Annotated in this window: 45 protein-coding genes and 4 pseudogenes (2 of these 49 running past the window's edge); 28 read left to right on the forward strand and 21 right to left on the reverse strand. The window is 66.4% G+C overall.

Annotated elements, in window-relative coordinates; translation table 11 throughout:
• The 3 genes from katG to ACRXBZ_RS34725 all read right to left on the reverse strand — a co-directional run.
• Nucleotides 1-1,279, reverse strand: partial view of a catalase/peroxidase HPI gene (gene katG, locus ACRXBZ_RS34715; protein ID WP_433882668.1) — the 5' portion only. The gene continues 986 nt to the left of window position 1, outside the view; 1,279 of the gene's 2,265 nt are visible here — the first part of the coding sequence; the start codon lies at nt 1,277-1,279; its stop codon lies off the left edge, out of view.
• A 108-nt stretch (nt 1,280-1,387) separates the two neighbouring features.
• Nucleotides 1,388-2,782 carry a DNA-binding protein gene (locus ACRXBZ_RS34720; RefSeq protein ID WP_433882669.1) on the reverse strand — a complete coding sequence of 465 codons (1,395 nt, stop codon included), beginning with the start codon at nt 2,780-2,782 and terminating at the stop codon, nt 1,388-1,390.
• A gap of 947 nt (nt 2,783-3,729) precedes the next feature.
• Nucleotides 3,730-3,855, reverse strand: a complete 126-nt coding sequence (locus ACRXBZ_RS34725; protein WP_433882670.1) for a hypothetical protein — start codon at nt 3,853-3,855, stop codon at nt 3,730-3,732.
• Nucleotides 3,856-4,029: 174 nt separating this feature from the next.
• On the opposite strand from ACRXBZ_RS34725, the gene ACRXBZ_RS34730 reads away from it, so the two are divergent.
• Entirely contained in the window at nt 4,030-4,296 is a 267-nt protein-coding gene (locus ACRXBZ_RS34730; protein ID WP_433882671.1) for an ABC transporter permease, read from the forward strand.
• A 153-nt stretch (nt 4,297-4,449) separates the two neighbouring features.
• On the opposite strand, the gene ACRXBZ_RS34735 is transcribed toward ACRXBZ_RS34730, so the two are convergent.
• Nucleotides 4,450-5,076: a hypothetical protein gene (locus tag ACRXBZ_RS34735; protein ID WP_433882672.1), complete on the reverse strand. Its 627-nt coding sequence runs from the start codon at nt 5,074-5,076 to the stop codon at nt 4,450-4,452.
• Between the two features lie 829 nt (nt 5,077-5,905).
• On the opposite strand from ACRXBZ_RS34735, the gene ACRXBZ_RS34740 reads away from it, so the two are divergent.
• From ACRXBZ_RS34740 to ACRXBZ_RS34790, 11 genes are all read left to right on the forward strand, one after another.
• On the forward strand, nt 5,906-7,357 hold the full coding sequence (locus ACRXBZ_RS34740) for a LytTR family transcriptional regulator DNA-binding domain-containing protein (RefSeq protein ID WP_490885431.1): 1,452 nt from the start codon (nt 5,906-5,908) through the stop codon (nt 7,355-7,357).
• A 595-nt stretch (nt 7,358-7,952) separates the two neighbouring features.
• Nucleotides 7,953-8,855, forward strand: a complete 903-nt coding sequence (gene pqqB, locus ACRXBZ_RS34745) for a pyrroloquinoline quinone biosynthesis protein PqqB (RefSeq protein ID WP_433882674.1) — start codon at nt 7,953-7,955, stop codon at nt 8,853-8,855.
• On the forward strand, nt 8,852-9,547 hold the full coding sequence (pqqC, locus tag ACRXBZ_RS34750) for a pyrroloquinoline-quinone synthase PqqC (RefSeq protein ID WP_433882675.1): 696 nt from the start codon (nt 8,852-8,854) through the stop codon (nt 9,545-9,547). The genes pqqB and pqqC overlap by 4 nt, the downstream gene beginning before the upstream one ends.
• Nucleotides 9,547-9,822 (forward strand): pyrroloquinoline quinone biosynthesis peptide chaperone PqqD, encoded by a 276-nt coding sequence (gene pqqD / locus ACRXBZ_RS34755; RefSeq protein WP_433882676.1) that lies wholly within the window; start codon nt 9,547-9,549, stop codon nt 9,820-9,822. Before pqqC ends, pqqD begins: the two co-directional genes overlap by 1 nt.
• Nucleotides 9,819-10,943 carry a pyrroloquinoline quinone biosynthesis protein PqqE gene (pqqE, locus tag ACRXBZ_RS34760; protein WP_433882677.1) on the forward strand — a complete coding sequence of 375 codons (1,125 nt, stop codon included), beginning with the start codon at nt 9,819-9,821 and terminating at the stop codon, nt 10,941-10,943. Before pqqD ends, pqqE begins: the two co-directional genes overlap by 4 nt.
• A 3-nt stretch (nt 10,944-10,946) precedes the next feature.
• A complete protein-coding gene (gene pepN, locus ACRXBZ_RS34765; RefSeq protein ID WP_433882678.1) occupies nt 10,947-13,538 on the forward strand; it encodes an aminopeptidase N in 2,592 nt (863 codons plus the stop codon).
• 127 nt (nt 13,539-13,665) lie between these two features.
• Nucleotides 13,666-13,848: a hypothetical protein gene (locus ACRXBZ_RS34770; RefSeq protein ID WP_433882679.1), complete on the forward strand. Its 183-nt coding sequence runs from the start codon at nt 13,666-13,668 to the stop codon at nt 13,846-13,848.
• Nucleotides 13,849-15,000: 1,152 nt separating this feature from the next.
• On the forward strand, nt 15,001-15,333 hold the full coding sequence (locus ACRXBZ_RS34775) for a bifunctional 3-phenylpropionate/cinnamic acid dioxygenase ferredoxin subunit (protein WP_433884065.1): 333 nt from the start codon (nt 15,001-15,003) through the stop codon (nt 15,331-15,333).
• Between the two features lie 118 nt (nt 15,334-15,451).
• Nucleotides 15,452-15,820: a hypothetical protein gene (locus ACRXBZ_RS34780; RefSeq protein WP_433882680.1), complete on the forward strand. Its 369-nt coding sequence runs from the start codon at nt 15,452-15,454 to the stop codon at nt 15,818-15,820.
• 31 nt (nt 15,821-15,851) lie between these two features.
• Nucleotides 15,852-16,400: a manganese efflux pump MntP gene (locus ACRXBZ_RS34785; protein ID WP_433882681.1), complete on the forward strand. Its 549-nt coding sequence runs from the start codon at nt 15,852-15,854 to the stop codon at nt 16,398-16,400.
• 231 nt (nt 16,401-16,631) lie between these two features.
• On the forward strand, nt 16,632-16,796 hold the full coding sequence (locus ACRXBZ_RS34790) for an SAM-dependent methyltransferase (RefSeq protein WP_433882682.1): 165 nt from the start codon (nt 16,632-16,634) through the stop codon (nt 16,794-16,796).
• Between the two features lie 269 nt (nt 16,797-17,065).
• Here the strand turns inward: ACRXBZ_RS34790 and ACRXBZ_RS34795 are convergent, their stop codons facing one another.
• Nucleotides 17,066-18,712, reverse strand: a complete 1,647-nt coding sequence (locus ACRXBZ_RS34795; protein WP_433882683.1) for a N,N-dimethylformamidase beta subunit family domain-containing protein — start codon at nt 18,710-18,712, stop codon at nt 17,066-17,068.
• Nucleotides 18,713-18,814: 102 nt separating this feature from the next.
• On the reverse strand, nt 18,815-20,176 hold the full coding sequence (locus tag ACRXBZ_RS34800) for an MFS transporter (protein WP_433882684.1): 1,362 nt from the start codon (nt 20,174-20,176) through the stop codon (nt 18,815-18,817).
• A gap of 254 nt (nt 20,177-20,430) precedes the next feature.
• Between ACRXBZ_RS34800 and ACRXBZ_RS34805 the strand changes: the two genes are divergently transcribed.
• The 3 genes from ACRXBZ_RS34805 (at nt 20,431) to ACRXBZ_RS34815 (ending at nt 24,304) form a co-directional block, all read left to right on the forward strand.
• The gene (locus ACRXBZ_RS34805) at nt 20,431-21,351 is read left to right on the forward strand and encodes a LysR family transcriptional regulator (RefSeq protein WP_433882685.1); all 921 of its coding nucleotides are present in this window, start codon (nt 20,431-20,433) and stop codon (nt 21,349-21,351) included.
• A gap of 158 nt (nt 21,352-21,509) precedes the next feature.
• Entirely contained in the window at nt 21,510-22,865 is a 1,356-nt protein-coding gene (gene hisD / locus ACRXBZ_RS34810) for a histidinol dehydrogenase (RefSeq protein WP_433882686.1), read from the forward strand.
• Nucleotides 22,866-23,044: 179 nt separating this feature from the next.
• The gene (locus ACRXBZ_RS34815; RefSeq protein ID WP_433882687.1) at nt 23,045-24,304 is read left to right on the forward strand and encodes a transposase; all 1,260 of its coding nucleotides are present in this window, start codon (nt 23,045-23,047) and stop codon (nt 24,302-24,304) included.
• A gap of 211 nt (nt 24,305-24,515) precedes the next feature.
• On the opposite strand, the gene ACRXBZ_RS34820 is transcribed toward ACRXBZ_RS34815, so the two are convergent.
• From ACRXBZ_RS34820 to ACRXBZ_RS34850, 7 genes are all read right to left on the reverse strand, one after another.
• Entirely contained in the window at nt 24,516-24,989 is a 474-nt protein-coding gene (locus ACRXBZ_RS34820) for an enoyl-CoA hydratase-related protein (RefSeq protein WP_433882688.1), read from the reverse strand.
• Nucleotides 24,990-25,293: 304 nt separating this feature from the next.
• Nucleotides 25,294-25,569, reverse strand: a complete 276-nt coding sequence (locus tag ACRXBZ_RS34825; RefSeq protein ID WP_433882689.1) for a hypothetical protein — start codon at nt 25,567-25,569, stop codon at nt 25,294-25,296.
• Between the two features lie 223 nt (nt 25,570-25,792).
• A complete protein-coding gene (locus ACRXBZ_RS34830; RefSeq protein WP_433884066.1) occupies nt 25,793-27,256 on the reverse strand; it encodes an aspartate ammonia-lyase in 1,464 nt (487 codons plus the stop codon).
• Nucleotides 27,257-27,299: 43 nt separating this feature from the next.
• Nucleotides 27,300-28,526 carry an amidohydrolase family protein gene (locus ACRXBZ_RS34835; protein WP_433882690.1) on the reverse strand — a complete coding sequence of 409 codons (1,227 nt, stop codon included), beginning with the start codon at nt 28,524-28,526 and terminating at the stop codon, nt 27,300-27,302.
• A gap of 149 nt (nt 28,527-28,675) precedes the next feature.
• The gene (locus tag ACRXBZ_RS34840) at nt 28,676-29,242 is read right to left on the reverse strand and encodes a helix-turn-helix domain-containing protein (RefSeq protein WP_433882691.1); all 567 of its coding nucleotides are present in this window, start codon (nt 29,240-29,242) and stop codon (nt 28,676-28,678) included.
• Between the two features lie 131 nt (nt 29,243-29,373).
• The gene (locus tag ACRXBZ_RS34845) at nt 29,374-30,693 is read right to left on the reverse strand and encodes an MFS transporter (protein ID WP_433882692.1); all 1,320 of its coding nucleotides are present in this window, start codon (nt 30,691-30,693) and stop codon (nt 29,374-29,376) included.
• A 283-nt stretch (nt 30,694-30,976) separates the two neighbouring features.
• The gene (locus tag ACRXBZ_RS34850; protein WP_433882693.1) at nt 30,977-31,813 is read right to left on the reverse strand and encodes a LysR family transcriptional regulator; all 837 of its coding nucleotides are present in this window, start codon (nt 31,811-31,813) and stop codon (nt 30,977-30,979) included.
• A 94-nt stretch (nt 31,814-31,907) separates the two neighbouring features.
• On the opposite strand from ACRXBZ_RS34850, the gene ACRXBZ_RS34855 reads away from it, so the two are divergent.
• The gene (locus tag ACRXBZ_RS34855) at nt 31,908-32,633 is read left to right on the forward strand and encodes an SDR family NAD(P)-dependent oxidoreductase (protein ID WP_433884067.1); all 726 of its coding nucleotides are present in this window, start codon (nt 31,908-31,910) and stop codon (nt 32,631-32,633) included.
• Nucleotides 32,634-32,703: 70 nt separating this feature from the next.
• Here the strand turns inward: ACRXBZ_RS34855 and ACRXBZ_RS34860 are convergent, their stop codons facing one another.
• Nucleotides 32,704-32,892 carry a YceI family protein gene (locus ACRXBZ_RS34860; RefSeq protein WP_168587835.1) on the reverse strand — a complete coding sequence of 63 codons (189 nt, stop codon included), beginning with the start codon at nt 32,890-32,892 and terminating at the stop codon, nt 32,704-32,706.
• Nucleotides 32,893-33,032: 140 nt separating this feature from the next.
• Between ACRXBZ_RS34860 and ACRXBZ_RS34865 the strand changes: the two are divergent.
• Nucleotides 33,033-33,221: pseudogene (locus ACRXBZ_RS34865) on the forward strand (DUF4277 domain-containing protein); the annotation flags it as partial.
• On the opposite strand, the gene ACRXBZ_RS34870 reads toward ACRXBZ_RS34865, so the two are convergent.
• Nucleotides 33,159-33,320 carry a hypothetical protein gene (locus tag ACRXBZ_RS34870; protein ID WP_433882694.1) on the reverse strand — a complete coding sequence of 54 codons (162 nt, stop codon included), beginning with the start codon at nt 33,318-33,320 and terminating at the stop codon, nt 33,159-33,161. The pseudogene ACRXBZ_RS34865 and the gene ACRXBZ_RS34870 sit on opposite strands and share 63 nt — an antisense overlap.
• Nucleotides 33,321-33,784: 464 nt before the next feature.
• On the opposite strand from ACRXBZ_RS34870, the gene ACRXBZ_RS34875 reads away from it, so the two are divergent.
• Nucleotides 33,785-33,961 carry a transposase gene (locus ACRXBZ_RS34875; RefSeq protein ID WP_433882695.1) on the forward strand — a complete coding sequence of 59 codons (177 nt, stop codon included), beginning with the start codon at nt 33,785-33,787 and terminating at the stop codon, nt 33,959-33,961.
• On the opposite strand, the pseudogene ACRXBZ_RS34880 reads toward ACRXBZ_RS34875, so the two are convergent.
• Nucleotides 33,951-34,601 (reverse strand): annotated as a pseudogene (locus tag ACRXBZ_RS34880) (IS982 family transposase); the annotation flags it as partial. The gene ACRXBZ_RS34875 and the pseudogene ACRXBZ_RS34880 overlap by 11 nt on opposite strands.
• 594 nt (nt 34,602-35,195) lie before the next feature.
• Between ACRXBZ_RS34880 and ACRXBZ_RS34885 the strand changes: the two are divergent.
• The 3 genes from ACRXBZ_RS34885 to ACRXBZ_RS34895 all read left to right on the forward strand — a co-directional run bounded on the left by ACRXBZ_RS34885 (nt 35,196) and on the right by ACRXBZ_RS34895 (nt 37,778).
• A complete protein-coding gene (locus tag ACRXBZ_RS34885; protein WP_433882696.1) occupies nt 35,196-35,951 on the forward strand; it encodes a DUF6444 domain-containing protein in 756 nt (251 codons plus the stop codon).
• Nucleotides 35,948-36,862: an alpha/beta hydrolase gene (locus ACRXBZ_RS34890; RefSeq protein ID WP_433882697.1), complete on the forward strand. Its 915-nt coding sequence runs from the start codon at nt 35,948-35,950 to the stop codon at nt 36,860-36,862. The genes ACRXBZ_RS34885 and ACRXBZ_RS34890 overlap by 4 nt, the downstream gene beginning before the upstream one ends.
• A gap of 553 nt (nt 36,863-37,415) precedes the next feature.
• Nucleotides 37,416-37,778: a hypothetical protein gene (locus ACRXBZ_RS34895; protein WP_433882698.1), complete on the forward strand. Its 363-nt coding sequence runs from the start codon at nt 37,416-37,418 to the stop codon at nt 37,776-37,778.
• A 198-nt stretch (nt 37,779-37,976) separates the two neighbouring features.
• Here the strand turns inward: ACRXBZ_RS34895 and ACRXBZ_RS34900 are convergent.
• Nucleotides 37,977-38,328 (reverse strand): annotated as a pseudogene (locus ACRXBZ_RS34900) (aldehyde dehydrogenase family protein); the annotation flags it as partial.
• A gap of 117 nt (nt 38,329-38,445) precedes the next feature.
• Between ACRXBZ_RS34900 and ACRXBZ_RS34905 the strand changes: the two are divergent.
• Complete coding sequence (locus ACRXBZ_RS34905) at nt 38,446-38,658, forward strand: helix-turn-helix domain-containing protein (protein ID WP_433882699.1); 213 nt, start codon at nt 38,446-38,448, stop codon at nt 38,656-38,658.
• A gap of 22 nt (nt 38,659-38,680) precedes the next feature.
• A complete protein-coding gene (locus ACRXBZ_RS34910) occupies nt 38,681-39,580 on the forward strand; it encodes an IS630 family transposase (RefSeq protein ID WP_433882700.1) in 900 nt (299 codons plus the stop codon).
• Nucleotides 39,581-39,913: 333 nt separating this feature from the next.
• On the opposite strand, the gene ACRXBZ_RS34915 is transcribed toward ACRXBZ_RS34910, so the two are convergent.
• The 4 genes from ACRXBZ_RS34915 to ACRXBZ_RS34930 all read right to left on the reverse strand — a co-directional run bounded on the left by ACRXBZ_RS34915 (nt 39,914) and on the right by ACRXBZ_RS34930 (nt 44,544).
• Nucleotides 39,914-41,626, reverse strand: coding sequence for a YecA family protein (locus tag ACRXBZ_RS34915; RefSeq protein ID WP_433882701.1), 1,713 nt, complete (start codon nt 41,624-41,626; stop codon nt 39,914-39,916).
• A gap of 550 nt (nt 41,627-42,176) precedes the next feature.
• A complete protein-coding gene (locus ACRXBZ_RS34920) occupies nt 42,177-42,335 on the reverse strand; it encodes a hypothetical protein (RefSeq protein ID WP_168587855.1) in 159 nt (52 codons plus the stop codon).
• Nucleotides 42,336-43,166 (reverse strand): class E sortase, encoded by an 831-nt coding sequence (locus ACRXBZ_RS34925; RefSeq protein ID WP_433882702.1) that lies wholly within the window; start codon nt 43,164-43,166, stop codon nt 42,336-42,338. It abuts the gene before it with no gap.
• Between the two features lie 367 nt (nt 43,167-43,533).
• Complete coding sequence (locus tag ACRXBZ_RS34930) at nt 43,534-44,544, reverse strand: Dyp-type peroxidase (RefSeq protein WP_433882703.1); 1,011 nt, start codon at nt 44,542-44,544, stop codon at nt 43,534-43,536.
• A 205-nt stretch (nt 44,545-44,749) separates the two neighbouring features.
• On the opposite strand from ACRXBZ_RS34930, the gene ACRXBZ_RS34935 reads away from it, so the two are divergent.
• The 5 genes and pseudogenes from ACRXBZ_RS34935 to ACRXBZ_RS34955 form a co-directional block, all read left to right on the forward strand.
• Nucleotides 44,750-46,090, forward strand: coding sequence for a right-handed parallel beta-helix repeat-containing protein (locus ACRXBZ_RS34935; RefSeq protein ID WP_433882704.1), 1,341 nt, complete (start codon nt 44,750-44,752; stop codon nt 46,088-46,090).
• A 969-nt stretch (nt 46,091-47,059) separates the two neighbouring features.
• Complete coding sequence (locus ACRXBZ_RS34940) at nt 47,060-47,374, forward strand: DUF6444 domain-containing protein (RefSeq protein WP_433882705.1); 315 nt, start codon at nt 47,060-47,062, stop codon at nt 47,372-47,374.
• A 12-nt stretch (nt 47,375-47,386) separates the two neighbouring features.
• Nucleotides 47,387-48,391: pseudogene (locus tag ACRXBZ_RS34945) on the forward strand (IS66 family transposase); the annotation flags it as partial.
• A gap of 442 nt (nt 48,392-48,833) precedes the next feature.
• Nucleotides 48,834-49,559, forward strand: a complete 726-nt coding sequence (locus ACRXBZ_RS34950) for an SdrD B-like domain-containing protein (RefSeq protein WP_433882706.1) — start codon at nt 48,834-48,836, stop codon at nt 49,557-49,559.
• A 340-nt stretch (nt 49,560-49,899) separates the two neighbouring features.
• Nucleotides 49,900-57,671: the 5' portion of an amino acid adenylation domain-containing protein gene (locus ACRXBZ_RS34955; RefSeq protein ID WP_433882707.1), read on the forward strand. 3,610 nt of this gene lie beyond the right edge of the window; 7,772 of the gene's 11,382 nt are visible here — the first part of the coding sequence; its start codon is at nt 49,900-49,902; its stop codon lies beyond the right edge, outside the window.

Consider the following 57,671-nt stretch of genomic DNA (forward strand, 5'->3'; position numbering starts at 1 on the left):
GCTGGATCGGGCCCATGTCGATGTGCGTCAGCTTGAACCAGGCCCGCGCGAACGCGTTCTCGAACTGGTCCGGGTGCTCCAGGAACCGCCGCGAGATCGCGTCGTAGCGCGGGTCCTCCTGCAACGACAGGTCGGTGGTGAGCATGACCGGATGGTGTTTCGTGTCCGGGTCGAAGGGGTCCGGCACGGTGCCCTCGCCCTGGCCGTCGCTCGGGATCCACTGCCACAGGCCCGCCGGGCTGAGCTCGACGTCCCATTTGTACTCGTACAGCGTTTCGAAGAAGGTGTGGTCCCACTCGACGGGCGTGCGCGTCCACATCCCTTCCAGCCCGCTGGTGACCGTGTCCGGCCCGCTGCCGCTGCCGTACCCGCCGAGCCAGCCCAGACCCTGCGCGGTGAGCGGCGCTCCCTCGGGCTCGGGGCCGCCGGTCACATTCGGGTCCGCCGTGCCGTGCGTCTTGCCGAAGGTGTGTCCGCCCGCGATGAGCGCCACCGTTTCCTCGTCGCCCATCCCCATCCGCTTGAAGGTCTCCCGGATGTCGCGGGCCGCGAGCACCGGGTCGGGATTGGTGGCCGGGCCCTGCGGATCGACGTAGACCAGCCCCATCGCGGCGGCCGCCAGCGGCTCGTCGAGATCGTGCAGACCGCTGTACCGGTCGTCGGCCAACCACTTGCATTCCGGACCCCAGTACGTCTCGTCGGGCTCCCACACCTCGGCACGGCCGCCGCCGAACCCGAAAGTCTTGAAGCCCATCGACTCCAGTGCCCGGTTGCCTGCGAAGACCATCAGGTCCGCCCAGGAGATCCTGCGCCCGTACTTCTTCTTGACCGGCCACAGCAACCTACGCGCCTTGTCCAGGTTGCGGTTGTCCGGCCAGCTGTTCAACGGGGCGAAGCGTTGCATCCCGGCACCTGCACCACCTCGGCCGTCGCTGACGCGGTAGGTACCCGCAGCATGCCAGGCCATGCGCAGCACGAGGGGACCGTAGTGACCGAAGTCGGCGGGCCACCAGTCCTGCGAGGTCGTCAGCACCTCGTCGACGTCACGCGCCAGTTCGTCGAGATCCAGAGTCTTGAATTGCTCGGCGTAGTCGAAGTCCGCACCCAGCGGGTTGTCTGCGGGTTGGTGCCGACGCAATGCCTTCAAGTCGACCCGGTGCGGCCACCAATCGTTGGCATTGCCGCCCGCCGTCGGATGATTCCGCCGCCGAGCCGGCCGTGTCTCGCTCAGAACCTTGTCGTAGGTGCGGTAGACGTGGGTATCGGGATTCTCGGGCATTGATGTCCTCCCAGGTGTTGCCGAGCCTGAGATCCTGGTCGTACGTGTGGATAGCGACGGCGTCAGGGTTCTCCGGCATGGAAGCTCCTTCCAGGTCCTCGAGGCCCCTCAGATGTCCAGCGCCCGGCGCACGGCTGGAGCGTTCCGCCGCGAAACCGGCACCATCGGGGTGGACTTGTCATCCATCACCAGAAACATTTCGCCTCTGAATCGACGCTCGACCTCCCGGATCCGGCTGAGGTTGACCACATATCCGCGGTGTACCCGCAGGAAGCCGGCGTCGCCCAGCTCGCTTTCGAGCTTGTCGAGGCCCGCCGAGGCGGCTCGCAACCGCCCCTGATCAGTGGACAGCCACACGTCGTTGCCCTTCGATTCGGCGAACGAGACCTCCCGCAGCCGCAGCAGCACCAGCCGGTTGTCGCGCATCGCGACAATTCGGTGCGGCCGCCCTCCAGGGCGCGCGCCCCCTTCCACCCGAGGCAACTGCTCCCCTTCGGAAACACCGAATGAGATCAGGTTGCCGACCAGATGCCCGGACAGGAAAACGGGCCGGATGCTGATCGGTGTCGGCTGGTCGGCGAGATGGGTGAAGATCTGCGTCGAGCCGACCCAGTCGGGATTGTGGGTGGCCTGCTTAGCGGCATACCGGGCCGCCCAGATGAATTCCGGCAGACCCGGGTTCCATCGTACCGCGGGGTCGGTCGCCGGTGTGGAGCCCGGGACGCCGAGGAGCACGCTTGCCGCGTCGTCGGCGATCACCACCCTGCCCGCAGGATCTACCGCGGCGAGCGCCGTGCTCGAGCGTGACCTGGCGTGGTTGTAGGCGGCGACCAGCTCGGCGCCGCCATCCTGGGCGCGCCGTCTCAATATGCGCTGGGTCATGGTGGCAGCGTTGCCCAGCCAGGCGCCCGCGGACGCGGGAAGCTCGCCGCGCCAGCACGAGATGTTGAGCACCGCGATCGGTTCCCTGGTCGCCACATCCCGCACAGCCACACCCGCGCAGGTCCAGTCGTGGAATGCCTGGCACCAGTGCTCCGCACCCCGGATTATCACCGGTGCGTGCGTTTCGAGTGCCGTGCCCATGCCGTTCGTCCCGGTGGCGCACTCGGACCAGCAGAACCACGCTGCCAGGTTGGCTTTGGTGGCTAGGGAGCGCGTGGCTTGGTCTCCCCATTGGGCCAGGACCCGGCCGGTGGCATCGGTGATGGTCACGACGCCACCGAGGTTGGTTACTTCGTGAGCCATCGAAGCAGCACGGAAACCGAGTTCGGCGAACACGACATCGTGTTCGAGCGCGTGGTCGACTTCCGCGACGGCCACCGGGGCTTCGGTCAGGTACGGGTCGACTCGGTACTGGTCCCGGCACCGGTGCCAGGAGATCGCCACCTCGGGCCGCACGCCGCGGATATCGTCCTCGCCCTGCGCGAATCGCTCCCATGCCCCGTACACCGTGGCCTTGCCCGGGCTACGGGAGATCGGGTCGAGCTGGTGCACATCTGCCATGTAAGACCGCCTTTGGTCTGTTACCAATCCGAACGGCATGAGCCGTCCAGGCCGACGACCGCTCATGCCGCTTGCCGTACCGGACCGGGCCGCGTCGGTGGTCGGGCTTCGCACACCGACCAGTGGCCTGCTTGGACCACGCCACGACTAGGCGGTTATCCGGCATGAGCCTTCCGTCCTTGCCTGGGTGCTATCCATGCGCCGCGGCTGTCGGAACTTCGCGGGTTCGTCGCACGACTCGTGGCTTTTCCACGCATCGTCGGTAGAACCAAGCGGGGAATTGATGAATTCCGCGCTTGTGGATTTCCTGCCGTGAGTTCGGAAGCTAAGCTGTTCCTCGATTTGACGGCAACGAGGGTGGGACGAGTGTGGGCGAACGACCCACGAGCGGCAGCAACTCGACAACCACCGGTAGTCACCCACCCATCAACAGGCAACGCGCGCCTTGCCGGCGATCATGGGCCCGGTAGTTGCGGACCATCGTCACGGTGCCGGCATCCGGCAGCAGCTGGGCCGGCCGCCAGCGCAGTGGTCGAGTCGTCCAGCAAGGCCGACATTCCGGGCGTGCGGAACTGCCACGCCGCCCGGGCCAGCAGCTCCCTCTTCTCGGGGACGGGTGTGCAGCCGGGATTACTGCCTCGAACCGTCGATGGCTGTTGGGGAGGCCCCGCCGCGAAGCCGAATCCGCAGCCTTGGGGCCCCGCAGGAACTCCGCGCCGCGGTAGGGCCCGAGGCGACGTTGGAGGACGCGTTCCGCGCGGTGACCGGTGACGCACTTGCGGGGGAGGGGATGCGTCATGACCGCGCCGTTCGGCGGGTCGCACGCCGTGTCGGTTGATCAGGTGCGGCGCGGGCCGGTGCGCCTGATCTGGTCGCGGATCACGACGATGTGCCTGGTGAGCTGCAGAAGTTGCGGGACGACCGGACCGAACTGTCACACGGGCGGTTCAGTCGGCGCTGTGGCTGGTGGTCTTCGGCACGACGTTCAGCCGCATTCCGATGATCCCGACGGGGGATGTGCGGTACCTGGAGTACCTCGCGCCGGGCATTCTCGCCCAATCGGCACGGTTCATCGCGATCTTCTTCGGCATTCAGATCATTTGGGAGCGGGATGCCGGGACTCGCCAAACTGCTCGTCACGCCCACACCGCGGGTCGCGATCATGAGCGGCAAGGCGTTCGCGGCCGGCGTGCGCGCCCTGGTGCAAGCCCTCGTGGTGCTCGCGCTCGCCGTGGCTGCTGGGATCGGTGTTCTTCTGCTGCTTCTCCATCACCATCGCGGGGTTGGTGCTGTCCCGAGATCGCTTGCTGGGCTTCGGACAGGCGATCACCATGCCGCTGTTCTTCGGTTCCAGTGCGCTGTACCCGGTCGATCTGATGCCGCACTGGCTGAGGGTGGTCAACCTCGGGAACCCGCTGGGCTACGAAGTGGACGCTCTGCGCGGCCTGCTCATCGGCACGCCTGCGATCTGTGGCTGGACTTCGGAGTGCTGGTGGCGGCCGCAGTGGCCATAACCGGGGTCGCATCCGCCTTGCTGGGAAGGCTGGTCCGCTGAATATCGTCTTCCTCCATGCGTAGAAACTTCCGCCACTAAGCAGATCGGTCGCGCCCGCGGCCGGCGAAGCGGGGTCGTCGGCACGTTGCGACAGGGGGCCCGATGACTCATGTCAAGATGCCCGCGAACGGGGTTTCGTTGACTCAGATGATTTTGCCCGGGATGGTTGGGGTGGGGTCGTGGTGGGCAGGCGTGCTGGTTGCTTGGCGGTGACGAGCACGAGGAGCCGGTCGTTGAGGGCGTGGATGTCACGGCGGATCTGGGCGGGGTTGAGCGTGCGGTACCGGCGGGTGAGCGCTGTTTTGATCTGCTTCGGGATGTTATTGTCGGCCAGGACCCGCTGATACGGGGTGCGCGCGGTGTCGTATTTCTTGATCACTTTGGCGCCTTCGCGGTGTTTGGAGAGCAGTTTTTGTTGTGGGGAAAAGAAATTGAGCTGCAGGCGAAGCAGTGCGTAGAGCTCGTTGAGCAGCTCGAGTTCGGCCGGGGTGTCGTAGCGGTGATACCCGACCGCCTGGCGCACCACCGACCAGTTCTTCTGCTCGACGTGGCAGCCGTCGTTCTTGTTGCCCGGCCGTGACGGGGTGAAGGTGATCTTGTTTTTCTCGCGGAAGCGCCGCAGGTGATCGTTGATGAACTCCGACCCGTTGTCGGAGTCGATACCCAGCACGGGGAACGGGAACACGTCCAGAATGCCTTGCAGGGCCGGGAAAACCCACTTCTGGGCCTTGTTGCGCACCGCGGCGGTTTCGGGTCCAGTTGGTGGCGATGTCGGTCACCGTCAGGGTGTGGCAGAAGTCGCCGCTGGGGTTGCCGCCCTCGTGCCCGACGAGATCGATTTCCACGAACCCGGGGGTGTTCTCGTTCCAGTCCGCCCAGGTGCGGATCGGGATCTGCGACTTCAAAAGTGACCCCGGCTTGGTGCCCGAGCGGCCCTTGAGCTGCATCTTCTTGCGGTCCGGGGCCAGGCGGCGGTCGATGGTGGCCGCCGACATCGACACCAGCTTGGCCCGCACCCCGGGCTCCAGGTCGAGCTCGCCGGCCCGCTCCAGCACCGCCACGATCTCGGGCAGGAACGGGGCCAGCCGCTTACCGGTCGGCGCGTCCAGCACCGCCCAGATCTTGTGCAGGGGCACCAGCACGTCCTCGCCATACACCGGTGGCCACGGTTTCCGTTTTCTGGCAACGGGTTTCGGTCCCAGCGCCAGGCGCAGCGCCTTCCGCGCATGGTCGCGGTGTCAGCCCGTCAGCTCGCGCAACTCCGCCAAGATCACGGTTTTTTCCTTTTCGGACGCCGAACATTACCGGATCGCGGTTGCCTTCGTCACGGCCTTGCGCTGGCTCATCGTTAGTCCCATCGGTCACGATGAGCACACCAGCCCCCACAGGTGACGCACGACATGCCGTACGCGGGCATTCTTACGTGAGGCAACGATTCATCTACGCGGGCATTTTGGATGAGTCAACGCGATGTCTTGAACTACAGCTTTTCGGAAGCTACATTGTGACCGTTGTCACCGTCCGTGAGTCCCCGAGATCCGTCCCTCGCATATGACAAGGAGGTCGTGATGACGGGGAGAGTGCCGCACCTGGAGATCGCATCGAGCAGGCCCGGTGGTCATGGCCACGTGGGGGGCGACTCCCTGGTAGGCACGGCCACGGTGAGGAGGATTGCTCGTGCGTGGGAGAGCTTCGCCGCAGGCGAAGACATCGTGCAAGGCGTTCGACCAGAGATCCTGGCTTCGTGGTACCGATGCCGGGATCAGTACGAAGTGGACCCTACGCTGCACATCGCGCCCGGGGCGCCGGACGGCAACGACCATCGGCTCGACAACGACGTGATCTTCACCCAGCTCGGCGGTCTCGGGGCGTTGGCAGGTCGGGAAGTGGAGCTGGACGGCGGTGTCGTCGCCGTAACGGACGGTGCCGGGCGCATCCTGGGGTCATGGGGCGACCCCACCGCGCGGATGCGGGCTGAGCTGAGCAATCTCGCTCCGTGGTCGTCGTGGTCGGAGCAGTGCACAGGCACGAACGGGATGGGGACGTCGTTCGAACTGCCGGGCCCGGTGACCGTGACTGGACCGGAGCACTGGTGCGAAGGCTTCCAGCAGTGGTCCTGCGCGGGGATTTCCATACGCGACGTGGTAACCGGCTCGCCGGTCGCGTCGATCAACATCTCGCGGTGGAAGGCGCCGCTGTCCGAGCATGTGCCGACGTGGCTGAGGAACGCCGCCGCGAGCATCGAAGAAGAGATCCATCGCCGCGCCATCGCGGAGGCCAAGAGCGTGGTCGCGGGGTTCAAGCACGAGTGCGACCAGACGAGTGGCCCGCTCATGGCCATGGACCGCGGTGCGCATGTGATCGCTGCGAACGGCGCAGCTATTTCGTTGCTCAAGCTGGCGAACGACAACCCCATTGCCACGGGTGCGGTCGAACCGGCGAAACGCTGGAAACCGGATATTCCGGAACTTCCTGATGTCGTGCGGTGGGCGATGGGCCGGGCACTGCAACGTCCGCAGTGGAGCGGCTACGCGCGTCTGTCGGTGTGCCCCGGGGAGGATGCCATTCCGGTGACCATGCGGCCCGTCGTCGCCTCCGACCACGTGGTGGGCATGTTCTGCGCAATTGGGCTGCAAGAGGGTGAACCTTACGAGAAGTATTCGGACGCGGTGGCTGTTTCTCTGCCGCCGCGCGTGATCGGGATTCGTGACGAACGGCTGGTTCTGCTCGCCCCGTCGGAGATCCGCTATGCCCAGGCCGACCGGAACATCGTTTGGTTGAGCACGGACCGGGGAAGGATCCAAGCTGCCACCCGTGGCCTGGACAACGTCGAGGAATCACTGGCACCCCACGGATTTCGTCGAGTACATCGTCGCTTCCTGACCAACCTTCGCCGGGTGGTCGAGTTGGAACGGGGCATCAAGGGTGAGCTGGTTCTGATCACGGACCCCCGTTGCCGTGAGCGCGTTCCCGTTTCGCGACGCCACGCTCCGGAGATCCGCCGATTGCTCGGTGTGTGAGGCTGTCCGCACGCGGACGGATTCCGCCCAGGCACCTCGTGCCTGCCGCTCAGATTGTTCGCGCGCAATGCCGGGTTGGCGCGGTCGGGCCGCGTTGCGCGGTCCGCACCGCGTGCCGGCAAATGTCTCGGTCGCCGGGGTGTCGATGGCACCTGCGGCGAGCCCGCTCATCGACGCTGCGCCGCACGACGCGTTGTCGCTTCCAATCGGATATCCGCTGGTTGCAAAAGCATGGCGGGAAGGTGCCTGTCGCAGGCCGGGAGCCGGCACCGCCGCAGTGTCCGCAGCGGTCCGTTCGTGGCGGCACGGCCACCGTTCGTCAGGGATCCGGTGCCGGTGGTTCATGATCGGTTGTCAGGGCCAGCGACATCGAAGAAGCTTTGAAGTGCAACACCGAGTTTCCGGGCGATGCACTGGATGCTTGCCCGGGCTGGTACCTCGACAGGTGACGGTACCTGTTGTTGTCCGACGGCCTTCAGCGGTCGAATTCAAAGGAGGACTCCATGAGGTGGGAAACGCCTGAATATGCGGTAATCGAGGTGTGCGCTGAAGCCAGCGGCTACCTGTACCGGCGTTGACGGATTGCTTTCGCGCTGTGTTTCTTCATTGCCTGGGAGTTGCGGCAGGCGGTGGTTATCCGCAGTGGAACTGCGCTTGTGCCGGGTGCCGCAAGGCTCGTAGCAATCCGGAACTCGGGTCGATGCACGCGGGTCTTGCGGTCTCCGGGGACGGCGAGCGGTGGTTCCTGCTGAACGCAACTCCGGATGTCCATCATCAGATAGCGGCGGATCGCTGTTTGCATCCGGGTCCGGGAATCCGGACGACACCGGTTGCGGGCGTGCTGCTGACGGATGCGGAGTTCGACCACACGATCGGCCTGCTGATGTTGCGCGAGGAATCGTCGCTGACGGTGTACGGGACGTCCCCCGTGCTGGAGGCGCTCGCTCTGCGGTTTCCCGTTCGGGAATTGCTGAGCGATTACGCCAACCTGTCGTGGTCCGTGGTCGAAATCGGCAAACCGCTGGACCTGGACGACCGGTTGCGCGTGACCGCCTTCCTGACCGGAAGCAAGGCGCCTCGCTACATGGGGCGCTCGCAGCTTCATCGCGAGTCGAAGGAGTGGGAGATGGGCTTCCGCTTGCAGGACAAGGTGACTGGCGGGACCGCGGTGTACGCGCCGACCCTGCCCCGGTGGGACGAGAAGTTCGCCGAGCAGGTGGCGTCGGCTGATTGCGTCTTCTTGGACGGCACGTTCTGGACGGACGACGAAATGTCCTGCCGGGGTGCGGGAAGTCGTTCCGGACGCTCCATGGGGCACATGCCCGTCAGCGGCGAGGACGGTTCTGCCCGCGCTCTGGCTGCGCTTCCCGCGAAGCGCAAGATCTACACCCACATCAACAACACCAACCCCATTCTCGACGAAGGCTCAGAGGAACGGCGTTGGTTGGCGGACTTGGGCATCGAGGTGGGCCGAGCTGGCCTGGAGGTGGAATTGTGAAGGCTTGGTCTGCTGAGGAGTTCGAAGCCCAGCTGCGGTCGATCGGAGAACAGCGGTACCACCACTTGCACCCGTTCAACGAGCGGATGCACGCGGGCGTGCTCACTGAGGAGGAGTTCCGCGGATGGGTGCGAAACCGCTTCTACTACCAGGTGAACCTGCCGGTGAAGGACGCGTTCATCCTGACCAAGCTCCCCGGTCGGCACGATCGGCGCCAGTGGATTCAGCGCATCGTCGATCACGACGGCCGAACGGGAGACGAAGGCGGCATCGAGAAGTGGGTCCGCCTCGGCGAAGCTGTCGGCTTGACCCGAGAAGAGCTGTTCGACAGTGGCTCGGTGCTGCCCGGAGTGCGGTTCGCCGTGGACGCCTACGTGGATTTCTGCCGCCAGAAGCCGTGGCTGGAGGCCGTGGCGTCGGCCATGACCGAGCTGTTCGCCCCAGATCTGCTCAGCCGGAGGATTGCCGACCTCCAGCAGCACTACCCGTGGATCGCCGCGGAAGGCTTGGAGTACTTCCGGTCTCGACTCACCCAGCAGCCCAAGGACATCGAGCATCTGCTCAGCCTGGTGATCAACCACGCGAAGTCCAGGGAGCAGCAGGACGCGTGCGTACGAGCGCTGGAGTTCAAGTGCGATGTCCTCTGGAGCCTGCTGGACGCCGTGCAACTCGCTTACAGCAAGAGTTCATGATGGACAAGCCTGATCTGACGGCCACGCCTCGGCTGGCGACCAAGGCGATGCTCAAGCACGACACCGTCCGAGACGCCGAGTTGCTTCTGTTGCCGGAGAGAGTCGTGCGCCTGAACGCGTCCGGAGCGGCGATTTTGCGGCTGTGTGACGGCAGCCGGACGGTGCGGCAGGTGGTGGCCCAGTTGGAGCACGACTTCGAGGCCGCTGGTCTCGCGAACGACGTCATGGCATTCCTCCAGGACGCGCACGGACGGGGTTGGGTGGTTGTCACATGAACGGTGTACCGCAGCCGTACGGCCTGCTGGCCGAGGTCACCCACCAATGTCCGTTGCACTGCGTCTATTGCTCGAACCCGTTGGCACTGCTCGATCGGCAGGACGAGCTCAGCACCGAGGACTGGCTACGGGTGATACGCGAGGCAGCCGGGCTGGGTGTGGTGCAAGTCCATTTTTCGGGCGGTGAACCCCTCGCCCGCGGTGATCTGGAGACGCTCGTCGCTGAGGCCCGCAGCCTCGATCTGTACACCAACCTGATCACCAGCGGCCTGGGGCTCACGGAAAGTCGTGCGAGATCGCTCGTGTCGGCAGGGCTCAACAGCGCCCAGCTGAGCATCCAGGGTGACGCGGCCGAGTCGACGGATCTGGTCGCGGCGAGCAAGCGATTCGACAAGAAGCAGGACGCCGCGCGCATCATCCGTGAGGCCGGGCTGCCGTTGAACATGAACGTGGTCCTGCATCGGTTGAACCTGTCTCGCCTGGACGCGATCGTCGACGTCTGCGTGTCGTGGGGCGCCGAGCGGCTGGAGCTTGCCAACACCCAGTACTACGGCTGGGCGCTTCGCAACCGCGATCTGCTGTTCCCGAGCAAGGCGCAGTTGGAGGAGGCCGAAGGCGTGTACCAACGCCGGAAGGCCGAGTTGGCGGATCGCATGGAAATCCTCTGGATCCTCCCAGACTACTACGAGCGCTACCCGAAGCCGTGCATGGGGGGATGGGCGCAGACAGCACTGACCGTCGCCCCGGACGGCATGGTGTATCCGTGTCCGGTGGCCGCGGATATTACGACGATCGACTTCCCCTCGGTTCAAGACCACCACCTCGAGTGGATCTGGTCGAAATCCGCCGCGTTCCAGGCTTTCCGGGGCACGGAGTGGATGCCGGATCCGTGCCGCAGCTGTTCTCGCAAAGAGATCGATTTCGGTGGATGCCGGTGCCAGGCCTTCGCGTTGACCGGCGATCCGGGACGTACCGACCCGGTTTGCGTCCACTCGCCCGATCATCATCTGGTGCAGGACGCGCTTGTTCGTGCCAACCAGGACGATTTCGCCGCCGGCGACGAAACGGCGCGCGAACGCCTGGTTTACCGTCGCCCACCCGCGTCGGCGAGGAGGCGATGACCGATGTCACTCGAAGGCCGTGCCACGTGCAGGAGCAACCTGACGCAGGACGAGGCGGCAGCGCGTTCGGCTGAGATCTGCGACGTCCGCTACACGGTGGAACTCGACCTGACCACGGGTGAGCGGGAGTTCGCGACGAGTACCGTGATCCGCTTCCAGGCACGTTCCGGGGATGCGAACGTCTTTCTCGACTTCGCGGGGAAGGCCGAGTCGGTCGAGTGCAATGGCCGGGAGCTGGGGCCCGGCGCGCATGACGGGACGCGTGTCCGGCTGGACGTGGAACCAGGTGAGAACACGGTTCGAGTGGCCGGTTCCGGTTCGTACTCGCGAACGGGGGAGGGGCTGCACCGGTTCCGCGACCCCCTTGACGGACAGGTCTACGTGCACACGAAGTTCGAGCCCTTCGCGGCGCACAAGGTGTACGCCTGCTTCGATCAGCCGGACCTGAAGGCAACGGTCGAATTGACCGTCACGGCCGAGGATCAGTGGGTGGTGGTAGCCAACACCGAGCCTGGCGAGGAGCCTGCCCCTGCGGGTGACAAGCGCTCGACTTGGCGCTTCCGGAGCACGCCACCGCTGCCGCCATACCTGGTGGCCTTCGCCGCCGGCCCGTTCCGCCGGCTGCGTTCCAGCCACCGCGGAGTGCCGCTGGCGCTGTACGCGCGGAAGTCGCTCCTCGAAGACCTCACCAACGACGCGCCCGAGCTGTTCGACGTGATCAGCCGCGGCCTCGACTTCTACAGCCAGCTGTTCGACCTTCCGTACCCGTTCACCAAGTACGACCACGTCTTCGCGCCCGAGTACGCATTCGGCGGAATGGAGCACCCGGGCTGCGTGACGCTCAACGAGCGGTTCGTGTTCCGGCATCGGGTCACCGAGGATCAACGGCGACGACGAGCCGAGCTGCTGTTGCACGAGATGGCGCACATGTGGTTCGGCGACTACGTGACGATGCGCTGGTGGGACGATCTGTGGCTGAACGAGAGCTTCGCGACGATGATGGCGGTCGTCGCACAGCCCGTAGTGACGCGGTACGGGGAAGGTTGGACGGCATTCGCGCACCACAACCTGCCGGTGGCTCGACATGCCGACCAGTTGCCGACCAGCCACGCGATCCGGGTCGAGACCGCCGACACCGATGCCGCGCGGACGAACTTCGGTCCGATCGTCTACCGGAGAGGGGCGGCCGTACTCCACGAGCTCGCGGTGCGCATGGGCTGGGACTCCTTCGTCTCGGGCGTACGGACATACCTGCGGACGCACGCGTGGGGAAATGCCAGCCTCGATGATTTCGTGGCGGCGCTTCGGCGCGTGTCGGACGCGGATGTGGATCGCTGGGTGGACGAGTGGCTTTTGCGCCGTGGGGTGAACACGGTCGAGGTGTCTCGCCTTCCGGTGGGCGATTGGGTGGTGCAGCTTCCCGATCCCGAGGTGCGGCCACGCCACTTGCACCTGCGGGTCGGCGCGTTCGACGACTGCGATGCCGGCCTGGTGCTGCGGCAACGGGCGCACGTGCCGCTCAGTCCGTGTAGCTCCGAAGGCGAACTGGACGCGTTCGGCAGCCGAAGCCCGGACCTGCTGGTGCCCAACGACGATGCGGTGAGCCACGTCAAAGTCAGGCTGGACCCCCGGTCTCGGCAAACGGCCTTGCGCAGTCTGTCCGCACTGGACGATCAGAGAGCACGGGCAGTCGTCTGGGGAGCGTTGTGGGACGATGTCCTCGACGCGCGGTTGCCCGCTCGGAGTTTCGCATCGGCTGCTCTCACGCATGGAGTGGTGGAGAGCGATGTCGGTGTCCTGGAAGCGCTCTTGGAGCGAGCTGTGCAGGCGACGCGGGTCTACGGGGATCCATCCAGCACCAGCCGGATGCTCGAAGCCCTGGCACGCCGGGTGCGTGATCACTTGGCCGGCGCCGCCCAGGGCAGCGACCGCCAGGTGGTACTGGCCCGCACCCTCGTAGGGGTCGTCCAGGCCAACGACCACGGCCTGCTGAGCGAAATGGTGTGCGGGCGGTCTCCCTGGCCGGGACTCGCAGTGGATCGAGACCTGCGCTGGCGCGCATTGCTCCGCCTCGCGTCGACCGGTTTCGAAATCGACGGACTTCTCGACATCGCGATGGACGCTGACGCTGGAGACAGCGGTCGCCGGCACGCTTTGATGGCGCAGGCCGCGCGTCCGACCCGTGCCGCCAAGGAGCAAGCGTGGACCCGGGTGTTCACCGACGATTACTCGCTCGCGGAACGGCAAGCCATCATGGCAGGGCTGCGACAACCGGGGCAGGAGGAGTTGCTCACTCCGTATGCGAAACGCTACTTGCGTGCGTTGGAGAGCATGGCCGGAGCTGCCGAGCCCGAGTTCGTGCTGGCGTTCGCTCGTGCGCTTTATCCCCGTTTCACCCACGTCGAGCAACGCGTACTGGCGGATACGGAAAACGTGCTGGCGAACAAACGGCTCCCCGGAGACGTGCTCAGGGTCCTCCGGGAGGAGCGAACGGAACTGGCCATGATGCAGGCAGCGCGGGCGTGCGACGCGGCGCAGAGAACGAGGCAAGCCGGAAGCTCCGTGGCCTTGGCAGCGGAACGCGCGAGCGGCTGATGACTGCGCGGTTTCTTTCAGTCTGAGCCATTGGAACGCCACAGGGGTGACGCGAAGGTGCGCCGTGCCATGCAGGGATCGGGTGGTTAGGGGCCTATGGTGGTCCGGCCCAGCGGAGGTTGCAGTCATGGACACCGAACGCAGAATCGTCGTAGGTGTAAATGGATCGGTGTCGGCGAAGGCGGCGCTGTACTGGGCCGTCGAGCAAGCCGAACTCACCGCACGCCCGTTGCCCGGTCGTTGTCGTACCAGAATTGATACCCGCGCCCCGCAGCGGATTCCGTCCTATGAGAGTGCGCGTGAAATCTGACCGTTGAGGATATCCGCGCCTCGATCGTTCCCGTCTCTCCCCACGCCGGATGGAGATCTGCGGCGGTGCATGTGCTGCCTGCTGGGCGAGACGTGAATGTCATCGTGCGATGCCATGTGAAATGGCCGCTCCAGCAGAACAATGCCCGCCTCCGGCCGGGCTGCCGTTCGTGCGCCATAGGCGCCCACTCATGCCGAGGTGATCTCGGCGCCATTATGTCGCGCATCGCCGACAGGGGACGGCACCTCGTTACTGCGTCGCCGATCCTTCACATTCAAGCAGTCCACAAGCGACATCCGCTGTTCCACTCGTGGCCGCACAAGCGCCGTTCGACACCGATCCCCGACCACTGGTTCGATGCCTGTTGCAGCAAACTGATATGTCGAAGATGCTCTGTTGAGAACGCTGAATTTCGAGGTTTCGCTCTCGAAATTATGCGGGTCACGTTGTCCGGTTGTCGCCCGCTCATCGGGCGCTGTCAACGCGAGGAGGAAAGTATGAAGTGGGAAACTCCGGAGTACACGGTCATCGAGGTGTGTGCTGAGGCCACCGGTTACTTCTACCGGGGCTGACGGTCGGGATCGGAGCACCGTGTTGCTCCATTTCTCGTAGTCGCGGCAGGTGTCGGATATCTGCAATGGGACTACGCCTGCGGCGGCGCAAGGCTCCGGATCCGGCAAGCGGATCGCGCAGGGGCCTTGCGCCACCTGCCGGAAAAGGATTTGGCAGAGCCACCCGAATCGTTCAGAGCTCCAAGCGCTGTGGTTCGGAAGCGGTCGAGGTACGTCCCGACATCGAACTGTTCGTGCCGGTTGAGAGGTGGGCGTTGTTGTGACGTCACTGCTTGTTCTTGCAACGCTTTCGATCGTCGGAGTCGCGTTGGCGCTGACGGAGATCGTGGCTCCCACCGAGATCCACATGTCGCGATTGCATCGTGGTCTTCGCTGCCGCGCTGATCGTGGTCGCCGGGTTCGCGCTGGTACTTCCTGCCCACCGGCCGCTTGAAGCGGTGGCACTGTTGCGCGCTGGTCGCGTTCTACGCGCTCTACTGGTTCGTGACTCTTTCCGTCGTCGGCCAGCCGCCGGTCGACGATTCGTGACGTCGCTTCTGATCAGGGCAACGCGGGAATCCGTGGAAAGGACGTGGCATCGATGGAACGGTCCACTCATCGAGTACGCGCGTGCAGCCTTCGTGAGGTCCCGCCTGGCACGGCACGACGACTGGACACCCTCCCCCGGATCGCGATTTTCAACGTCAACGGAACCGTTTATGCCGTTGAGGACGTTTGCGCGCATGAGTTTGCCGTGCTGAGTGAAGGTCACTTCGACGGTATTTCGGTGGAGTGTCCGCTCCACATGTCACGGTTCGATGTGCGCACAGGGGAACCGCTGTGCTTGCCCGCAACGGAGCCGCTGCGCACGTACAAAGTCGAGGTGATCGATGACGATGTATTCGTGCATATCGAAACCGGCGGTCACAACTAGACGGTGGCTTGGGCGGGACCCAGATTCAGGTTGGGCTGGTTGATGCCGCCTCGGTACCGCTGTTTTCTCGGCATTCGAATAGATCAAAAATAATGACCTGTCGAACAGGTGATCGGTAATGTACCCTACAACATTCACAGCCAACCGCTACGCGGCCTTGGATGCTGTCAACCAGGGAAAGATCTGCTATCACAACGGGCTACTCCAGTCCGCACTCGGCTATGACTGGGTGATGGATATTACCCGCCCCATGACAGATGATCTGCGTCAGACCCTCCGTGATCTGTGGGTTGCGGATTTGATCGACGTCGAAACGCACCGCCTGTTCGCGCTACGAGGTCACCGGGTAGTGATCACCACGAAGGGCTATCGCACACTGCGCGACTGGTCTGCTCTCGCCGTGGCGAGTGCGCGGCGTAGCGAAGTTTCAGTAGACCGTCCGGAAATGGTTCCTGTTCAACGTCTCTCCCGACAGATTCGCGGGTAGGGTAAACGGTTTTTTCGAGGTGTGTTTTCAGATGACTCTTGAAATTCTTCCGCTGTTAGCGCTGGCTTTTGGTCTCAGCATCGACAACTTCCGCTCGTCGATCGCCATCGGTACCATTCCCTTCGGCTGGCGTCGTGCCGTGCAGGTTGCCCTCATCTTCGGGATATGGGATACGCTGTCTCCCCTGGCAGGAGGATTCATCGGCCACTACGCAGGGGCGTTGATCGGCTCGGGTGCGGATTACATCGGACCTATCGCGTTGGGGGCATACGGGCTGTTTATTCTGGCCGGAGCATTGCGGAACCCTGAACCTGAGGAAGTAGATCATCCATGGGTGACGCTCTTCGGCATGCCGCTGTCGCTGAGCATCGATAATTTTATCGCCGGCGCCAGCCTGGGGTTCGTCGGGTTTTCTCTCGTGATCCCGATGATCACGTTCGGTGTCGTGACAGCGGTCATGTCATTGGCTGGATTGTGCCTCGGACGTATGGCTGCCAATGTTGTTCGGATCCGAGCCGACCTGTTCAGCGGTATCTCGCTCGTCGGTGCGGCGATTGTGCTACCGCTGGTATTCAGCTGAACGTCAGCGCCCACGCGCCCTGGCGTTGTCCCGACGTGTCGTCCGGACCGGCAGGTTTGCCGTCAGCCTGGACTCGCGGCATTCGAAACGCGACCTGGCACCCGTTCTGCCGTCCCCGGCCACCCATGTTCGGGCACGTCGATCCGGGGACCGCCGGTCCATGCTTGCTCCCAAGCGAATCCTCGGCTGGGATGACAAGTTGGTCAAGTAGGGCTACAACCGGTTTTGGTCGTGCGAGGATCGGGTTCGTCGGCAACGACGGTCGATCACCGGTTCTTCGACGGCCTGGAACTGTTGGAGCCTGGCGTGGTTTCGGTGACGCGATGGTGCCCGGATCCCAGCGGACCGCTGCGGGACGAGGTTGACGCACTGTGCGGTCAGGCAAGAAAACCCTGAAACCGCACGACTTTCTCGTCTTCTCGCACTCAACCCGCACCACGTGCGCACCAGGACCACGAGTCCTCTTCCAATACGACGGCCCTGGCAGCTGGCCTGGTGACGCAACGACGCTGGTAACCGTGAGTAACCGCACGTCCCACGGTACCAGCTTGCCCTCTTCACCAGGAGGTGGGCGGTTGCGTGACGCGAGGAACAACCTTCCGAAGGAGCTGAGTAGCTTCGTCGGCCGCGAGCGCGAGATATTATAAGAGTGACGGTGGCGCCGGTCAGTCGTGAAAATGCTGCAGGACGTTGGTCGTTACGGCGGTGATATAGGGGTCTTGGAGGCGGAGGCCGTTGACCCATTCGCAGGTGCCGGCGGTGAACACTTCGCCTGCGCCGCGTGGGAAGGAGACGACCATGCCGGCGCCGCGGGCGAAGCGGCGGCGGTTCTGCTCGGTGTAGACCTCTCCTGCGATGCTGGCGCGATAGCGGGCGTCTCCGTCGCCGAGCATGAAGTAGCTCTGGTCGATGTCGCGGCCGTCTTCGGCTGCGGTGGACCAGTTCATGGCGATGATCTGCAGTTCGTTCGGTGCTCCGTCGGTTCCGCTGGGGTAGGGGAGTCCGTCGCGGAATTCGTAGTCGAGGCCGTCGACTTCGTAGGAGAACACGGCGGATTCGTCGCCGAGGGTGTCGGCATAGCCGAGTCCAGTGCCTTGAAGCGACCAGTGTTCGGGGCGGAAGACGGTGTAGCCGCGTGAGGAGCGCGGGGCGAAGGCACCGAAACCTGCGTACATCCCGCGCAGTGCGTTCACGCCGAACGTCGTGGCACCAGGGTTGCCGACGGCGGGGTCCTCCCACGCGCCGGTCAACAGGTGCTGCGCCTCGGTGCCGGCGACCGGGTCGCGGCGAGCGGCGTCGTACTTGTGAGCGATCTGCGTGCCTTGCTCGAGGTCGAGCCGGATCTGCCACATGAAGTTACCGGCGAACCGAGCCACGTGGCCGCCGGACTTGACGTAGTCGTCGACGTGGGCTCGCATCTGGGCTGTCCAGTACTCGTCATGGCCGCTGAAAACCGCGCATTGGTACGGCGAAAGGGCCTCGGCATCGGCGTGGAGATCCTCTTGGGTCAGCAGGTCGACCTCGTGGCCCTGGGCCTCTGCCCAGCGGAAGAAGTGACGTTCGTACGACGCCCATCCCGATGCGGCGTAGTACTTGGCGTAGCCGTTGAGGTAGGCCCATTCGGCGAACTCGTAGCGGGGCGGTCGGGGGTGGCTCGGCCTGCTGGCGCTGACCATGCGTGGTGCGCCTTCGGGCAGCCAGACCTGCCCGCGTGCCCAGGGGCGCCTGGAGGACAGGATCGGGGAGCGTCCGCGGGCGGTGTCGGGGTGCACGCCGAAGTAGTGGCTTGCTCCGCCCCAGTCGTTGTACGCCGACCAGGTGCACGTGGCGAGTACCTGCGCGAGCGCCTCGGGCCGGGCGGTCGGGCTCCGGACGATGAAGAGGTGGTGACCGAGCGGGCGCGCGTGTTCAGGGGCGCGGGAGTCGCGCATCTCGACCAGGTAGGGGCCAGGTGGCAGGTTTTCAGGAATGGTCCAGGAGGTGGTGACAGTCCAGTCGCAGCCGGACTCGTAGGCGTTGGCCGGGACAGGTTGGAAGCCGACCGAGGTGAGCTGGTTCTGGTGCACCGTGGTCTCGTGGAATCCGTCCCGGTAGATCCGCAGGTCCAGTTCCGAAGTGGTGGCGGAGAGGAACAGGTCGACTGTCTCGCCGGGTATGTAGGAGCGTTTGTCGGAGTAGCACCAGGCAGCGGGATAGCCGTCCTCGCGAGGGACCTCGACCCAGACGCGCTGCGGGCCGGGTGGCTGGCCGGACACGAGTTCGGGGGTGAGGTCACCGCCGGGGCGGGAACCGTTCGCGGTGGATGCGGTCACGTGGAGTCCTTCCTGTCGAGGGCGTCGAGAACAGCGGAGCACCGGAGCCTCCGAATCGACGCTCGGAGGCGTGTGAAGCCGGAACGGCCGCGCTATACGAGCTCAAGGTTTCGCCAGTCGTGGTCCGGACGCCTCGGTAGTGCCGGGTCCTGTCGGCTGCTGCTCGGCTGCGGGGGTGACGTGGTCGTAGCCGCCCTTGGCGGGTGCGGTTTCGGGGAGCATGAACAGGGTGAGCAGGGAGACCGCGACGGCGATCGCGACGTACCAGGCGGGCATCAGGTGGCTGCCCGTGGCGGAGATGAGCCACGTGAGCACGAACGGGGAAGAGACCGAGGCGATGACCGAGAGGTTGAAACCCAGTGAGACTCCGGTGTAGCGCACACGGGTCGGGAACAGTTCGACCCACGTGCACACCAGCGGGCCGGTGTAACAGCCCAGCGCCAGCCCGCCCGCGGCGACCTGCAGGACGCCGATCAGTGCGAGGCTTCCACCGTCCATGAGCAGGAAGGTCGGGAAGATCAGTAGCAGCATGGCGATCGAGCCGACGAACAGCAGGGGCTTGCGCCCGATCCGGTCGGAGAGGTGCCCGGCCACAGGGATGGTCAGAGCGTAGACGGCGATGGCCAGCGACGTGGTGACCAGCGAGCTGCTGGTGCTGTAGCCGAGCTCGGTGCGCAGGAACGTCGGGGTGTAGACCAGCACGACGTAGTAGCAGACGGTTTGGCCTAGGGCAATGCCCGCGACCTTGAGCACATGGGCCAGTTGCGTCTGCACGGTCTCGCGGACCGGGGATGAGGCGACCTCGTCGGACTCGGCGATTTCCTGGAATGCAGCGGTTTCTTCGAGTCGCAGCCGGATGTAGAGCCCGATCAGGCCCAGCGGGATTGCGATCAGGAAGCCGACCCGCCATCCCCAGCTCTGCAGCTGGTCCGGTGTCAGCGCCCCAGAGAGGATGAAGGAGAAGATGGATCCCGCCAGCAGCCCGAACCCGGTGCTGGAGGGCATGAGGCTGACCATCACGCCGCGCCGCTTGGCGGGCACGCTTTCGGCGATGAGCGCGGCGCCACCGGCGTACTCGCCACCGGCGGAGAAGCCCTGGATGATGCGGGCGAGCACGAGCAGAATCGGTGCGGCGACTCCGATGGTCGCGTAGCTGGGGATCAGGCCGATAACGCCGGTGGACAGTGACATCAGGACGAGTACCAGTGCGAGGGTGCGCTTGCGGCCGATCCTGTCGCCGAAGCGGGCGAAGACCACCCCGCCGAGGGGACGGGTGATCACTGGAAGCGCGAAGACTCCGAACGTGGCTAGCAGCGCCGCTGTGGGGTCGTTGCTTGGGAAGAAGGCGGACGCGATGGTGACCGCCATGAACCCGTAGATGCTGTAGTCGAACCACTCGATGAAGTTGCCGATGGCGCCGGCGGTGGTTGCCTTCGCCGAGTTGGCTGGTGTCGTTGCCGCCATACGTGTTCCTGTCCGTGGGAGCGGGTCCGCAGCGGACCGTGGGGCCCGTGACCTGCGATGTTGCAGCGATGTTGCGGTGTTGGTGGGACACGCTAGGTCGTCTTGAGGCATAGGGGTAGACGGCTGATCCTGGATCAGCCATAGGCTGAGCCTGATGATGGGCCGATTGCCTGGTGAACTGCGGTGGGTGCCGCGGTGGGGCGGGTCGATCGAAACGTTATCGAGATTTTCTGGTGCGGAGGTGCCACGCAACGATGACGCTGAATCAGCTGCGTGCTTTCGTCGCTGCCGAACGGCTCGGATCGTTCACCGCGGCAGCGGCTCACCTGGACATCGCGCAGGCCTCGGTGTCGGAACTGATCCGGCGGCTGGAGGAGGAGCTCGATGCCTTGCTGTTCGTGCGGGGGTCCAGGCGTTTGTCGTTGACCGCGGCCGGTGCCGAGCTGCTTCCCTACGCGCGGGAGAGCATCGCCGCGGCGGACGAGGGCACGCGGGCGGTCACCTCACTGGGATCGCTCGGCGGGGGTACTGCGACCTTCGGCGTGCTGCGCAACGCCGACTTCTACCTGCTGGGCAACCTCGTGCAGACCTTCCACCGCAAGTATCCGGCGGTGCGCGTGCGGCTCGTCGGGCAGAATTCCGCGGAGACCGCTGCTGCCATCTCGGCGGGGGAGATCGAGGCGGGTCTGGTCGTGCTGCCGGTCGACGAGGACGATCTGATCATCACCCCGCTCATGCAGGACGAGGTGCTCTACGTCAGCTCGGACCCCGAACGCGTTGCTGAGCCGATCACGGTCGAGGAGTTCGCGCAGCGTCGTCTCGTGCTCTACGACGCGCACTTCGGTTGGCGGGATCCGACGCGTCGGCAGCTCGCTGATCGTGCACAGCTGGCCGGTGTGCGGATCGAACCGCTGATCGAGATTGAGCACGTCGAAGCCGCGCTGAAGCTGGTCGCCGCTGGGATCGGAGACACCATCGTCGGTTCCGCCCTGCTCAGCAGTCCGGCTTTCCCACCTGGTCTGCACACGGCGTCCTTCGCCGAGCCGCTCTTCGACACGATCGCCTTCGCCCGCAAGCGTGGACGTCCTCTGTCGCGGGCGACCCGCAAGTTGGCAAGGCTGGCCGAAGACGCCATCAGCGAGGTCCGCGGCCTAGAGGCCCGACCGAGGTCGTGACCGCTGAACCGACGGGCTTTTTTGCGCCGTTTACCCTTCGTGTCTCAGATCGACATTTCTTTGACCTGCGCTAACGAGAAAATATTGGGTGATCCTATGGAAGGTTCAGGCGTTACCCCTCTAGTCCTGTGGCTGCGACGTGCTTACCGTTCCCTGCCATGCAGATCACCCCTTCCGAGGCAACCCAGCTCGGGCCGTTGACCTGGCTTAAGAAGCCCGCGGTGGACGGCCCGCCAGCCCAGCGCGACCCCAAGGTCATCGAGCGGGTCACCGAGATGCTCCGCGAGATCGAGCACCGTGGCCTCGACGCTGTTCGGCAGTACTCGCAGGAGCTCGACGGCTGGTCCGGCTCGCTGGAGCTCGACCGCGACGAACTGCGCCGCTCGGGCGACGCCCTGCCCGCAGACGTGCGTGCCGCCCTCGAACTGGGCTACAAGCGGACCAACCGGTTCGCCGTCGCGCAGCGCGAGCACCTGACCGACTTCGAAATCGAGCTGGCTGACTCGGTCATATGCGGTCAGCGCTACGTCCCGGTCAGCCGGGTCGGCGCTTATCTCCCTGCCGGCCGGTTCCCACTGTTGGCTAGTGCGTTCATGACCGTGGGGGTCGCCAAGGCCGCCGGGGTGCCCACGGTTCTGGCCTGTACCCCGCCCTCCGGTGAGCACGGCGCTCACCCAGCGGTGCTCTACGGCGCCTACCTCTCGGGTGCCGACCGCGTGTTCACCATCGGTGGTGTGCAGGCGCTCGGTGCGATGGCGTTCGGCCTGCTCGATGACGCGCCGGTCGACATGCTCGTCGGAGCGGGCAACGCCTTCGTCACCGAAGCCAAGCGCCAGCTCTTCGGCCAGGTTGGCATCGACTTGCTTGCCGGGCCGTCCGAGGTCGCAGCGATCGCTGACGAGACTGCCGACCCCGAGTGGATCGCGGCCGACCTGCTGGGCCAGGCAGAGCACGGCCCTAACTCTCCGGCAGCGCTCGTGACAACCTCTGAAGCTTTCGGTCAGCAGGTCATCGATGCGATCGAACGCCAGCTGGAAATCCTTACGACACGGGAGATCGCCGGTGCCGCGTGGCGCGATTTCGGTTCGGTTGTGGTGGCCCGCGACGCCGCCCAGGCTGCCGCGGTCAGCGATGTCTGGGGCCCCGAGCACTTGGAGATCCAGACCGCAGACGACGACTTCTACCTCAAGACCCTCACCAACTACGGGTCGCTGTTCCTGGGGCGGTGGAGCACCGTCGCTTACTCTGACAAGGGCATCGCGGGAACCAACCACGTACTGCCGACCGGCAAGACCTCGCGCTACAACGCCGGGCTGTCGGTGTCGCGGTTCCTAAAGCCGCTGACCTACCAGCGCGCGGGCAAGGAAGGCACCGCGGCGCTGGCCCCGTCCGTCGAGCGGATCTCGGCGTTCGAAGGGCTGGCTGCGCACGAGGCCACCGCCACCATCCGGATCGAGAACGTAGGCCGGCACTCCGGAGCGTTCGACGGCACCCCCGCTATCGACCGTTCCTGACCCAGCTACGGGCTGGGCCGGGTGTTTCCCACGACGTCCTGCCCAGCCCGCCCCATCAAGCCACTCCGGATCGCACCAGCCCTAGCTAGGTGACTGGTGTTTTTGGTTGCTAAGGATCGGTGTGTCTCGCCCGGTTGAGGTGATCGTTTTGGCGGGATGGTCGTGAGCTGGGCGAGGGCGTGGACAAGGCCGTGCAGCTGCTGGCCACCGTGCTGGGCCAGGACTTGGCCGACGACGGCGACGGGGTGTTCCGCATCGCCCGCAAGGTCGCTCCGGACCGGATCATTTCCACCGTGGACCCCGAGGCCCGTCACGGGCACAAGACCAGTGCTCGCGGTTTTGACGGCTACAAAGGGCATCTCGCGATCGACCCCGATGCCGAGATCATCACCGCCACCGAGGTCACGGCCGGAAACAGCGGTGACGCTGAGGCCGCCGAGCCCCTGCTCGCCGACATACTGCCCTCCGAAGCCGAAGCCGAAGCCGAAGCCGAAGCCGAAGCCGAAGCCGAAGCCGAAGCCGAAGCCGAAGCCGAAGCCGAAGCCGAAGCCGAAGCCGAAGCCGAAGCCGAAGCCGAAGCCGAAGCCGAAGCCGAAGCCGAAGCCGAAGCCGAAGCCGAAGCCGAAGCCGAAGCCGAAGCCGAAGCCGAAGCTAAGGATGAAGATCGGGCGGCGGTGTATGGGGATGCGGCCTACGGTGCGGGTGAGTTGCTGGAACGGCTGGACGAGGCTGATATCCACAATGGACTGAAGGTGCAGCCGCCGGTGGCAGTGAAAGGTCATTTCCCGAAGGACCGCTTCGACATCGACCTCGATGCGCGGACCGTGACCTGCCCTGCCAGGCACACCGCACCCATCCGCGCCCGCGAACGTCACGCCGGAGCGGCCTACTTCGGCGCCGCCTGCGCCGCCTGCCCGCTGGCCGCGCAGTGCACGACCGCGAAGACCGGACGCACGATCACCGTCAGTGCCCACGAGGCCGCGCTGCAAGCAGGGCGGGCGCGCCAAACCGATCCCGCCTGGCGGGCCGACTACCGCGCCACCCGCCCCAAAGTCGAACGCAAAATCGCTCATCTCATGCGTCACCGCCACGGCGTGCGCCGGGCCCGCGTCCGAGGACTGCTGAAAACGGCCGCCGACTTTTCACTGAGCAGCTGCGTGAGGTTGTTCCAGGACTCTTCATCGCAGCGGCGGTTTCGCCGACTGCGTCCGGAAAGCCGGGAACGAGGGCCTTGGGGTCGGTGGTGGTTCCGAGTTCGGCTGCCACTACTACGCCGCCGGATCATCGCCGCCAACACGCTGCAGGATGCCCTCGAAATGCGCGGTTTCTCGGTTTTCGCAGGTGAATGTCTCTTGTGGACTACTCTGGGGGTCAAGGGGTTCGCAGGTTCAAATCCTGTCAGCCCGACGTTGGCGGAAGCCCGCTGGCTGGCACGTTAGTGCAGTTCAGCGGGCATTTTCGTGTCTGGGTGTGGATCTTGAGTGATCACTCCGATGCGTGCCGTCTTGATTTTTGGCTCTTCTCTTCTTCCGTGGGTTAGGCGTCCGAGGATTGACACATCTACGAGACATGACACCGGTAAGAACCGGCATCACCACTCACGACCGCACGGACCCCCGTCGTGAGTGACAGCTCCGGTAAGAACCGGCATCACCACTCACGACCGGACGGACACCAGGTGAACGATTCGCGCGTCGCTTGATCGGCTGCGAGGAGCGCATCGAGCGGCGTCCGATGCTCGTCCTCGATCATCTGGCGTTTGAGGGCAGCCATGGCATGCGGCGAGCAGTTCCTGGCCATCTCGTGCGCGTACGAGATGGTGGTCTCCAGGAGGTCGGCTCGCGGTCCGACAAATTGCGCCAGACCGTAGTCCGCAGCTTCGGTGCCCGTGATGACACGTGCGCTCAGCAAGAGGTCGAGCGCTCGGCCGCGGCCGACGATCCTCGGCAGGAGCCAGGAGATGCCGTGCTCGCCGATCAAGCCGCGCTTGACGAATGCGGTGGTTAGCTTTGCCTCTGTGGCAACAAATCGGACGTCGTCGTGTGGCGCGATGGCCAGCCCAAGCCCGGCGCTATTACCGTTGAGTTCACCGCAACTCACTCCCCGCCGGCCGGGGCCTGCCACTGACCACACCCGCCCACAAGGCGCCGATCGGAGACCACAGTGGATGAGCCGGACCACCAGGCCGGCGGACCCCGCATACCCACCACCAGCATTATCGATCAACATCCCCAGACCTTGATCAACGACCAAACCAAAACCAACTCGGTGGATCCGGGCTTAGCCCGTGGAAATCCAGGCCGGGAGACCCAGCGCGTCGCGGTAAGCGGCGAACCGGGAGTTGATCCTCTGCCGACCCGCTCCCCGCGCTCGGAGGGCCACAACGCCGACGAGCCGGGCACGGCCAACTGGGGCCGGAACTCGTGACTCACTCCTCCAGGATCTCCGCCGTCCACGTCCACACAGTGGCCACGCTGCGCCGCTTGGACGGTGAACCCTTCGCCTTGCCGTGCCGGACATGGATCAAGCCGTAGTCGCCGAACTCCGGCCCATGCGGGTTTCGGCCGATATCGGTGACCTCGAACATCCTGGACTCGTTGCGCCGTAAGCCAAAACTGTATGCGATCGGCGCGTCCGAGAAGTCCTGCAACTCGTCGATGGTGAACGCGCGCTTCTCTGGCCGGGACTCGACCTCGGGTCTCACACCGTCGCCAATACGCATCCGGTGCGATATGCGGCGGTCACCGAATATGCAAGAAAGGGGCCGCGGCCGGGTTCCACCCGATACCGATCGTCGGCTTGCAGTAGCCGGCGAGCGCCGTTGCCCACCCGTCACTGGCTCTGAGCAGGGGTTCGGTGCAACCGGAATGTGTGATCAGCAGCCCGGCCAAGCCACGTTACGGGTTTCCTCCCACCGGTGAACGGGGTCATCGCGTTAGTTTCTGCGAGACGTGCCGAGGGAAGGCTAAATGTCCCTCGACAGATCCGGTCAGTGACTCCGGCGTGAGCAGGGTGGAGAGCCGCTCCTCGTCGATGAGTCCTTGGCTCCGCACGAGGTCAGCGACGCTCACCCCGGTCTCCAGCGCGAGCTTCGCGACCTGGCTTGCCGCGTGGTAGCCGATCATCGGAGTCAGTGCCGTGGCGAGTCCGATCGAGCCTCGAACGGTGGCCCGGAGTTGGTCGGTGTTCGCTGCGATCCCGGAGACGCATCGCTCCGCGAAGACTGTACAACTGGCCGTGAGGTGGCGGGCGCTGGTCAGGAGGCAATGCGCGATGATCGGCTCGAACGCGTTGAGCTGGAGTTGACCTGCCTCGGCAGCCATGGTGACCGTGATGTCGTGGCCGATGGTTTCGAACGCCACCTGATTGACCGTCTCCGGGATGACGGGGTTCACCTTCCCGGGCATGATGCTCGAACCCGCCTGGACCGCCGGCAGCTGCAGCTCGGCGAACCCCGAGACCGGCCCGGAGGATAGGAGCCGTAGATCGTTTGCGATCTTGGACAGCTTCACAGCCAGCCCTCGTAGAGCGCCGGAGAGGTGCACAAAGGCGCTGGCGTCCTGGGTCGCCTCGATCAGGTTCGGTGCCGTCACGAGGCTAAGGCCGGCCAGACCGCTCAGCTCCTCGGCCACGAGTTGCACATACCGCGGGTGGGTGTTGATCGAGGTTCCGATTGCGGTGGCGCCGAGGTTGATCCGACGCAGCAGCTTCTGGGCGTCCCGGAGTCTGTCGATCTCCGCGGCTAGGGTGTCCGCATAGGCCCCGGACTCCTGGCCCAGCGTCATGGGCACGGCCTCCTGGAGTTGGGTTCGGCCGATCTTCACGGTGTGGACGAACTCTTGAGCCTTCGCTTGGAATGCCCTGTACAGGGCATCCACAGCGCAGACGAGCCGCTCGGTAGCCGCGTGCACGGCGAGCCGCACCGCGGTTGGGTACACGTCGTTGGTGCTCTGCCCTAGATTGACGTGCTCGAGCGGATGGACGTGCTCGTACTCACCCTTGGCGTGCCCGAGCATTTCGAGCGCGCGGTTGGCGACGACCTCGTTCACGTTCATGTTCGTGGACGTACCTGCGCCGCCTTGGATGACGTCGACCACGAACGCTTCGTGCAGCGATCCGGATCGAATCTCCTCGCACGCCCCCGTAATGGCAGCCGCCCGACGTCGCTCCAGCAGCCGCAACTGCCCGTTGGTGGCCGCAGCGGCCTGTTTGACGAGCGCCAGCGCAGACACCAGGTCTGGATGCGTAGCGAGCGATTGACCCGAGATTCCGAAGTTCTCGAAGGCCCGGAGCGTATGGATGCCCCAGTAGGCGTCGGCGGGCACCTCGCGGGTCCCGAGGAGATCGTGTTCGGTGCGAGTGGCTCGCTCAGTCGTTCCGTTTGCGTTCATGGACACCTCGTCGTGGGCGTCCTGGTCCAGGCGTGGCACGTGCTCAGCGCTCCATCACGCCGAGACGAAGCAAGTGGCCATGGTCGATCACGTGCTCGCCGGCGAGCACGACGTGGGCAAGGTCCGCGTCGATCTCGGAGAACAGAAGGACGTCGGCATCCGCTCCCGGGGTGAGGCGCCCCTTGTGGGACCAGCGGTGCAGATCGGCGACACTTGTCGATGTGACTCGTGCAGCCGTCTCGATGTCCACGTCGTCTCGTCGAGCCAGCTCCTGGAAGACCTCCAGGATCATAGGCGGGCGCAGCCGGATGAGATCCAGATCGCTGTTGCCGTGTTGGTGGGCGATGTTGCCGCCTGAATCGGAGCTCACCGTGATGCGCGCGGGCGATACTCCGGCCCTGAGCATCTGCACTATCGCCGCCGAGGGAAGCACTGAGCCCTCGCATCCATGCTTGGGCGAGAGCCCGCTGGTCACATCGGCCACGGCCCCCTGCAGGGCGAATTGGGTCGCCTCCTCGAGGAGTCGATCGGTCCAGTTGACATGCGTGATCTGGAAGTGTGACGCGACCGAGCCTCCACCACCGTGCATCGCTGACCAGTGCGCGTCATCGCCGAACTCGTACCTGGCAACGACCTCCCGGACGACACTGATGCCCGCGGGCAGTACTCCAGCGTGGACGTGGATGACGCCGTGCTTACCCGCCATCTGTGCACCGCTGAGAACCTGCCAGACCAGATGATGGAGCTGGTCGGGGGTCCACGGCGGCGCCATGAAGTCGGAGATCGCGATCTTGGCACCAAGCGCCTTCTCAAAGAGAAGCATGTCCATGGAGAGCGACTGGGAGAGAGTGATGGACGGGTTGCTGTACCCACTGGACCAGAAGTAGGTGCTCAGCCCTTCCGCCTCCAGGCTGCGCGCCTTTTGGAAGAGGTTTGTCATCGACCGTGACAGGTAGTCGGCACCAGGGCAGCCGACGGCCGTTGTAATGCCGGACCCGACCACTTCGCTGAAGCTGAAGTCGGGTTCGCGAGAGATCGGGCCAGCGCCGATGCTCCCCGCCCCTGTGAAATGCAAATGGGAGTCGATGAAGCCGGGCACGGCGAACATCCCGGTCCCATCGATCTCATGGAACTCGACTCCGGGAATGACCGGCTCCTCACCGATCGAGAGGATCTTGCCGTCGAAGAGGTACAGGTCGGTTCGCCCCTGAGGCGTCGGATCGAACAAGTCGACGTTGCGGAGCTTCAGGGCGTCGTTGCGCGCAGGCATAGTTGGTCTTTTCTTCCATGTGGAGTCGCGAGCGGTCGTCATCGAACCAGGGGGATGCGGCAGCTGCGGTTCGCCGCAGGAACGCGGTGAAGTGGTGAGTGTGTTGAACGGACCATGCCGCCAGTAGGGCTGTGGCGTGGTCGAGTCTGCTAGCCGAGCGAGGGCGGGCTGACCACCCAGAGCGCCTCGCCGGGTACGTCGCCGATGTTGGTGATTCGGTGGGGAGTCGACGTTCGGTACTCCAGGCTGTCGCCCTCGTCGAGTACGAAGTCCTGCCCGCCGAGCCGGAACTCGAACCGGCCGCGGAGGATGACCACGACTTCGTGTGAGTCCCCGTGTGTGTAGTCGTCGCCGCCGCTGCCGGCGCCCGGCTCGTACTCGGTGACGGTTACTTCCACCTCGGCGAGTGGAGGTCGGGTGATCTGGTAGTTCCGGACGCCCTGCTCGGTCCAGAGCGTCGGACGGTCCGCACGACGGAGAACCAGGCCTGTGGTCGTCGTCGTGGTGAACAGGTCCCCGAAGGAGACACCTAGCGCACCCGAGAGCTTCCGGAGGATCTCAATACTGGCGTTGGCCCGGCCGTTCTCGATCTGGCTGATGAAGGCCGGGCTAACTCCGGCATGCGCACCGAGCTGCCGAACGGTCACTTTGCGAAGTCGGCGAAACTCCCGAAGTCGCTTGCCGAGAGCCAGGCCCTCTTCCGAGACCGCAGACATGGGTGTGGTTGCCTCTCGACCAATGACGAACGAACCGATCGCTTGCAGCGTACAGGTCGATCGCGTCAACGCTTGTCCTCCACGCGTTGGAAGAGGCGCGGGCGGCTGGCCTCGGATCGCACTGGCGGTCGTCACTTCGTCACCGCCTCACGCTGCAGGCTGGTGTCCGAGTCGGCCTTCCACTCAGACATGAACGCGGCGGCGAGGAACGAAACCACACTGGCTCCGGTCATGAGGAGCGCGATGGAGACCCAGCTCCCGCTCCGCCCGTGCAGGTAGACAGCGAGCAGGGGCGCCTGTGACGTCGCCAGGGTGCCGAGCGTGTATCCGACGGCCAGACCCGTGTAGCGAACCCTGGTCGGAAAGATCAGCGAGTAGAAGGCGGGCATGGCGCCGTAGTTGGCGCAATAGGGGATGAACAGAATGATGAAGCTGGCGAACAAGAGCGCGGTGCTTCCGGACCCGATCATAGGGAACCACAGCCAAGGAAGCGCGCCCATGCCCACAACGCCTGCCAGGAACAGCGGCTTTCGCCCAACCTTGTCGGAAAGCCAGCCGAAGAAAGGAATCCCGACGGTCGCGGTGATCGTCGCCACCAGGATGGCACGGAGAACGAGGCTCTTGTCGAGGTGGAGCTCCTCGGTGCTGTAGGAGATCGAGAAGATCGTAACCACGTAGAAGACCGTGCCGATCGATAAGTAGGACAGCGCCATGAGCACCACAAGGCGCGCATGAGTAGTCAGGACCGCGGCGATCGGCAACCTTGCAACCTGGCCGCCGTTCTTGACCTGCGTGAACTCTGGGCTCTCGTCGAGACTGATCCGGATGATGAGGCCGAACACCACAAGTACGCCGCTGATGAGGAATGGGATGCGCCACCCGTACGACTCGAAATCCTGCTCAGACATGTTGGCGAGTCCCAGGAACACGAGGTTGGCGAGCATCAGGCCCCAGGCAGACCCGGTGTTGACGATGGAGCTGATGAACCCGCGGCGCGTGGTGGGCGCGTGCTCGACGCTCATCAGGACGGCACCGCTGTACTCCCCGCCGAGTGAGAAGCCCTGGACGAAGCGGAGGATCACAAGCAGGATGGGCGCGAGCGTGCCTACCTTTTCGTAGGTGGGCAGCAGACCGATCAAGAACGTGGCACCACCCATCAACGTCAGCGTCACCACGAGGAGCGTCTTGCGGCCGATGCGGTCGCCGAAGTGACCGAACACTGCCGCCCCGACCGGCCGGGCCACAAACGCGATGGAGAAAGTAGACAGTGACAGCACGGTCCCGACCACGGGGTCGTGGTTGGGGAAGAACAATTTATCGAAGATCAGCGCCGCGGCGATCCCGTAGATGAAGAACTCGTACCACTCGATCGTGGTGCCGATCAGACTTGAAATGACGACCCGTTTGGGCTGCCGGTGTCGATCGGCCAGCGGGCGCTGCACCTGCGCCATGGTGTCCTCCTGTGGCTGCAATGAGGATCGGAGCGCCGGGAAGTAACAAGGAGGCTCAGCAACCCTCTAGTGAACAACTTGTTTGTTCGAGGAAATCAGTATGTGTGCTGCGTCGAGGGTCGTCAACCCCTGGGCAGCAAGGACCCGGTCCACCCCAATGACGATGTGAACATGGGCCAGTCCTCCAACGACACCTTTCCCCGCTGAGTCACACGTGGTGGCGTTCATGTCCGGCAGTTGCAGGGCATTCGTCTTGGCTGCGGGCAGTCGAGGGAACGAAGACTTAGAGGAGTGTGGCCACGCGGACTAGATCGGCGAGTGCTAGGGAGCGGCTGTGGGGCGGCCAGGCAATGACTGTCGTCACGTCCGGCGCGTCTAGAACCGGCACGGCGGCGAGCCCTTCGAGCAGGTTGGCGCGACTGGATTCGGGCATGACCACGGTGGTGCGGCCCAGTGCGATCAGTTGGAAGAGTTGCGTCTGGTTGCGTACTTCCACGCCGGGGCCATCTGGATAGACGCCGTCGGGGCCGGGCCAGCGGGCAAGCGGGAGGTCCGACAGTGAGCTGACATCTGCCATCCGTAAATGCGGCTCGCTGGCGAGCGGATGCGAGGTTGGAAGAATGGCGACTTGTTGCTCGGTGTTCAGAATTTCGATGTCGAGTTCGGCCGTCGGGTCGAAGGGTTGATGCAACAGCGCCACGTCGGCCCGGCCGTCATGCAGCGTTTGCTGGGGCTGGGATTCGCAGAGCAGCAGGTCGACGGCGACGGCTCCGGGCTCGGCGGCGTACGCGTCGAGCAACTTTGCCAGCAGTTCACCTGAGGCACCGGCCTTGGCAGCCAGGACGAGCGAGGGCTGGCTCGTCGCGGCACGCTGGGTGCGTCGCTCGGCTGCTGCCAGCGCGCCGAGGATCGCCCGGCCTTCGGCCAGCAGCACCGACCCGGCGTCAGTGAGCGAGACTTTGCGGCTGGTGCGTTTCAGCAACACGACTCCGAGCCGCTGCTCGAGCTGGGCAATCGTCCGCGACAGCGGCGGCTGGGCGATGCCCAGGCGCTCGGCGGCCCGGCCGAAGTGCAACTCCTCGGCGACCGCAACGAAGTATCGCAACTCCCGCTTCTCCACCCGTTGAGCCTACCGCTGATTCATATCAGCTGGGTATCGGTGTGCGACCTAGATGGTGTTGGTTCTCCGCCGGTTTCCGGCCACGCTGGAAAGCATGAGCGAACAGACGATTGCGCTGGTCACCGGCGCAAACAAGGGAATCGGATACGAGATCGCGGCCGGGCTGGGCGCGCTGGGGTGGAGCGTCGGAATCGGGGCACGGGACCACCAGCGCCGGGAGGATGCCGTGGCGAAATTGCGTGCGGACGACGTCGATGCGTTCGCGGTATCCCTGGACGTGACCGACGACGCGAGCGTCGCGGCTGCTGCCGCTCTGCTCGAGGAGCGCGCTGGCCGGCTCGATGTGCTGGTTAACAACGCCGGCATCGCCGGGGCATGGCCGGAGGAGCCCTCGACCGTCACGCCGGCGAGCATCCGGGCGGTGGTTGAGACCAACGTGATCGGCGTCGTTCGGGTCACCAACGCGATGCTGCCGTTGCTACGCCGCTCCGAGCGCCCGCGGATCGTCAACCAGTCCAGCCACGTCGCTTCCCTGACCTTGCAAACCACGCCGGGCGTCGACCTCGGCGGGATCAGCGGAGCCTACTCACCGTCGAAGACGTTCCTCAACGCGATCACCATCCAGTACGCCAAGGAACTCAGCGATACCAACATCAAAATCAACAACGCCTGCCCCGGCTACGTCGCGACCGACCTTAACGGTTTCCACGGAACCAGCACCCCAGCAGACGGCGCCAGGATCGCCATTCGGCTCGCCACGCTGCCAGACGACGGCCCGACCGGAGGCATGTTCGACGACGCCGGGCATGTGCCCTGGTGAGGCGCACAGTCGGCGACGATGCAAACGAAGTTGGAGAAGCTCGATGTGGCGCACGACTGCTATGACTGGGCTATTCGACGTCGAGAATGATCGGCCTGGTGACCCCCTTGACCGTGAGGTGTCCGGTCACCTTGAAGATCGTTTCGTCAACGCGTTCGACGGTGATGCTACGAAACGACAGTTCGGGGAAGCTGGCCATGTCGAAGAAGTCGTTGCTGCGCAGGCGTTCGTCGCGCTGCGCTAGCCCCGTCCTCCGCACATGGGCATAGGTGAGTTGATCGGCCGGGCCTGTGTCTTCCCGATCAGGGGCTCTGACAGGGTGTTCGGTCGTGGATCAACGTGAACGGCGACGGGCCCGGTACTTCGGTGCGAGCATCGAGAAGCAGTTGGGCGTTGCCCGTGATCGCTGATTACTGTCGCCGTCTGGACCTGGCCGACATTATCGACCGGGCCTGCCCGGTACGGGATCTTGCCCATCTGACCCACGGGCAGGCGATCGAAGCACTGGTCTCCAACCGGTTGACCTCACCGGCACCGCTGGTCCGGGTGACCGAGTGGGCACGCGAATACGCAGTGGAAGAAGTCTTCGGCGCCGACCCCGAACTGCTCAACGACGACCGGATCGGCCGCGCGCTGGACGCGATCGCTCCCGAGCTCGACCGGATCGTGGGATCCGTTGGCGCTCAAGCGATCTCCGTGTTCGGCTTGGATACTTCCCGGCTGCATTGGGACATGACGTCGATCTCGCTGTACGGGCCTACGAGCAGATTGACGCCGACCACCCGGCACCGAAAGTTCGGGCATCCCAAAGACCGCCGCCCCGACCTGAAACAGATCCAGGCCGGGCTGGCGGCCACCGGCGACGGCGGCGTGCCGGTCATATGGGTGATTGCGGTGTCGGGGGTGGAAGCGGATGGGGAGGTGGTGTTGACGCCCGGCGGTTCCGTGCTGCGGCGCCAGGACGGGGGGTTCGGGCTGCCCGCCGAGGTGACGGGCCGGAAACGTCGGGGTGGTGTGTCCGGGCCGGTGACGGGGAACGCCGGCGAGTGCCGGGGAGGACGCCGGGGGAGGCTGGCGAGAGTTCGCGGGGGGCAAGCGGCGGAAGGTGGACGCAACCGCTGCTGCTGGGGCTGTTTCCGGGAGCCCGGGGGATGGCGGACCGCCGCCTGTACCGGGCCTACCTGCTCAAGGAAGGACTACGGTACGTCTTCACCGTCAAAGGCGAGCAAGGCAAACATGCCCTGGACCGCTGGACCTCCTGGGCCCGGCGCTGCCAGATCCCCACCTTCATTGACCTCGCTAAGAAGATCACCGAAAACGCTGGGTGACGCGGGTGAACACGCCGGCCGGGGTGCGTCCGCCGTGCTGCTCGAGACCGAGTTGTCCCTTGAGTGTCTGGTTGACCGACTCGATCCACTGGCGTATTCCGCCAAGGTTGCCGTTGCGGTAGGTCTTGTCCTTGCGGTCCGGGCGCAGCAGACGCAGAGCCAGCGCCTCAGTGGGTTTCTTGAAGTCCTTGCCGGAGATGCCCTTGTCGGCCAGCAGGACTTGGCGGTCACGGATCAGGGGGTGGTTGTGGTCGAGCAAGGCCGCCAGCACCTCACGTTCGCCGATCTTGGGGTTGGCCAGGCACCACATGACCGGCATCCCGTCCCCGGTGCACACCAGAGAGAGCTTCAGGCCCCAGTACCAGCGGGAATGTGTCGCACAGTAGCCGTAAACGGCGTGCCCCGCGAGATCGGAACGCTTGACGGTCTCGCGGGACACGCCGCACGGAACAGGCGTGGCGTCTGTGATCACAGGTCGTCGAACCAGGATGGACAGCACGCGGCCAGTGTGATAATCGCTTTGCATAGCAATGGTTCCGCGTTCCTCAAACGCTTGTTGTATCCGGACTGCTGTCGCGGATACGGGGAACAGGGCACGCCATTGCTGATCACTGTGGATATGCCGAATCCAGCGACGCTCATCGTGATATCGCGGTCGCGACGTCTGGGGCAGCCGGTCTTGCGGTGTCCGCATCGGATGGTTGGGTGTGCGCTGGTGCAGGAAAGGCCGTGAGCGGTTTTCGGTGCTATGGCACCCAAAAACGCTCACGGCCAGGTGGCGACCTTCGCCGCGGCGGCGCCGCAACGGGTCGCGGGTCTGCTTCTCGTCGACGCCAGGGCTGTCGCCGATAACGACGAGCAGCGTGCCCACCGCCTCACGGTCGCGGATCGAGCGGAACGCGAGGGCTCCGGCGGTCGGCTCGCGGAGAGCACCCTGCCGGATCTGCTGGGAAGCATGACGCACGAACCACGGCCAGAGGTCGTCGCCAGCGTCCGAGTCCCTGTGCGGGCGGGAACAACGTGGTCGTCGACGAGCACGTAGAGTGCAGTCAGGCGGGTGTTTAGTTCTTTATTCACACATTGATCTTGAACACCTTTCTCCGTAGCTATTCAGGTGTCTAGTTGATCTTGTGGTTGGCATCCTGGATGCGAGGTGTGGTCTGGGGTCTGGGATGATCTTTGGGTGCCGGGTCCGGGGTCGCTTGAAGCGTTGGTCGAGCAGTTGCTCGCGCGCGTGGCTGAGCTTGAAGCGGCGGTGGCGCAACGGGATCAGCGTGTGGCTGAGTTGGAGGCCGCGCTGGTTCTACGGGATGAGCGGATCGCGGAACTGGAGCGCCAGGCGAGGGCGGATTCGTCGAACTCGTCTCGTCCACCGTCATCGGATCCGCCGTGGGAGAAGAAGGCCGCGAAGAAGCGGTCGTCGCGGTCGAGGTCGGGGTCGGGGCGTAAGCCCGGGAAGCAGCCGGGTTCGTCGTCGGTGTCGCGGGGCTTGTCCGATGATCTGGATGCGGTGTTCGAGGTTGCTCCGAAGCGATGCGTGAAGTGTGAGAAGTCGTTGCATGGCGCGGAAGAGACTTCACGGGTGCGGCGTCAGGTGGTGGATGTGTCACCGCCTCCGCCACCGACGGTGACGGAGTACCAGGTGGTGTCGCGTCGCTGCGGTGGCTGCGGGCATGTCAGCAAACCGACCGCCACCGATGTGCCCCGCGAGATCACACCCGAGACCACCACGGACGGCACGGACGGCACGGACGGCACGGACGGCGAGTGTCGAGGCGAGCCCGGTGTGGCTTGTAAACCGGGTGAGGGCACGCAATCCGCCGTTGCCGGTGGGTCGGGTGAGGGCGCCGATCCGGGTGTGGCGCTGGTGTTACGTCAGGGTTCTCCGGTGCGGATCGGGCCGTATGTCATTGCGTTGGCCGCTTTGTTGACGTCAGGGCGCGGCAGGAGCTGGACGGTGGGCCCCTATTCGTACTATGAAGCTCGATGAAACTCGGAATCACTAATCTGATCAATCCGCACCTGCTGCCTCTCGTTGAAGCGTCTCGCGCCTTCTACGCGAATCGCGTGGCTGGTCGGGGCCCACGCACCTGGGAGGAGCTTCGCGCGGTCCGAGCCGATCTCGGCGCGCCCGCCCCGTCGCAACCACCGGCTGTTGAGGAGGTCGTCGACGCCGGTGGCCGTAGCGTTCCACTGCGGATTCACACTCCTGTGGACACGCCAGCGAAGGGCGTCCTCCTAGAAATCCACGGCGGCGGCTTCTACATGGGGTCGGCCGCTGGCAGCGACATCCGCAACCGCCAGCTCGCTGACGCACTCGGCGTAGCGGTCGCGAGCGTGGATTACCGACTGGCTCCTGAACACCCGTGGCCGGCCGCACCCGACGACTGCGAAACCGCAGCGCTCTGGATCGCGGAGCACGCAGAGGGCCGCTTTGGCACAACCAAGCTCGCCATCAGCGGCTTCTCGGCCGGTGCAACGCTGGCAATCACCACGCTTCTCCGCTTGCGGGACCGGGGGATTTCCGCAGTCGATACCGCCGTGCTGCAGTTCGGAACCTACGACCTCAGCGCACAAACGCCCGCCGGACGCCTGATCTCCGATGAATACTTCCTCAAGGCTTATACGGGGGCCGCATGCGACCGCACGCATCCGGACCTCTCCCCGATCTACGCCGACCTCGCTGGCCTGCCTCCGGTCCTGATGGTTATCGGCGATGCAGACATTTTGCTTCAGGACAACCTGGCCATGGCCGCGCGGCTGGCAGCAGCTGGTGTCCACGTCGATCTCCGCCTCTATCCTGACTCCCCTCACGGATTCACGGCCCACCCGACTCCGATGGCGCGGGCAGCGCTGGAAGACATCGAGGCATGGCTCAACGGCTATCTCGGCTCGACGTAGTACTTCGCAGTGACCCATGGCTGGGACCTCAGGCTCGGGCACCACGCCACCGTCCCGAACTGGGGAAGGGCAGATATTCCAACCTTGCGCAATTCTCCCGATCCTCAAGACCGGCATGCCCGGGTTCCGGTCTTCGTCGAGCGGACCGGACTGCGCCCGGTCCGCTGACGTCCACGTCCGAGCGGGCCGGGTTCACTGGCGGTGCGGGTTCAGCGCGCGCTGGTGTTCGAGGAACCGTGCCGGGGGTGGCGGCCGTGAACGACCCGCCGGCCGGGTCGATGTAGCCCCATCCGGCCATGCTGGGACCGCAGACCATCAGGGTGAGCGTGCGGCCGGGGTCCACCACAGCCGCGCGGACTCGCGACACGACGGTGGCAGGCGTTCACGAGACGATCGTTTTCCGAATTGGGACAAGGCAAGTGCCGGTGCGGGCGACGCGCATGCCTCTATCCGGGTGAATGTGCTCGCTCTGAGACAACGACGTCTCCGATCCGGGCAGTGTGTGCGGGGACCGGAACGGCCCGGGCACCAATCGGACGAAAGGGAAATGCCAATGAGATTCACCCGACGGGCAGCGCGAAACGGGGTCGCCGTCGCTGCCGCGGTGGCACTGGCGACCACCGGTGCCGTGGCCGCACCGCAGGCCTCTGCCGTTGAGGCCTGCAGAGCCAACGGTCTGTGTCTGTACTACAACACCGGATTCACCGACATGCACTTCGTGACCGAGAGGACCGGAGCCGGTTGTTGGGGTCTCAACGCTTTTGGGCTCGATGAGCACGTCAACTCTTACGTCAACAACCTGCCCGTGACCGTGTATATGCGGCGTGTCAACTGGGATATCGCTTGGTCTATCCGCCCTGGTGGCAGCAGTTCGAACAGCACACCATTCGTGGGCGAGGCCTACGTCTGCACCTAGCGAGGAGCCGCTTCAATCGGAAATCGCTGGGGTGGCCTGCTGCCGTGTGGGTCACCCCCAGTGCCGAACAGGCCCGTGAGCGCTTTTCGGCGCTATAGCGCCCAAAACCACTCACGGTCTCTCCAACGTTGGCCTTCACCTTGTCGCGGTGCGCCTTGGTCACCAGGGCCCCATGTCGGTGCCGCGGGTGCCATCACCGGCGGCGAGGTCGAGGTCGGAGTCGGGCAGTACGACGGCGTGGTTCTTCGCGCCGCCGAGCGCCTGCACCCGCTTGCCGTTGGCCGTCGCGGTGCCGTAGACGTAGCGCGCGATCGGGGTCGATCCGACGAAGCTGACGGGCTTCACGTCGGCGTTCTCGAGCAGCTCGTCAACCGTGGACTCATCGTCTTGCAGCACGTTGAACACCCCGGCGGGCAGCCTGGCCTCGGCACACAGCTGCGCCAGCCACTGTGACGCCGACGGGTCCTTCTCGCTCGGCTTGAGCACTACCGGTGTTGTCGGCCGCGATCGTCACCGGGAAGAACCACATCGGCACCATGGCCGGGAAGTTGTTTCCAGGGAGGTTTCGTCACTGCTGTGCCTATACCTCAGAAATCTGAGGAGAAGCCACAGGGGTCTTATAACAAGACTCAGTGCTGTGTACTGTCACCGCAAATGAACGGGGGGCATGGTCAAATCGGCGTTGGGAGCGACCGCCAGGGCGCAGGACACCGAAAGCGTCGGGGCGCGGTTGCGGGAGCGCAGGCTTGCGCTCCGCCTGACCCTGCGGCAGGTGGCCGACAGGGCTGGCCTGTCCGAGGGCTTTGTGTCCCAGCTGGAACGGGGCGTACATTCGGGCAGCATCGCGACCCTGCAGAAGATATTGATCGGGAACTTATAGGTGTGATCTTCGTTGTTCTGGCATGATCGCTGGTGTGCGGGACACGCGGAGGTTGTCGCCTGAGGCGCAGGAGGATCTGCGGCGCAGGGTGGTCGCTGCTGTTCATGGTGGGATGACGCAGGTCGAGGCGGCCCGGGTGTTCGCGGTGGCCCCGCAGTCGGTGTCCAGATGGGTGCAGGCGTGGCGGAAACGTGGCTCGAAGGGTCTCACCGGGCGTCGCCGGGGTCGCAAGCCCGGCGAGCAGAAAGCGTTGAGTGCCCGCCGGCAGCGCAAGCTGCGGTATGCGGTGGCCGAGCACACCCCGGCCACGTTCGGGCTGACCGGCCTGGTGTGGACCCGCAAGACAGTGGCCGAGCTGATCCGGGTGCGCCACGGCATCGTGTTGAACCTGCGCACCGTCGGCAACTACCTGCGTTCCTGGGGATTGTCGCCGCAGAAACCGATCCGCAAGGCCTACGAACAGGACCCCGAGTCGGTGCGCCGATGGCTGGAGGAGGACTACCCGGCCATCGCCGCCCGCGCCCGCCGCGAGGGCGCACTGATCCTGTGGCTGGACCAGACCGGGATCCGCTCCGACGCCACCGTAGCCCGCACCTGGGCACCGGCGGGCCAGACACCGGTGGTGGGCAAAACGGGCAAACGATTCAGCGTGAACGCGATGTGCGCGATCGGGAACAAAGGCGAGCTGTACTTCACCGTCTACACCGGCTCGTTCAACGGCAAGGTGTTCCTGCGGTTCCTGGACCGGCTGACCCGCCATCTGGACCGCAAGGTCCACCTGATCGTCGACGGACACCCCGTCCACCGCCGCAAGACCATCCAGCAATGGATCACCAAGCACGCTGAGGCGATCGAGATGCACTTCCTGCCGGGATACAGTCCCGAACTCAACCCCGACGAGATCCGGAGTGCCGACCTCTGACGGCGCACCATGTCCACCAGCACAGCCCCGAAAACCCGCGACGAGTTAAAACAAGCGGTCCGCTCCTTCCTCCACCGGCTCCAAAAAGTCGCCTGGCCGAGTTCGCTCCTACTTCGGCAAACCCGAAGTTCGCTACGCCGCCTGACATCACACATTTGCCGCCCGGATCAATAAAGCTGGAGGATCTTCTCCCGTGACCTCTGTCGAAGATCAGCACTCGGTTGGTGCACTCCTTGCGAACGGAGCGTATAAATCGTTCCGCGTGCGGGTTGCAGTTGGGGCTGCGCGGCGGGATCTTCGTGATTTATCCAGCGCCTGACTCCGTGCTGAGCCTCAATCGGCGAATGCTCGCGATCCATTGAGCGCGAGGGTTCGGCGGAGTCGGTCGGGTTTCATGAGCCCGGCGGTGGGTCGCCCTTCGCGTTTCGCATCCAGGAGAACGGCTTCCACGTCGTCGAGGGTGGCGTGGAGTTCGCTGAGGATTGCGGGGTCGGTGGAAGCGGCTGCCTGGCGCGGGGTCAGATTGCCGATGACGCCAGGGTTGTCGAGCCAGGCGGCTTCGGCGTCGAGGCTGATGCGTTCGTTGGCCTGGTCCTCCTCGTGGCAGTCGAGGAAGTAGGTCTCCAGGATGATGGTTCGGCCTTCGCGGCCGCCGGGTTCCGGGTCGGGGCCGAGGCGTCTCGTGTGCCGGTTTTGCTCGGTGGCGTCGGGGGCAACGTCGCGTAGGAGATTTTCGAGTTCTGCGAGTCGGGTTGGGGAGTTCGCGGTGATGGTGAATTCGTCGCGGTTGCGGTGGATCTCTCCGATGCTGAGTGTCCGCCCGTCGGGCAGTTGGCGGTGAGAGGCCAGCAGGTCATCGCCGGTCTGCACGAGCTGTTCCCTAAGGCGGTCGAAGGTCTGTTCCGCTTGGTTCGCGGTGTAGGTGACCCGGCAGTCGTGAACAGCGTCGCCGTCCGAGTTGCGCACCTGGGCCGGCGGTTCCGGGGCGAAGAAGTCTGCGATCTGTTCCGGCGACGGCCCTGATGCGAGCAGCTCCTGTATGGCGTGGCGCCGGTGGCGGGGGACCGGGACGGGAATCGCCAGTAGCCGGGGTCCGGTGGTGTCGTGCAGCAATCGGCCGCAGAACAGGCCAAGCCGTCGGGCGGAGGTGGAGAACAGTTTGTCCGAGAGGTGGATCGGCTCTCCGTTGGGATGGGCCCGCAGCGTGACTCCGTGGCCGCGCTTGACGTCGACGGCTTCATAAAGAGTGAACGGGACCCGCCGCCAGTCTTCGATGAGGTCGCGTTCCTCGGGGCGCAGCCAGTGACCTCGGGCGGCGAGGAACTTTTCCACCAGGCCGCCCTGGAAGAGCGCAACGTCGAGGCAGAACATCGCGTACCGCTGGGGTTCCGCGGTGCGTTCGGTCAGTGCGCTGATGGCCTCGACGCCGGGGGAGCGTTCGGCGTAGCTACCCAGCAGTGCGTACAGGAGTTGGGCCCGCGCGGCCAGCCCGGGTACGGCGCCACGTCGGCAACATGCCTTGTACTTCCGTCCCGATCCGCACCGGCAGGGGCTGTTGCGCGGCACGTCATCCACCGCGGAGGCTGCGAGGGCCGCGTTCAGTCCCCGTTGCAGCGGGCTGGGCATCTGGGCGCGGCGTAGGTAGCGATCGGCGGCGGTGTAGTCGCCGCGGGCGGCGGCGTATTGCGTGGCGTCGTGCAGGGCCGGTTCCAAGTCGGGGCGGTGCGCCAGGGCGTCATTGATGTGCTCGCGGGCGGAGGTGGAGTCTCCGGCGCCCTCGGCGGCGCGTGCCGAAAGCAGCGCGACCGCGGCCTTGGCGTATTTGCCGCGGGCCTTGGATTGAATTACTCGCAGCAGCGCACCGACGTCACCGCCGCGCGCGGTGTGGCATTCGACCTGGCCGGAAAGGAAATCCAGCGCTTCGTCGGGCGCGGTGGCGAGAATGTCGACGAGGAAATTGGTCTGATCCTCAGCCAACGGCTCATCACTGGTGAGCCATCCCGCGACGGTGTCACTATCAACCAGCACATCGGTCTCCGCAGCCATTGAGCTATCGTAACCGATGCGGCGGAAGGGCCGTCGGGAAAGATGCGGCAACGCTCGCGATAGGGTAGCCGCTGGCAGGCAAGACGCAGGTATGCAGTGACATCGGCGATCTTTCGGAGAGGCGAGCATGACCGCGTCTGGTGCTCTTGCCCGCGCACTCGAAACGATTCTCGTTGACTGCTAAGGCGAGGACGAAAGCCATCTCTTCCGGGCTTCGCCGACTTCGGGGAACCCCGAGCATGACACTACCTGGACTGGCTGGGCGAATCGTTCGCCGCCACCGCCGTCGACCTCGAAGCGATCAACACCGTACTCGCCGCCATCCGCGTTGCGGGCCCCGCTGACACGGTAGGACGGCACGCCGCCTGCACCGAGCGCCCGCACCGGCTGGAAAGTGAGCTCACCGCTGCCGGTGCCAGGAGCGGCTCGGTAGACGCCCAGGCGTGCTGGTTGACTACCTAACAACCCCGACGGTACGAGCCGGATGAACCGAGAGGTTCACGTCCGGATCTGTGGGGCGGGGAGGGGCAGATCCTCCCCGCTACCCGGCCTAGTTCGGGACTGAGACCTGGTTGAACGGGAGCATCGGTTCCAGCCAGGGGAAGACCACGAACAGCAGCAGCGCGATCACTCCCAGGGCCAGTAGTAGCGCGAGCACCAGCTTCGTGCCCAGCGGCCCGGGGAGGTGACGCCAGATCCAGCCGTACATTTATGCCTCCCCGATCGCCTGCAACAACTGGGCATACGTGGCGTCGGCCGTCTTCGGGAACTGGTTGGTCAGCACCGCGTGCACGATCAGCCGTTGCCGGTCGGAGAACTGCGGGTGGCACGTGGTCAGCGTGAGCAGTGCGACCTGCTGTGGGGGCGGCAGGATGCCGGGCGGTTTGTGTGGCACCGGCGCCACGACATCGCCCTCGTTCGGGCTGACGATCTCGCGGCCATAGGTCTCGACGTATGGGCCGCCGTCGGCCGCGTTCGTCCGCAGCGTGCCCACATGCGAGCACTGCGGTTGTGCGCCCTTCCCGGTCGACCAGTTCGCGAACTCGTCGGAGTGCGGCAGTACGCGGTAGACGAAGAAGTCGGTCTGCGTCTCCACTACGATCGCGTCGCAGGAGCTCAGCAGGTCCAGGTCGTTGAAGGGCGCACCCTTGCCGACCCGGTGCCCGGCGACCGCGAAGTTGCCTGGTTCGCCGGGCAGCGCGGTGCCCTTGTAGTGTCCCGGCCCGACCTCCAGTGCCGCCGCTTCGGTGCCTTCCTGGATGGTGAAGTGGTAGTCGGCGCCGAAGCCCGGGATGTACAGCTTGGCGAACGCTTTGCCGTCGATCAGTTCGGGATGCGGCTGCCGGTCCTGTGCCCAGTCCCCGTTGAGCGTCGTCGTCGCGCTGGCCTGTTTCTCCGCCGAGAAGAGGTCGGTCACGTACAGCTCGTAGACGACGAACAGCAGGACGACCAGACCAGCGGTGATCAGCAGCTCGCCGAAGGTTCGCACGATCTTCGCGCCGAGTCCCCCCGATGACTTCGGTGCTTCCAGAATTGCCACGCGTGCTCCTTTCTGGAACTCGCTTACGTTAACGTGTCAGGTGCGGGTGGGTGTAAGCGGAGTCGCCGGCGAAGGTGCCCGCTGCCTGGCCGTCGCATCCGAGACGTTCTTTTCCCGTTCGGGCTCATCTTCTCGTACACCTTCTTGTTGCTCTCCCGGCTGCTCTTCGCTGCCGGCGCACGTGTCGGGTCGCTGGAATACACCCGAACCGTGAGTTGGAGCTCCCCGGTGAGCGCATAGAAGAAGCACTCCGGGTGTGGTTTGTCCGCCGAGGTCTCGACCTTCGACGATGCGGGCTTACGAGCTTGGCGTGTTCTGACGTCCACTATGGATCCTGATTCACAACTGTCCACTGTGGTTGATATGTTCAGTGGAACAGGGTGGCGCCAAGTGGGTGTTGTTGGTCGAATCCGGAGAGTGTCAGGAAGGTCGCGCTGGCGGTGGTGGTGGTGAATTCCAGCAGTGCGTCGGAATGATCCATCCGGGTCAGGGTGTTGGTGAATGTTCGTATGTCGTTCTGGAAGCTGATGAAAAGCAGGCCGGGGGCGGGTTCGTCGATGCTGTAGGAGCGACGGAGCATGAGGCCGACGCCAACGACGTTGGAGTGTGCTCTGCGGACGTGGGCGTCTGCCGGGATGAGGTAGCGTCCGTCCGGGGTTTTGGCGCCGAGGGCCGGGTCCGAGGTGATGGTGCCACCGGAGAGAGGCACGCCGGTGGCTCGGTATCGACCGAAGACTGCCTCCTGGTCGGCAACGGACAGTGTGGCGAACCGCGGCAGATCGAGTTCCATGCGTCGCAGTACGGTAATGGTGCCGTCGGCGACCGGAGCCGGCCCGGGCAGCCACAGGTCTCGTTGTTCTTGGACGGTGGTGTGCGGGCCCACGATGCCGTCGATGAAACCGAAGAGGTTTCGTGGGGCGGTAATGCCCTGAGCTACGGGAATGTTCAAACCGCGGCGCCCGGACTGCCGCCAGCGTTCGTGTATCCGGTCACCGGCCTGGTCGACAAGCGCGGCAGCGGCGACCGGTACTACCAAGGCGTCGCTGGCGCAGATCTGTATCAGCAGGTCACCGCCGCGTGCTTGCGGGGCGATCCGTTCCCGGGAGAACTGTGGGAGATCCACGGCGCCGGGCAGGGAAGGATCGACCATGCGCACCAGTCGGGGCCCCACTCCGATCGTCACGGTGAGATCGCCCGGCGGTAGGCCCAGCAGTCGTGCGTCGGTCCCCGCGGTGAGCGTGAGGATCGCCTGGCCGAGGTCGGCCAGTAATGGGCCGGGTGCCACGGCGTCGCCGAGGTCGGCCACCAAGGCCAGCAGATTGGGCTGGGCTGGCTGCGGGAGCGTGATGCCCGCCTGATGCCGGCCCGTCGGTGACACCGGCGTGGTGGATGCGGGGGCATCACGTTGGCCCGGCTGAGGGGGGCCCGATTCGCACCCGGCGGTGAGGCCGGTGGCCATTACGGTACCGGTGACACCGAGGAACGCGCGGCGTGACGGGCGATGATCGGCTCGGTTCACGGTAGGGAGAGTGCCATATCCGCCCTCCCACAGGCGAATCCGGCGTCCATGCCACACTGCGATCATGTCTCGTTTCGGTCTTCGCGTGACAGTCGCGGTGCTGGGCACGCTGATACTCGTCTTGGCCGGCTGCGGTGCCGGCGATGACGGATCGGGCCAGGGCCGGCGACCGGCCGGTGCGCAAGTGACGATCCGAGTACCGGCTGACGCCCCGACGATCTCGGCCGCGGTGTCGCTCGCTCAGCCCGGTGATCTCGTGTTAGTCGCGCCGGGCGTATATCCGGAGTCGGTGAAGATCGCCACGGCGCGGATTACCCTTCGGGGCGAGTCCCGGGACAAGGTCGTTATCGACGGGCGGTTGCAGCAGCCCAACGGCATCGTCGTCGCCGCGCCCGGGGTGGCCGTGGAGAACCTGACCGTGGAGAACAACACGCAAAACGGGGTACTGGTCACCGGTTCGGCGAAAGCGGTCGCCGGATTGCCGGGGACAAGCGGCGGCTACGACACCGGCGACGAGCCCGTCACTTTCCTGAAATCGTTCTTGGTTTCCCATGTGACCGCGACCCGCAACGGGCTGTACGGCATCTACGCGTTCTCCGCGCAGGACGGTGTCATCGAGCACTCGTACACGTCAGGTTCGGCTGACTCGGGGATCTATGTCGGGCAGTGTAAGCCGTGCAATATCGTGGTGCGGGACAACATTGCCGAACTCAACGCGGTCGGTTACGAAGGCACCAACGCCAGTGGCGACCTGTACGTGGTTGGTAACCGTTTTGTCGGTAACCGGGTCGGACTCACCATCAACTCCGACCATCAGGAGAAGCTGCTCCCGCAGCGGGGTTCCGTCGTCGCCGGCAACCTGGTCGCGGGCAACCAGCAGACACCGACCCCCGAGCAGGCCGACGGCGGGTGGGGCATCGGCATCGGCATCGATGGCGGCAGCGACAACCAGTTCATCCGCAACCGCATTACCGGCAATATCAACGCTGGGATGGTGATCACCGCAACCGCCGACCTACCACCGGAGGGAAACCAGATCGTGGACAACACTTTCGCCGCCAACGGTATTGATGTCGGCTGGACGTTTCCCACCGCCACCCAGGGACGCGGTAACTGCCTGCACGACAATGATCTGCGCACGACGGTGCCCGCTCAGCTCGTGACGACCGCGTCCTGCCCGGTTCCCGCCCAGTCGCCCACACAGTCGGACACGTGGGCGATGCCGACGGCACCCGGCGGTATCCCGTTCACCGAGGTGGCTGTGCCTGGCGCACAGCCACAGTTCCCGGATGCCACCACCGGCGCTACGGTTGTTCCGGCCGTTCCGGTACTACCGGACACCGCAAGCATCCCGCTGCCCTCAGCGTCACTGCTCGCCGGCAATGCGCTGGTACGGACATCCTGAACGGCTACGGTCTCGGGCCGACTCCGGGTACCGGCTGAACCGGAACATATTCCCCGGTGCCGAAATCGATGACCACTGGCCGCGGTTGGGAAGCCACCTCGACCTGAACCCGGTACATCGTGCCGTCCGAGCCGATCCAGTAGCGTACGGTGCCCCCCGTACCGGGCTTGGCACCGGCATCCGGCCCGGTCATGACGTCCACCTGGTGCCCGTCCCACTGGTCCTGTCCCTTCCAGGTGGCGCCGTAAACGAGGCATCCAGCGCACTGCCGGTCGTATGCAGCGGACGGCTGAACCAACCCGGCCCGGGCGGCGATGCCGGACCACGTCGGATGGTTGGGTGTGCGTGGTGCAGGACCAGGGTCCGTGAGTGTTTTTCGGTGCTATGGCGCCCAAAATCACTCACGGCCAGGTGGCGGCCTTCGCCGCGGCGGCGCGTGGGGGCTCTTGTCGTCTTGATCACCTGGCAGCCCAGGGAACCCATCGCCAGTGCGCGTACATGCGGGGATACCTTCCGGTGATCTCCAGCAGTTTGCGGTGGGCGTTGCGGACTCCCTGGAGCCGTTTGTATTTCTTGCGGATCCAGCGCACCAAGTAGGCGTTGATGCGCGCCAGGAGCGGACTTCACCGCTGATCTTCTTCAGGGCATCCTTACTGATCGCGGGCAGGAACCGCAGATACTGCCTGCCGTCCTTACGCCGCGCTCCGCGTGGCCGGAATGTGAACCCCAGGAAGGTGAACGAGGTGTGATCGAGCTCCTCTCCGCGTTCGTGACGCACTCAATCATCTAGGTTTCCGCGACCGGTTCATGGGCGTGATCAGTTCGGGTGGGATCGACCCTGCGGCCGGGCAACAACCCGGAAAACGGCATGTCCGGTGGTGACATCAACGTGTCCATTCATGGCTTGGGTTGAGCTGGTGGGGTGTGTCTGGCTTGATCTTGTTGGCTTGATCGTCGATCATTGTGGCCGTGTCCGTACCGCCCGAGCAGCCTGCGCCGTCGTATGAGCAGCTTGCGGAATTGGTGACGGCGCTGTCGGCCGAGGTGGCGGCACTGCGGGCGGAGAACGCGGAGCTGAAGCGCAGGTTGGGGATGGATTCGACGAATTCCTCGACCCCGCCGTCGCAGGATTCGCTTGCGGCGAAGGGGAAACGCCGCGCGCAGCGCTCACAGCGGGTGCGATCGAAGGACCGTAAGCCGGGCGGCCAACCCGGGCATCCGGGCTCGGGTTTGCAGCCTGCGGTGAGGCCGGATCGCAGTGAGACCGCGCCCGAGCCTGCGTAGTGTTCGGGCTGTGGCACGGATCTGGCAGAGGCGCGGGATGCGGGGATGTCTTGGACGCAGGTCTGGGATACCCCGCCGATCCGGCTGCGGCGGGTGCAGTACCGGCTGCCGAAGCGGCAGTGTGGCGGTTGCGGGAAGACCACGACCGCGGCGGTGCCTTTCGGGCAGGCCGGGGCGGTGTGCTACGGGCCGAACGTTAACGCCGCGGCGGTCCTGCTGTCCTCGACCGGGAATGTGCCGGTGGAGCGCACCGCGAGTCTGATGGAAGCGTTGCTGGGCGCTGCAGTGTCGACCGGGTTCGTCGCCCGCGCGCACGAACGTGTCGCTGACGCGTTGGATCAGGCAGGCTTCGATGACGCGATGCGCGCCGTGCTGGCCGCCGAACCGGTGCTGTGCGCGGACGAAACACCGGTCAACATCGCGTACCCCGACACTGGCGAGGACGGCCAACCGGTCCCCGGCGCCCCGCACGTGGTCTGTGTGCGCACCCCGGATGAACGGCTGGTGTGGTACCGGGAACTGCTGGCACGCACCAAAAAAGCGCTGCGCACCCTCGGGCTTTTCAACGGTTACACCGGGTATCTCGTGCGCGATGATTACACCGCCTGGCATCAGTTCGACGCCCGGCTGGCCGGGGTCCAGCAGTGTGTGGCGCACCTGTTCCGCCACCTGCAAGGCGTTCTCGACCTGCACCCCACCCAGCAAGGATGGGCCGCCACCGTCCGCAAGGTGCTGCGCGAAGCGCACACCGCCGTCGCCGACGCCCACGCGGCCGGGGCCGATCGCCTCGACCCCGACCTGCTGGCCGATCTGCGTGCCCGCTACGACAAGGCCGTCGCTTGGGGAATCGCCACCAACCGCCACCGCGACTGGGACAAAGGCAACCACCCTGGCTACAACCTCGCCACCCGACTGGCCGGCAAAGCCAACCAAGTCTGGCTGTTCACCAGGGTGTTCGCGGTGCCTTGGACCAACAACGCCTCCGAGCAAGCGCTGAAAAGCCCGAAATTGCACTAGAAAGTCTCCGGCTACTGGCACACCCTGGCCACCCTGGCCCGGTTCTGCCGAGTCCGTTCCTACCTGACCAGCGCCACCAATCATGGGCGACGCGCCATCGACGCAATCCATGCCGCCCTCACCGGCAACCCCTGGATGCCACCGGTCACAGCCTGACCACAAAGATCAAACCGCCCAGCGTCCTGTCCAGCCCTGAATGGACACACATCAACAGGCCTGTGCCAATCCCGCCGGTGGATACTCGTGGGAAGGCACCGGAAACTGCCCCAACACGCGAACGACGCCACCGGCGGCAGCCAGAACAGCGGCGTCGTCGAATACTTCCCGGGCGACTACGTTCCGGTCAAGGGGGCCCCGAGCCAGACCCCGGGGGGCGCACCAGGAAGCCGCACAAGGGTCGGTTGCCTACATTCCGCAGCAGCAATGGGTCATCAGCACGGAGATGGACCCGGCCGGCAACTACAGCACTGACGGGACCGGTTACTGCAACATCGAGACCGGTAAGGGGCCAGGTAACAACCCGGCCGCCAACGGGTACGAGTTCGTCGCTTCGAACCAGAATGGGTTCGGTAAGGCCGGTGGGCTCGGCGATATCGCCTATACGGCGGCGAATGCGCCGATCCAGATCGGCAACGTGGTGTGGTTTGACGGCGACCACAACGGAATCCAGGACCCCGGGCAGGTGCCGCTGCCGGGTGCGACGATCAACCTGTTGGACGCCAGCGGTAAGCAGGTCGCCACGACCAAGACCGATGCCGCCGGCGAGTACTACTTTGGTGGTGTCGGCGCGGCCTACGAGCTCACGCCGGGTGCGAAGTACACCGTGCAGTTCGACGTGTGTACCGCGAACACCAGCAAGGTGCCAAGCCAGCCGCCGGCTACCGAGCTGCGGTTCACACTCCCGCTGGCCGGTGAGGACCGGGCACATGACTCCAACGTGATACCGCCGACCACCGGGCAGCTGTGCAACGGATACGCCACCTGCTTCGTCGCGGCTGAACAGCCCGTACTTGGTCAGCCCGCGCCCGACGAACTGCTCTGTTTGGTGGTGCGCGCCGGGTCGAAGCCGGTAGCTCAACGGTGCATGTGGCCGGCCGAGGGTGGCTGGATGGTGCCCGCCCTCAGGCGTGTGACCGGGAACTCAACCGCGAAGTCCAAATTGCGCTAATTGAGTGTTTTGGGTCGACTTGCGTGTGGGCGTGTGTCTAGAGTCGGGACGTGCTTGAGGGAGATCACCGCCCGCGAGGCGGTAGGTGCGGCGGGTGAGAACACATCTTGCGCAGGACCTGAGCTCGTGGCCTGGCTGGCGGGGTATCCGTCGGCCGCGGCGCGTTCCCGCCGAAGATCCGCTGATGCCGGTGAAGTGACACCAGGCCCGGGCGCAGCGCGCCATCGCGAACTCTGCCCGTGATCCGACGAAATCCACCGTGCCCGGTCGCGCCGCGAGGCGACCGGTGCCGATCGACGCTGTCAGGCGCGGGTCACCCCCTTGCCGGTGAGGACTGCCGATGACCTCGCACGACCAGGCCACCGAACTCCCCGTCTCCGAAGCCCAGCTCGGGATCTGGCTGGCCGAGCAGGCCGGTTTCGCGAGCTCCTCGCCGTACCTGTGGGGCGAGTACGCCGAGATCACCGGGCCGCTGGAGGTCGGTCTCCTGTCCACGGCGGTGCGGCTGGCCGCGCGGGAGGCCGAGGCGGTGAACACCACCTTCACCGAAGGGCCCGACGGTCGCCCGCGCCAGCACCTGCGTCAGCTCGAGCCCGCGGTGGCGGTGCACGACCTCAGCGGTGCGGACGATCCGCACGGCGCGGCGCTGAGCTGGATGCGCGCCGAGCTGGACCGGCCGCTGGAGCTGCGGGACGGGCCGGTCCACGGCGCGGTGGTGCTGCGCCTGGCCGCGGAGCGCCACCTGCTTTTCCAATGGGCGCACCACATCGCCCTCGACGGTGTCGGTATGACGATGCTGACCACGCGGATCGCCGAGATCTACGACCACCTGTACCGCGGGCTTCCCGTCCCGGCCGGTCAGTGGGGCGGCCTGGCGGGGTTGCTGGCCGAAGAGGACGGCTATCGGAATTCGGCCGAGTTCGACGCCGACCGGCGGTGGTGGCACGAGGACCTCGCCGATGGTCCCGGTTTCCTGAGCATGGCCGCCCGGCCCGCCGCTGCCGCGGCGAGTTCGCTGCGGCTGACCACCACGTTCGGCGAGGCGGAGTTCGCCGAGCTGCGCGCGGCGGCCGACCGGTTCGGCAGGCGCTGGTCGCGGCTTGTGATCGCGGCGACCGCCCTGCACACCCAGGCGATGTCGGGCAGCCGGGAGGTGGTGCTGAGCCTGCCGGTGCCGGGACGGTTCAGCGGGTTCAGCTGGACCGTGCCGTCGATGTCGGCGAACGTGTTGCCGCTGCGGTTGCGCCTGGACCCGGCGGATACGGTCGCCGAACTACTCGGGCAGGTCTGCGACCGGGTGCGGTCGGTGCAGGCCCACCAGCGGTACCGAGGAGAGCGGCTGAGCCGGGAGGCCGGGTATCCCGAGGACGGCCGTAGGTTCTTCGGGCCGGTGGTCAACGTCCAGAAGTTCGCCTACGGGCTGAGCTTCGGCGATGGCACCGCGACCGTGCACAACGTGGCGGCGCCGCCGTCGGAGGACTTCTCCGTGGTCGCCTACGACCGAGGTGATGGGCGGCTGCGCTTCGACTTCGACGCGAACCCGGCCAACCACGACCGCGAAGTGCTCGCGGCCGCCCGTGACCGGTTCCTGCACCTGCTGGAGCAGTTGGTGCGGGCCGAGCCGGGCACCCGGATCGCACGCCTCGAGACCACCACCCCCGCCGAACTGGCCCGGGTGCGGTCCGCGGGCACCGGGGCGGCGGGCTCCGCTCCCGCGCAAGACCTGGTGTCGCGGTTCGCCGAGCGGGTCGCCGCTGTGCCTGAGGCGTTCGCGGTGCGCTCGCCCGCCACCGGTGAGCGGCTGACCTACCGCGAGCTCGACGCCCGCGCCGATGCGCTGGCCGCGCGGCTCGTGGCGGCCGGGGCAGGTGCGGAGTCTCCGGTCGGGCTGCTCGTCGAGCGCTCGGTGGGCCTGGTGGTGGCGGTGCTGGCGGTGGTGCGGGCCGGGGCGGCATACGTGCCGCTGCACCGGGCCGACGGGGCGCACCGGTTGCGCTCCATCGCGGACGGGGCGGATCTCGCGCTGCTGATCACCGATGAGGCCACCGCGCAGGACGAGTTCACCCGCTGGTTTCGCGGCACCGGGACCGTCCTGGGCGTGGCAGCGGGCGGCGGCACGGCCCCGGTGACCGCCGCGGTGATCACGCCGGGCCGGTTGGCCTGCGTCATGTTCACCTCGGGTTCCACCGGCACGCCTAAAGGCGTCGCGATCACGCACGAGAACGTGGTGCGCTTGACCGAGGACCGGTGGTGGGCCGAGGGCGCTGCCGAGCGGGTGCTGCTGCACTCCCCGCACGCCTTCGACGCGTTGACCTTGGAGCTGTGGGTCCCGCTGCTGACCGGTGGTGAGGTCGTGCTCGCCCCGCCGGGCGAAGCGGATCTGCAAGTGCTGGGTGAGGTGGTCGCCGGATGCGGGGTGACCGGGCTGTGGTTGACGGCGGGGTTGTTCGACGCGGTCAGCCAGGAGGCCCCGGGGTGGCTGCGCGGTGTCCGGCAGGTCTGGACGGGCGGCGACGTGGTCCCGGCGGCGGCGGTGCGCCGGGTCCGGGCGGTCGCTCCGGAGCTCGTGGTGGTCAACGGCTACGGCCCGACCGAGACGACCGTGTTCGCCACCCGCCACGTCGTCGACTCCGAGGACGCCACCGCGGTGCCCATCGGCGCGCCGATCGACGGCAAGCGGGTGCACCTGCTCGACGCCGCGCTGCGGCCGGTGCCGCTGGGCGCGGTCGGGGAGCTCTATCTGGCCGGGTTCGGCCTGGCTCGCGGTTACCTGGCCGATCCGGCGGCGACGGCGCAGCGGTTCGTGGCCTGCCCGTTCGGGGCGCCGGGCGAGCGGATGTACCGCACTGGTGATCTGGCGCGGTGGAACCCGGACGGCACGCTGCACTTCGCCGGCCGCGGCGACGGCCAGGTCAAGTTGCGCGGTCACCGCATCGAGACGGGTGAGGTCGACGCCGCGCTGGGGCGGGCCGCGGGCGTGCGGCAGGTGGCGACGGTGCTGCGCGAGGGGGAGACCGGGCGGCGGCTGGTGTCCTACGTCGTGGCCGAGCAGGCGGATCCGGCCGCGTTGCTGGAGCACGTGGCCGCGCTGCTGCCACCGTTCATGGTGCCCTCGCAATTCGTGGTGGTGCCGGAGTTGCCGTTGAACCGCAACGGGAAGCTGGACCGCGCCGCGTTGCCCGATCCGGCCGAAGACTCCCCGCCACAGGAAACGCCCACCGAATCACCGGTCCCGGCGTCGGCGGCCGAGGAGCTGCTGGCCGGGTTGTTCCGCGAGGTGCTCGGCTTGGCCGAGGTGCCGCCGGACCGGGACTTCTTCGCCCTGGGCGGTGACAGCATCAAGGCGATCCAGCTCGCCAGCCGGGCCCGGCGCGGTGGCCTCGAACTCGGCACCTCCGACGTGTTCCGCCACCCGACCGTGGCCGCGCTGGCCGAGCGGGTGGGTGCGGCCGCCCCGGCGCTGCCGGGGCCGGGTGCTGCGGCCGGTCCGCTGCCGTTGACGCCGATCATGCACTGGCTGCGGGAACGCGGCGGTGCGCTGGGCGGGTTCGCCCAGTGCGTGACGCTGCGGGTGCCCGCCGAGCTGGGGGAGCAGGGGCTGCGGTCGGTGCTCTCGTCGCTGGTGCGGCGGCACGACGCGCTGCGGTTGAAGCTCACGGCCACCGGTGGGCTGTGGAACCTGCGGGTCGCGGCGCAGGCCGGGTTCGACTTCGCGCGGGTGGACGTGCGCGAGCTCGCCGAGCAGCACAGGCGGGAGCTGGCGGGGCAGTGGGCGCGGCGCGCGCAGGCGCGGCTGGACGTAGAGACCGGCCCGGCGGTGAGCGCGGTGTGGCTCGATGCCGGTGGCGAGCCGGGCACGCTCGTGCTCGCGGTGCACCACTTGGCCGTGGACGGGGTGTCGTGGCGGATCCTGCTCGACGACCTGCGCGAGGCGGGGCAGGCCGTGCTCGGTGGGAGGTCCCCGCGAGCGGAGGCCGCGGGGACCTCGTTCGCGCAGTGGGCGCGGGCGCTGCCCGAGCACGCGCGGGAACCGGGAACGCAGGCGGAGTTCCCGCGGTGGCGCCAGGTCGCCGAGGTCAGCGGGCCGTCGGCGCAGCCGGGCGCGGAGTCCGACCGCGGTCACCTGTCGTTGCAGCTGCCCGAAGAGATCACCGCCGGTGTGCTGGAGCAGGCAACGGCCGTTTTCGGCTGCTCCGCCGAAACGCTGCTGCTGAGCGCCTTCGCTCTCGCGGTGGCTGACGGGCCCGCGGTGCTGGTGGACGTGGAGCGGCACGGGCGCGAGGAGTTCGGCGGGCTTGACCTCTCGCGCACCGTCGGTTGGTTCACCACGCAGTTCCCGGTGCAGCTGCAACCGGGGGCGGCCTGGTCGCAGGTTCAGCAGGACCGCCGCCTGCTCGGCGAGGTGGTCGAGAACGTGCGGGCCGCGCTGGGTGCGGTGCCGCGCAACGGTTTCGGCTACGGCCTGCTGCGCTACCTGAACCCGCAGAGCGGCCCGGTCCTTGCGGGCGGGCCGCGGCCGCGCTTCGGGTTCAACTACCTCGGCAGGTTCGACGCGGGCAGCGACGCGGACTGGTGCCCGCGCCCGTGGGCGCCGGTGCTCGGCTCGTCGATGCCGCAGGACATGCGGATGGTGCACCTGGTCGAGCTGGATTGCGCGGTCACCGACGAGCCCGGCGGGCCGCGGCTGACCGCGAACTGGTCCTGGGACGGGCAGCTGTTCGGCGAGCGCGAGGCCGCGGTCCTGGGCGAGCGCTGGTTCGCGGTGCTCGGCGCGATGGCCGAGCACGCGCGGGAGGGTGCCGGGCAGCGGGCGGACACGGTGCTGCCGCTGCCGCCGCTGGCGCAGGGGCTGCTCTTCCACTCGATGTACGACGCGCAGGCCGCCGATCCCTACCTGGTGCGGTTCGTCTTCGAGCTCACCGGGGAGCTCGACGAGCACCGGCTGCGCGAGGCGGTGCACGCGTTGCTGCGCAGGCACCCGCAGCTGTCGGCGGCGTTCCGCCACGACGCTGAAGGAGTGCCGGTGCAGGTCTGGCCGGCGAGTTTCAACGTTGAGTGGACGCGGCGGGAGGACGCCTCGGCGCGGGCGGTCTCGCGGTTCCTCGATACCGACCGGGCGCGGCGCTTCGACCTGGCCGAGGCCCCGGTGTGGCGGGCGGCGCTGCTGGGCGCGGGCGCGGACCGGCACGTGCTGGTGCTCAGCACCCACCACATCGTGATCGACGGGTGGTCCACGCCGATCCTGATCAACGACCTGTTCGCGCTCTACGCCGACGCGGCGCTGCCCGCACCCGCCGACTACCGGCGGTTCCTGGACTGGACGCGGGAGCGAGACGGCGCCGCGCACGAGGAGGTCTGGCGCACGATCTTGTCCGATGTGGACGGTCCGACGCTGGTGGCCCCGGCGGCGGGCCGCGGTGCCGAGGACCGCGGCCGGGTGTTCGACCGGCTCGACGCGGCCAACACCGCCGCGGTGCGGCGCACCGCGCAGCGGCTGGGTTTGACGGTGAGCACCGTGGTGCAGCTGGCGTGGGCGATGCTGCTGGGCGCGCTGACCGGTCGCGATGACGTGGTCTTCGGCGCCACGGTCTCCGGCCGCCCGCCGGAGCTGCCGGGGGTGGAGGAGGTCGTCGGGCTGCTGATCAACACCGTTCCGGTGCGGGTGCGGCTCGATCCGCGGCGCACCGTGGCCGAGGCGCTGGCGGCACTGCGGGACCAGCAGCTCGCGGTGCTCGAGCACCAGCATGCGGACCTGACGCGGCTGCAGGCCATCGCCGGGCACGGGGAGCTGTTCGACACTGCGGTGGTCTTCGAGAACTACCCGTTGGATGACTCCGGCGCCCACCCCGTGCCGGGGCTGCGGGTCACCGGCGTCGAAGTGCTCGACGGCACGCACTACCCGCTGTCGCTGATCGCGGTGCCCGATGATCAGCTCGGGTTCCGGCTCGACCACCGCCTCGACGTGCTCGACGAGGCCGCGGCGCGGCTGCTGCTGCGGCGGCTGGCCGCGGTGCTGGCCCGGATCGGCGCGACACCCCACTCCCGCCTCGGCGAGATCGGGCTGCTGCTGCCCGGCGAAGACCTCGACACCGCAGCGATCTCGCCGCCCGGACCGCAGCACGCCGCGCTGCCGGAGCTGTTCGAGGCGCACGCCGCAGCGCACCCCGAGGCCGTCGCGGTCTCGTTCGGGGCGGAACGGCTCACCTACGGCGAGCTCGACGAACGGGCGAACCGGCTGGCGCGGCTGCTGATCGCGCGCGGCGCCGGGCCGGAACGGCTGGTGGCGCTGGCGTTGCCGCGTTCGCCGGAGCTCGTGGTGGCGTTGCTGGCGGCGCTGAAATCCGGGGCGGGGTACCTGCCGCTGGACCCGGAACACCCGTTGGAGCGGATCCGGCGCACCACCGCCGACGCCGAGCCGGTGGTGATCGTCTCGGTGCGCGCGCTGAGGCCGGTGCTGCCGGCGCAGCCCGGCGCGCTGCTGCTCGACGATCCCCGAACCAGAGCCGAGCTGGCCGCCGCCGGGGCCGAGGCCCCGCGGGTGCCAATCCACCCGGACCACGCGGCCTACGTGATCTACACATCCGGTTCGACCGGTGAACCCAAGGGCGTGGTGGTCTCACACCGCAACGTGCTGCGGCTGCTGGAGGTCACCGACGACCTCTTCGGGTTTGGGCCCGATGACGTGCACGCGCTGTTCCACTCCTGCGCGTTCGACGTGTCGGTGTGGGAGCTGTGGAGCGCGCTGGGCCGGGGCGGGCGGCTGGTGGTGGTGCCGGGCGAGGTCACCCGCGCGCCCCGGGCGCTGCGGGCGCTGCTGGCCGCCGAAGGGGTCACGGCGTTGTCCCAGACCCCCTCGGCGTTCTACCAGCTCGCGCAGGAAGAACCCGGTGGCGGACTGCCCGCGCTGCGCCACGTGGTCTTCGCCGGGGAAGCGCTGGACCCGGCCCGGCTGCGCGGCTGGCACGGCCGGCAGCGGCCGCGGCTGGTCAACATGTACGGCATCACCGAGACCACGGTGCACGCCACCTGGGCGCTGCTGTCCGACCCGGCCGAGACGCGCAGCGTGATCGGGACGGCGCTGGCGGACCTGCGGCTGCACCTGCTCGACCACGCGCTGCGCCCGGTGCCGCCGGGATGTCCAGGGGAGATCTACCTGGGCGGGCCCGGGGTGGCGCGCGGATACCTGGGGCGGGCGGGGCTGACCGCCGCCCGGTTCGTCGCCGACCCGTTCGGGCCCGCCGGTGCGCGGTTGTACCGCTCCGGCGACCTGGCGCGGGCGCTGCCGGACGGGTCCCTGGAGTACCTGGGGCGCGTCGACCTGCAGGTGAAGGTGCGCGGTTTCCGCATCGAACCCGCCGAGGTGGAGCACGTCCTCGAACTGCACCCGTCGGTGGCCCGCGCGGTGGTGCTCGCCCAGCACGATGACACCGGCGGCGGCCGGCTGGTCGCCTACGTCGTGCCCACCACCGAGGTCGATCCCGCTCGGTTGCGGGAGCACGCCGCGACGCTGCTGCCCGCGCACATGGTTCCCGCATTCGTCGTGGCCGTCGCCGAGATCCCGCTGACCGCCAACGGGAAGCTGGACCGCGCCGTGTTGCCGGAGCCCGGGAGCGGGCGCGCCGCGGGCCGGGCACCCGGCGGGGCGCTGGAGCGGTTCCTATGCGAGGCGTTCGCCGCGACGCTGGGCATCCCGGAGATCGGGGTGCAGGAGAGCTTCTTCGACAGCGGCGGGCATTCGCTGCTGGCCACCCGGCTGATCAACCGGGTGCGCTCCGGGCTCGGCGTGGAACTCGACATCCGCACCCTGTTCGACGCGCCGACCGTGGCCGAACTCGCCGGCCACGTCGCCCGCGCCCGCACCCGCGACCGGCCCTCGCTGCGCCCGGACCGGCGACCGCAGCGCGTACCCCTCTCACCCGCGCAGCGGCGGCTGTGGTTCATCAGCGGCTTCGACGAGTTCGCGACCACCTACAACATGCGCTTCGCGGTGCGCCTGGACGGGCCGCTGTCGGCCACCGCGCTGCGCGCGGCGCTGGGCGACGTCGTGGCCAGGCACGAGAGCCTGCGCACGGTGGTCGCCGAATCCGACGACGGACCGTGGCAGCAGGTGCG

Source organism: Saccharopolyspora hattusasensis (assembly GCF_050972075.1).
Lineage (GTDB): Bacteria > Actinomycetota > Actinomycetes > Mycobacteriales > Pseudonocardiaceae > Saccharopolyspora > Saccharopolyspora hattusasensis.

Bases quoted from the DNA above. Each gene is read 5' to 3' on its own strand.
- ACRXBZ_RS34830 (WP_433884066.1), bottom strand. From the start codon at position 27,256: ATGAACGCAAACGGAACGACTGAGCGAGCCACTCGCACCGAACACGAT.
- ACRXBZ_RS34910 (WP_433882700.1), top strand. From the start codon at position 38,681: ATGATCGCTGGTGTGCGGGACACGCGGAGGTTGTCGCCTGAGGCGCAG.
- ACRXBZ_RS34775 (WP_433884065.1), top strand. From the start codon at position 15,001: ATGGAACGGTCCACTCATCGAGTACGCGCGTGCAGCCTTCGTGAGGTC.
- ACRXBZ_RS34915 (WP_433882701.1), bottom strand. From the start codon at position 41,626: ATGGCTGCGGAGACCGATGTGCTGGTTGATAGTGACACCGTCGCGGGA.
- pqqE (WP_433882677.1), top strand. From the start codon at position 9,819: ATGAACGGTGTACCGCAGCCGTACGGCCTGCTGGCCGAGGTCACCCAC.
- ACRXBZ_RS34805 (WP_433882685.1), top strand. From the start codon at position 20,431: ATGACGCTGAATCAGCTGCGTGCTTTCGTCGCTGCCGAACGGCTCGGA.
- ACRXBZ_RS34770 (WP_433882679.1), top strand. From the start codon at position 13,666: ATGGACACCGAACGCAGAATCGTCGTAGGTGTAAATGGATCGGTGTCG.
- ACRXBZ_RS34895 (WP_433882698.1), top strand. From the start codon at position 37,416: ATGAGATTCACCCGACGGGCAGCGCGAAACGGGGTCGCCGTCGCTGCC.
- ACRXBZ_RS34740 (WP_490885431.1), top strand. From the start codon at position 5,906: ATGACGGGGAGAGTGCCGCACCTGGAGATCGCATCGAGCAGGCCCGGT.
- ACRXBZ_RS34835 (WP_433882690.1), bottom strand. From the start codon at position 28,526: ATGCCTGCGCGCAACGACGCCCTGAAGCTCCGCAACGTCGACTTGTTC.
- ACRXBZ_RS34935 (WP_433882704.1), top strand. From the start codon at position 44,750: ATGTCTCGTTTCGGTCTTCGCGTGACAGTCGCGGTGCTGGGCACGCTG.
- ACRXBZ_RS34800 (WP_433882684.1), bottom strand. From the start codon at position 20,176: ATGGCGGCAACGACACCAGCCAACTCGGCGAAGGCAACCACCGCCGGC.
- hisD (WP_433882686.1), top strand. From the start codon at position 21,510: ATGCAGATCACCCCTTCCGAGGCAACCCAGCTCGGGCCGTTGACCTGG.
- ACRXBZ_RS34920 (WP_168587855.1), bottom strand. From the start codon at position 42,335: ATGTACGGCTGGATCTGGCGTCACCTCCCCGGGCCGCTGGGCACGAAG.
- ACRXBZ_RS34780 (WP_433882680.1), top strand. From the start codon at position 15,452: ATGTACCCTACAACATTCACAGCCAACCGCTACGCGGCCTTGGATGCT.
- ACRXBZ_RS34840 (WP_433882691.1), bottom strand. From the start codon at position 29,242: ATGTCTGCGGTCTCGGAAGAGGGCCTGGCTCTCGGCAAGCGACTTCGG.
- ACRXBZ_RS34950 (WP_433882706.1), top strand. From the start codon at position 48,834: ATGGACCCGGCCGGCAACTACAGCACTGACGGGACCGGTTACTGCAAC.
- pepN (WP_433882678.1), top strand. From the start codon at position 10,947: ATGTCACTCGAAGGCCGTGCCACGTGCAGGAGCAACCTGACGCAGGAC.
- ACRXBZ_RS34785 (WP_433882681.1), top strand. From the start codon at position 15,852: ATGACTCTTGAAATTCTTCCGCTGTTAGCGCTGGCTTTTGGTCTCAGC.
- pqqD (WP_433882676.1), top strand. From the start codon at position 9,547: ATGGACAAGCCTGATCTGACGGCCACGCCTCGGCTGGCGACCAAGGCG.
- ACRXBZ_RS34725 (WP_433882670.1), bottom strand. From the start codon at position 3,855: ATGAACCGTGCCGATTGGGCGAGAATGCCCGGCGCGAGGTACTCCAGG.
- ACRXBZ_RS34875 (WP_433882695.1), top strand. From the start codon at position 33,785: ATGGCGGACCGCCGCCTGTACCGGGCCTACCTGCTCAAGGAAGGACTA.
- ACRXBZ_RS34890 (WP_433882697.1), top strand. From the start codon at position 35,948: ATGAAACTCGGAATCACTAATCTGATCAATCCGCACCTGCTGCCTCTC.
- ACRXBZ_RS34720 (WP_433882669.1), bottom strand. From the start codon at position 2,782: ATGGCAGATGTGCACCAGCTCGACCCGATCTCCCGTAGCCCGGGCAAG.
- ACRXBZ_RS34845 (WP_433882692.1), bottom strand. From the start codon at position 30,693: ATGGCGCAGGTGCAGCGCCCGCTGGCCGATCGACACCGGCAGCCCAAA.
- ACRXBZ_RS34905 (WP_433882699.1), top strand. From the start codon at position 38,446: ATGGTCAAATCGGCGTTGGGAGCGACCGCCAGGGCGCAGGACACCGAA.
- ACRXBZ_RS34855 (WP_433884067.1), top strand. From the start codon at position 31,908: ATGAGCGAACAGACGATTGCGCTGGTCACCGGCGCAAACAAGGGAATC.